This window comes from Umezawaea sp. NPDC059074 (genome assembly GCF_042738955.1).
GTDB lineage: Bacteria > Actinomycetota > Actinomycetes > Mycobacteriales > Pseudonocardiaceae > Umezawaea.
On sequence record NZ_JBHYHC010000079.1, the window covers coordinates 1 to 41,932 of the forward strand.

39 protein-coding genes are annotated in these 41,932 nt (G+C 71.7%); 19 read left to right on the forward strand and 20 right to left on the reverse strand.

The window, feature by feature from the left end:
• Positions 1-309 precede the first annotated feature (309 nt).
• Complete coding sequence (locus ACFWW9_RS29585; protein ID WP_390384645.1) at positions 310-1,266, reverse strand: electron transfer flavoprotein subunit alpha/FixB family protein; 957 nt, start codon at positions 1,264-1,266, stop codon at positions 310-312.
• Between the two features lie 16 nt (positions 1,267-1,282).
• Entirely contained in the window at positions 1,283-2,065 is a 783-nt protein-coding gene (locus ACFWW9_RS29590; RefSeq protein ID WP_390384648.1) for an electron transfer flavoprotein subunit beta/FixA family protein, read from the reverse strand.
• Between the two features lie 275 nt (positions 2,066-2,340).
• On the opposite strand from ACFWW9_RS29590, the gene ACFWW9_RS29595 reads away from it, so the two are divergent.
• Both ACFWW9_RS29595 and ACFWW9_RS29600 read left to right on the forward strand, forming a co-directional pair.
• Positions 2,341-3,183, forward strand: a complete 843-nt coding sequence (locus ACFWW9_RS29595) for a DegV family protein (RefSeq protein ID WP_390384651.1) — start codon at positions 2,341-2,343, stop codon at positions 3,181-3,183.
• Between the two features lie 56 nt (positions 3,184-3,239).
• Positions 3,240-3,383, forward strand: a complete 144-nt coding sequence (locus ACFWW9_RS29600) for a hypothetical protein (RefSeq protein WP_390384653.1) — start codon at positions 3,240-3,242, stop codon at positions 3,381-3,383.
• On the opposite strand, the gene ACFWW9_RS29605 is transcribed toward ACFWW9_RS29600, so the two are convergent.
• Genes ACFWW9_RS29605 through ACFWW9_RS29615 form a run of 3 tightly spaced genes read right to left on the reverse strand, consistent with a single transcriptional unit; the run spans position 3,380 to position 6,051 of the window.
• Complete coding sequence (locus tag ACFWW9_RS29605; protein ID WP_390384655.1) at positions 3,380-4,471, reverse strand: hypothetical protein; 1,092 nt, start codon at positions 4,469-4,471, stop codon at positions 3,380-3,382. The two genes, ACFWW9_RS29600 and ACFWW9_RS29605, sit on opposite strands and share 4 nt — an antisense overlap.
• An 8-nt stretch (positions 4,472-4,479) precedes the next feature.
• Positions 4,480-5,058, reverse strand: coding sequence for a hypothetical protein (locus ACFWW9_RS29610; protein WP_390384658.1), 579 nt, complete (start codon positions 5,056-5,058; stop codon positions 4,480-4,482).
• A gap of 18 nt (positions 5,059-5,076) precedes the next feature.
• Entirely contained in the window at positions 5,077-6,051 is a 975-nt protein-coding gene (locus tag ACFWW9_RS29615) for a hypothetical protein (protein ID WP_390384660.1), read from the reverse strand.
• A 337-nt stretch (positions 6,052-6,388) separates the two neighbouring features.
• On the opposite strand from ACFWW9_RS29615, the gene ACFWW9_RS29620 reads away from it, so the two are divergent.
• Positions 6,389-7,135 (forward strand): class I SAM-dependent methyltransferase, encoded by a 747-nt coding sequence (locus ACFWW9_RS29620; protein ID WP_390384662.1) that lies wholly within the window; start codon positions 6,389-6,391, stop codon positions 7,133-7,135.
• Positions 7,132-8,592 (forward strand): 1,4-alpha-glucan branching protein domain-containing protein, encoded by a 1,461-nt coding sequence (locus ACFWW9_RS29625; RefSeq protein ID WP_390384664.1) that lies wholly within the window; start codon positions 7,132-7,134, stop codon positions 8,590-8,592. Before ACFWW9_RS29620 ends, ACFWW9_RS29625 begins: the two co-directional genes overlap by 4 nt.
• Here ACFWW9_RS29625 and ACFWW9_RS29630 read toward each other — a convergent pair.
• The gene (locus ACFWW9_RS29630) at positions 8,589-8,795 is read right to left on the reverse strand and encodes a hypothetical protein (protein ID WP_390384666.1); all 207 of its coding nucleotides are present in this window, start codon (positions 8,793-8,795) and stop codon (positions 8,589-8,591) included. The genes ACFWW9_RS29625 and ACFWW9_RS29630 overlap by 4 nt on opposite strands.
• Before the next feature lie 39 nt (positions 8,796-8,834).
• On the opposite strand from ACFWW9_RS29630, the gene ACFWW9_RS29635 reads away from it, so the two are divergent.
• Positions 8,835-10,085 (forward strand): glycosyltransferase family 4 protein, encoded by a 1,251-nt coding sequence (locus ACFWW9_RS29635; protein WP_390384668.1) that lies wholly within the window; start codon positions 8,835-8,837, stop codon positions 10,083-10,085.
• Between the two features lie 6 nt (positions 10,086-10,091).
• Here the strand turns inward: ACFWW9_RS29635 and ACFWW9_RS29640 are convergent, their stop codons facing one another.
• Positions 10,092-10,835, reverse strand: a complete 744-nt coding sequence (locus ACFWW9_RS29640) for an acyltransferase (protein WP_390384670.1) — start codon at positions 10,833-10,835, stop codon at positions 10,092-10,094.
• Positions 10,832-11,722: a LysR family transcriptional regulator gene (locus ACFWW9_RS29645; RefSeq protein WP_390384672.1), complete on the reverse strand. Its 891-nt coding sequence runs from the start codon at positions 11,720-11,722 to the stop codon at positions 10,832-10,834. The genes ACFWW9_RS29640 and ACFWW9_RS29645 overlap by 4 nt, the downstream gene beginning before the upstream one ends.
• Positions 11,723-11,797: 75 nt before the next feature.
• On the opposite strand from ACFWW9_RS29645, the gene ACFWW9_RS29650 reads away from it, so the two are divergent.
• The 7 genes from ACFWW9_RS29650 to ACFWW9_RS29680 all read left to right on the forward strand — a co-directional run bounded on the left by ACFWW9_RS29650 (position 11,798) and on the right by ACFWW9_RS29680 (position 20,332).
• The gene (locus ACFWW9_RS29650) at positions 11,798-12,907 is read left to right on the forward strand and encodes a M20/M25/M40 family metallo-hydrolase (RefSeq protein ID WP_390384674.1); all 1,110 of its coding nucleotides are present in this window, start codon (positions 11,798-11,800) and stop codon (positions 12,905-12,907) included.
• Positions 12,904-13,872 carry a pyridoxal-phosphate dependent enzyme gene (locus tag ACFWW9_RS29655; RefSeq protein WP_390384676.1) on the forward strand — a complete coding sequence of 323 codons (969 nt, stop codon included), beginning with the start codon at positions 12,904-12,906 and terminating at the stop codon, positions 13,870-13,872. Before ACFWW9_RS29650 ends, ACFWW9_RS29655 begins: the two co-directional genes overlap by 4 nt.
• A 58-nt stretch (positions 13,873-13,930) precedes the next feature.
• Positions 13,931-17,221, forward strand: coding sequence for a GH92 family glycosyl hydrolase (locus ACFWW9_RS29660; RefSeq protein ID WP_390384678.1), 3,291 nt, complete (start codon positions 13,931-13,933; stop codon positions 17,219-17,221).
• A 102-nt stretch (positions 17,222-17,323) separates the two neighbouring features.
• A complete protein-coding gene (locus ACFWW9_RS29665) occupies positions 17,324-17,950 on the forward strand; it encodes an HAD family hydrolase (RefSeq protein WP_390384680.1) in 627 nt (208 codons plus the stop codon).
• Positions 17,951-17,959: 9 nt separating this feature from the next.
• Positions 17,960-18,883 carry a squalene cyclase gene (locus tag ACFWW9_RS29670; RefSeq protein ID WP_390384682.1) on the forward strand — a complete coding sequence of 308 codons (924 nt, stop codon included), beginning with the start codon at positions 17,960-17,962 and terminating at the stop codon, positions 18,881-18,883.
• 62 nt (positions 18,884-18,945) lie between these two features.
• A complete protein-coding gene (locus ACFWW9_RS29675; protein ID WP_390384685.1) occupies positions 18,946-19,782 on the forward strand; it encodes an alpha/beta fold hydrolase in 837 nt (278 codons plus the stop codon).
• On the forward strand, positions 19,775-20,332 hold the full coding sequence (locus tag ACFWW9_RS29680; protein WP_390384686.1) for a TetR/AcrR family transcriptional regulator: 558 nt from the start codon (positions 19,775-19,777) through the stop codon (positions 20,330-20,332). Before ACFWW9_RS29675 ends, ACFWW9_RS29680 begins: the two co-directional genes overlap by 8 nt.
• On the opposite strand, the gene ACFWW9_RS29685 is transcribed toward ACFWW9_RS29680, so the two are convergent.
• The 5 genes from ACFWW9_RS29685 to ACFWW9_RS29705 are packed head-to-tail and all read right to left on the reverse strand — an operon-like array spanning position 20,329 to position 26,015.
• Positions 20,329-21,303, reverse strand: a complete 975-nt coding sequence (locus ACFWW9_RS29685; protein WP_390384688.1) for an alcohol dehydrogenase catalytic domain-containing protein — start codon at positions 21,301-21,303, stop codon at positions 20,329-20,331. The two genes, ACFWW9_RS29680 and ACFWW9_RS29685, sit on opposite strands and share 4 nt — an antisense overlap.
• Positions 21,279-22,568 carry an aspartate aminotransferase family protein gene (locus tag ACFWW9_RS29690; protein ID WP_390384690.1) on the reverse strand — a complete coding sequence of 430 codons (1,290 nt, stop codon included), beginning with the start codon at positions 22,566-22,568 and terminating at the stop codon, positions 21,279-21,281. Before ACFWW9_RS29690 ends, ACFWW9_RS29685 begins: the two co-directional genes overlap by 25 nt.
• Positions 22,568-23,992 carry a trehalose-6-phosphate synthase gene (locus ACFWW9_RS29695; RefSeq protein ID WP_390384692.1) on the reverse strand — a complete coding sequence of 475 codons (1,425 nt, stop codon included), beginning with the start codon at positions 23,990-23,992 and terminating at the stop codon, positions 22,568-22,570. The genes ACFWW9_RS29690 and ACFWW9_RS29695 overlap by 1 nt, the downstream gene beginning before the upstream one ends.
• A complete protein-coding gene (locus tag ACFWW9_RS29700) occupies positions 23,989-24,882 on the reverse strand; it encodes an SDR family oxidoreductase (protein ID WP_390384694.1) in 894 nt (297 codons plus the stop codon). Before ACFWW9_RS29700 ends, ACFWW9_RS29695 begins: the two co-directional genes overlap by 4 nt.
• Positions 24,879-26,015, reverse strand: a complete 1,137-nt coding sequence (locus tag ACFWW9_RS29705; protein ID WP_390384696.1) for an MFS transporter — start codon at positions 26,013-26,015, stop codon at positions 24,879-24,881. The genes ACFWW9_RS29700 and ACFWW9_RS29705 overlap by 4 nt, the downstream gene beginning before the upstream one ends.
• 157 nt (positions 26,016-26,172) lie before the next feature.
• Between ACFWW9_RS29705 and aroB the strand changes: the two genes are divergently transcribed.
• From aroB to ACFWW9_RS29720, 3 genes are read left to right on the forward strand one after another with little or no spacing between them, the layout of a single operon-like run.
• Positions 26,173-27,321, forward strand: coding sequence for a 3-dehydroquinate synthase (gene aroB / locus ACFWW9_RS29710; RefSeq protein WP_390384698.1), 1,149 nt, complete (start codon positions 26,173-26,175; stop codon positions 27,319-27,321).
• Positions 27,318-29,195, forward strand: coding sequence for a TIM barrel protein (locus ACFWW9_RS29715; RefSeq protein ID WP_390384700.1), 1,878 nt, complete (start codon positions 27,318-27,320; stop codon positions 29,193-29,195). Before aroB ends, ACFWW9_RS29715 begins: the two co-directional genes overlap by 4 nt.
• Positions 29,195-30,268: a sugar phosphate nucleotidyltransferase gene (locus tag ACFWW9_RS29720; RefSeq protein ID WP_390384702.1), complete on the forward strand. Its 1,074-nt coding sequence runs from the start codon at positions 29,195-29,197 to the stop codon at positions 30,266-30,268. The genes ACFWW9_RS29715 and ACFWW9_RS29720 overlap by 1 nt, the downstream gene beginning before the upstream one ends.
• Here the strand turns inward: ACFWW9_RS29720 and ACFWW9_RS29725 are convergent.
• Genes ACFWW9_RS29725 through ACFWW9_RS29745 form a run of 5 tightly spaced genes read right to left on the reverse strand, consistent with a single transcriptional unit; the run spans position 30,265 to position 34,796 of the window.
• Positions 30,265-31,425, reverse strand: a complete 1,161-nt coding sequence (locus tag ACFWW9_RS29725; RefSeq protein WP_390384704.1) for a class I SAM-dependent methyltransferase — start codon at positions 31,423-31,425, stop codon at positions 30,265-30,267. The genes ACFWW9_RS29720 and ACFWW9_RS29725 overlap by 4 nt on opposite strands.
• Positions 31,426-32,334 carry a class I SAM-dependent methyltransferase gene (locus ACFWW9_RS29730; RefSeq protein WP_390384706.1) on the reverse strand — a complete coding sequence of 303 codons (909 nt, stop codon included), beginning with the start codon at positions 32,332-32,334 and terminating at the stop codon, positions 31,426-31,428.
• A 49-nt stretch (positions 32,335-32,383) separates the two neighbouring features.
• The gene (locus ACFWW9_RS29735) at positions 32,384-33,163 is read right to left on the reverse strand and encodes an enoyl-CoA hydratase/isomerase family protein (RefSeq protein WP_390384708.1); all 780 of its coding nucleotides are present in this window, start codon (positions 33,161-33,163) and stop codon (positions 32,384-32,386) included.
• Between the two features lie 58 nt (positions 33,164-33,221).
• Positions 33,222-34,022 (reverse strand): SAM-dependent methyltransferase, encoded by an 801-nt coding sequence (locus ACFWW9_RS29740; RefSeq protein WP_390384710.1) that lies wholly within the window; start codon positions 34,020-34,022, stop codon positions 33,222-33,224.
• A gap of 3 nt (positions 34,023-34,025) precedes the next feature.
• The gene (locus tag ACFWW9_RS29745; protein ID WP_390384725.1) at positions 34,026-34,796 is read right to left on the reverse strand and encodes an ABC transporter ATP-binding protein; all 771 of its coding nucleotides are present in this window, start codon (positions 34,794-34,796) and stop codon (positions 34,026-34,028) included.
• Positions 34,797-35,037: 241 nt separating this feature from the next.
• Here ACFWW9_RS29745 and glgX point away from each other — a divergent pair, with 241 nt between their 5' ends.
• From glgX to ACFWW9_RS29765, 4 genes are all read left to right on the forward strand, one after another.
• On the forward strand, positions 35,038-37,146 hold the full coding sequence (gene glgX, locus ACFWW9_RS29750; protein WP_390384712.1) for a glycogen debranching protein GlgX: 2,109 nt from the start codon (positions 35,038-35,040) through the stop codon (positions 37,144-37,146).
• Positions 37,147-37,709: 563 nt separating this feature from the next.
• On the forward strand, positions 37,710-38,288 hold the full coding sequence (locus ACFWW9_RS29755) for a cysteine dioxygenase (RefSeq protein ID WP_390384714.1): 579 nt from the start codon (positions 37,710-37,712) through the stop codon (positions 38,286-38,288).
• Entirely contained in the window at positions 38,285-38,680 is a 396-nt protein-coding gene (locus ACFWW9_RS29760) for a rhodanese-like domain-containing protein (protein WP_390384716.1), read from the forward strand. The genes ACFWW9_RS29755 and ACFWW9_RS29760 overlap by 4 nt, the downstream gene beginning before the upstream one ends.
• A 39-nt stretch (positions 38,681-38,719) precedes the next feature.
• The gene (locus ACFWW9_RS29765) at positions 38,720-39,802 is read left to right on the forward strand and encodes a hypothetical protein (RefSeq protein ID WP_390384719.1); all 1,083 of its coding nucleotides are present in this window, start codon (positions 38,720-38,722) and stop codon (positions 39,800-39,802) included.
• Between the two features lie 279 nt (positions 39,803-40,081).
• On the opposite strand, the gene ACFWW9_RS29770 is transcribed toward ACFWW9_RS29765, so the two are convergent.
• A complete protein-coding gene (locus ACFWW9_RS29770) occupies positions 40,082-40,429 on the reverse strand; it encodes a hypothetical protein (protein WP_390384721.1) in 348 nt (115 codons plus the stop codon).
• A 562-nt stretch (positions 40,430-40,991) separates the two neighbouring features.
• Positions 40,992-41,615 carry a hypothetical protein gene (locus ACFWW9_RS29775; RefSeq protein ID WP_390384723.1) on the reverse strand — a complete coding sequence of 208 codons (624 nt, stop codon included), beginning with the start codon at positions 41,613-41,615 and terminating at the stop codon, positions 40,992-40,994.
• Between the last annotated feature and the right edge of the window lie 317 nt (positions 41,616-41,932).

Consider the following 41,932-nt stretch of genomic DNA (forward strand, 5'->3'; position numbering starts at 1 on the left):
CGCAAATTATTTCGATGCTTTTCAAAGTTTGTCAAGGCTGGAAAGACGCCTTGACAAACTTTGAAAAGCACGAACTGCGCTTAGGATCGGGGTGGCGGCGGGGGTCTGGGTGTCGTCCAGGTTGCGTGCTCCCGTTTTTGGTACGGGGCCCGTAAGGCAGGGCTGCTTTTTAAAACACCTCTGCCGAGCTTGAGAGTGTCCGCGCTAGCCCAACCCCAGCTACGCCGAATAGTTGCCCCGGCAAAACACTTCCGCCCGGCCCACGGGGGACGTGGGCCGGGCGGGAGTGTGGTGGGAGTGGTTGTGCGTTTAGCCCTTGCGCTTCGAGACTTCCTCGGTCAGTTGGGGGGCGACGTTGAAGAGGTCGCCCACCACGCCGAAGTCCGCGATTTCGAAGATCGGGGCCTCGTTGTCCTTGTTCACCGCGATGATCGTCTTCGACGTCTGCATGCCTGCCCGGTGCTGGATCGCGCCGGAGATGCCCAGGGCGATGTACAGCTGGGGCGACACGGTCTTGCCGGTCTGGCCCACCTGGAACTGGTGGGGGTAGTAGCCGGAGTCGACGGCCGCGCGGGAAGCGCCTACCGCCGCGCCCAGGCTGTCCGCCAGCTTCTCCACCACCTCGAAGCTCTCGGCCGAACCGACACCACGGCCGCCGGAGACGACTACCGAGGCCTCCGTGAGTTCCGGACGGTCGCCGCCGACGATCTGCTCGCGGCCGGTCACCTTCGTGACGGACGTGCTGGACGCCGGGACCTCGACGGTCTCCTCGGCCGCCGCGCCTTCCGCTTCCGACGCTTCCACGCCGCCCGGACGGACCGTGATGACCGGGATGCCGGTGGAGACCTTCGACTTGACCACGAACGCGCCGCCGAAGATCGACTGCGTGCCGGTGCCGTCCTCGTCGATGTCGACGACGTCGACCAGCAGGCCCGAGCCGAGGCGGGCGGCCAGGCGGCCCGCCACTTCCTTGCCCTCGATCGTGGCCGAGACCAGGATCGCGGCCGGGGACGCGGTGCCCGTGATGGTCGCGAGCGCGTCGACCTTCGGGGTGACCAAGTGGTTCACCGCGTCGTCCGACTCCACCGCGTAGACCTTGGCCGCGCCGTAGCGGCCGAGCGACTCGCGGACCTTCGTCGCGGTGCCGGGAGCGGCCACGACGACCGCGGACGGCTCACCGAGGCGGCGGGCGGCGGAGAGCAGCTCGAAGGTGACCTTCTTGACGTCGCCGTCGACGTGGTCGACGAGGACGAGTACCTCAGACATGTGTGATCCCTCGCCTTCAGATGAGCTTCTGGCCGACGAGGAACTCGGCGATCTTCGAGCCGCCGACACCCTCGTCCTCGATGCGCTGGCCCGCGCTGCGCGGGGGCTTCGGGGACGCCTCGATCACGCTGGACCAGGCACCGCCGAGGCCGACCTCGCCCGTGTCGACACCGAGGTCGGCGACGGTCAACGTGGTCACGGGCTTCTTCTTCGCGGCCATGATGCCCTTGAAGGACGGGTACCGCGGCTCGTTGATCTTCTCGGTGACGCTGACGACCGCGGGCAGGGTCGCTTCGAGGTGCGCGACGCCTTCCTCGGTCTCGCGCTCGCCCTTGACGGTCGACCCCTCGACCGTGAGCTTGCGCAGCTGCGTGACCTGCGGCAGACCGAGCAGTTCCGCGAGGATCGCCGGGATGGCGCCCGCGCGGCCGTCGGTGGCCTCGTTGCCCGCGATGACGAGGTCGAAGCCCTCGACGGTGCCGATCGCCTTCGCGAGCACCTTGGCGGTGGCGATGACGTCCGAACCGTGCAGGGCCTCGTCCGAGACGTGCACCGCCTTGTCGGCGCCCATGGAGAGCGCCTTGCGGATGGCGTCGGTGGCGCGGCCGGGACCCATGGCGATGACGGTGACCTCGCCGCCGTGGGCTTCCTTGAGCAGCAGCGCCTCCTCGACCGCACGTTCGTTGATCTCGTCGAGCACGGCGTCCGCGGACTCGCGGTCAAGGGTGTGGTCGGCATCGGTGAGCTTGCGCTCGGACCAGGTGTCAGGCACCTGCTTGACCAGGACGACAATGTTCATAGGTCCTCTTCGACCTCCTGCGGACGGGCGGCGACGTGACGTGGCGACTGCTGGGAGGCGCACAGGTCGCCGGGTTAACGCGACCCTGCCATGTCCTCGCCGCGTTGGCATGGTGGTGTCGACCACCATCATGTTACCCACGAGTAGCCGTGGTGCAAACGAGAGCAAGCACCTGGCAAGCGTGACGGTACTCACGGTGGTGGGAACGCCGATCTAGATCGGTCAAGAGGCAGATGCCGACCACTACTCCATTAGGGAAGCTAGGGTCCGATTACATGTATCGGCGTGTCGCCATAGTCACCGACTCCACCGCGTGCCTCCCACCGGCGTTGACGGCCGAACTCGGCATCACCGTCGCCCAGATCCAGGTGCGGATCGGCGACCAGGTCGACGACGAGTCGAGAATCCCCGTTCCGACCATGGTCAAGGCGATGCGCGGCCCCCTCTCGGTCACCACCGTCCCGCCGGACCCCGGCGCGTTCTACTGGGCGTTCGCCGACGCGGGCGCGGCGGGCGCGGAAGCCGTGGTGTCGATCCACGTGTCGTCGAGGCTGTCCGGCACCGTCGACACCGCGACCAACGCGGCCAAGCAGGTCCGGGTGCCCGTGCACGTCGTGGACACGGGGACGTGCGGGATGAGCCTCGGGTACGCCGTGCTGGCCGCCGCCGAGGCGGCCGCGCGCGGCGGTGACGCCCGGAAGGTCATCGGGGCGGCGCGGCACAGCTTCTCGCGGGGGTCGGAGCTGATCTACGTGGACACCCTGGAGTACCTCAAACGCGGTGGCCGGATCAGCCCGGCGGTGGCGGTGCTCGGCACCGCGCTGTCGATGAAACCCCTGCTGACCATGACGAACGGGCAGATCACGCCGTTGGAGAAGGTGCTGGGCACCGACCGGGCGCTGCGGCGGATCGTGGAGGTCGCGGCGAAGAGGGCGGGCGAGGAACGGGTGGACGTGGCGGTCGAGCACTTCGCCGCCGAGGACCGGGCGCACGACGTCATGCGACGGCTGCGCAAGAAGATCCCCGGCGGGCGGAAGTTCATGGTCACGCAGGTGAGTTCGGCGATCGGGGCGCACGTCGGACCAGGAGCCATCGGGGTGAGCATTTCCCCCGTCTAGGTTTGAGGACCGCTGGCGAAGGGGACATAAAGGGACAAACCCCTTTGGAGGACCCCATGGCCTCGCTGTTCAGCAAGATCGCCGCCTACGTCCGCAGCCCGCAGGGCCGTCGGATGACGGAGCAGGCCAAGCGGATGGCCAAGGACCCGCAGAAGCGGGCCCAGGCCCAGCAGTTGTTGCGCCGCTTCAAGAAGCGCTAGTGGTTCGACCTGCGGCGAGCGGCCTCGAACGTGCGCAGGTAGCGCTGGCGGAACTCGGAGTCGGGCAGTTGGAGCTGCTGTTTCGGGACGACCGTCGTGGGCTCGAGGCTGAACGCCTGCGACGGGAGCACGACGGTCTCGGACTCCACGGCAGGGTCCGCCACAGCACGGTCCGCCACGGCCTCAACGCCTTGGGCGGGCTGGGTTTCCGCGGACTCCGCTTCGACCGACGTCTCCGCGGACGTGACCGGGACGTCCACGACCTCGGGCTCGGAAGGCGGTTCGACCGCGACGGCGGGGTCGACGGGCAGTTCGGCCGCGGGTTCGGGCTCGGGCTCGGCTGAAGCGATCATCTCCGGCTCGGCTTCAGCGATCGGGGCGGCTTCGGCGATCGGGTCGGCCTCGACCACCGGTGCTGCGGGCCCCTGCTCCGGCACGATCGACGCCACGACCGCGAGGTCGACCTCGTAGGACTGGACCTCCGCGACGGCTACGGGTTCCGACTCGGCGTCCACGACCTCCGGAACCTCGACCTCCACCACCTTTTCGGCCTCGGCCACCGGCTCGGCCGCGGCTTCCGCGACCGGTTCGGGGTCGCTCGGCGTCGTGGTCCCGGTGACCAGGCCGGAGCGCGAGACGAACACGGTCTCGGGCTCGGGTTCGGCGGGCTCGTCCTCCTGGTCCGCCAACGGTTCCACGGCCACCAAGACCGGTGGGGCGGCGGGTTCCGGGGCCAGGGTCAGCCACGGGGCGGGCGGGGTTTCGACCATGCCCGTGAACGTGGGGTCCGGTGCCAGTGCCAGTGCGGCTGGCGCGCTGTTCACCAGCACCTCGTCCAGCGCGGCCGGTGCGGGCAGGCCGACGACCGGGTTGCGGTGGATGGGCTTCACGGCGACGTCGTCCGGCGGCCAGTCCAGGACCGGGCGGCTCTCCACCGGGGCGGGCGGTGCGGGTTCGGCGGACTCCGGGACGGTCCGCGCGACCTCCTCCGCGGGGTCCGCGCGGCGCAGCATGATCGCGGTCACCACGCACCCCCCGGCGAACGACAGAGCGCACAGACCGAACACGAACGCGAACGCACCTGCCATGACCGTCCTTAACTCACCTGGACGTCGACGGCCGGGCCGCCGTCGGAGGGCGGTCCCCACACCGGATCGACGATGACCTTGGTCCTGATGGCCTCGACCGGCACTCCGCGGCCGACGAGGAAGTCGCGCACGAGCATCGCCCGCTGCATCGCGAGGACGTCGCAGCGGTGCGACTCGGTCTCGCCGTTCCACGCGTGGGAGACGAGGGTGATGGCGGCGCCACCGGTGCGCCACAACAGATTGCCGACGCCCTGTTGGACGTCGGCTCCGCGCCCGACGAAGTCGGCCGTGCCGGGGGTGAAGGTGATGCCCTTGACCCCGTTCGAGGTGAACAGCGTCGTCACCTTGCCCTGCACCACGTCCGGCGTTGGCGGCGGGGGCGGGAGCAGCGGCGGCGGCAGCGGGACGTCGATCACGACCGGCACCGCGAGCGGCACCTCCACGACCTCCGGTGTCGGCACCGGGGACGAGAACGGCAGCGCCTCCGTCAACTGCTCGCCGTACACGGTGAACGCGAGCGCCGTGATGCCGCCCGGCACCAGCAGGGCTGCCAACGCCAGCGGCAGCCAGCGACGTTTCCTGGTCATGAGCGCACTCCCCCGAACCTAGGCGCGCAACGCGATCGCGCCGTTCTCACTGCTGGACACCTGCTCCGGGATGAGACCCGGCACCCGGTCCGCCGCGGCTTCGAGAGCCGAGCGGGCCGCGGACAACTGGGACGCCACGGTGCGGCGCAGGTCGAGGAGCTGCTCCGAGTGCTGCTGGATCTCCGCGATGCGGCGCTGGGCCTCGCGGCCCGCGACCTTCACGACGAACTCGCTGCGCTCCTTGGCCACGGCCTCCTGCTCGGCGATCTGCCGGTCGGACTCCTCGCGGCGGATGGCCAGGTCGAGGTCGCACTCCTCGCGCTCCTGCTCGCGGCGGCGCTCCGACTCGATCTCCAGCTTGTTGCACTGCTCGGCCGTCTCTTCCAGCAGGATGTCGGCGTCGAGCTGCGCCTGCTCCATCAGCGCCTCGCACGCCGCCGTCACCTGGGCCGTGCGCTGGACGTGGTGCGCTTCCAGCTCGGCGGAGCGGCGTTCCAGCTCGACCTCGCGGTGGTCCAGTTCGGCGGTGCGGCGGGCCGCGACCTCGCGGGCGTCGCGCGCCTGCTCCTCGACCTCCGCGCGCAGCCGGGCGATCTCCCGTTCGGCCTGCTCGCGCAGCTCGGCGACCTCGACCTCGACGTTGCGGCGCAACGACGTGACCTCGCGGTCCGCCCTGATCCGGAGCTCGGCCGACTCGTCCTCGGCCAGCAGCAGCATCCGGTGCAGCCGCTCGGTCGCCCCGGCGGTCGTGGACGGCGACATCTCCAGCCGTTCGACCCTCGACCGCGCCTCTTCCAGGTCCTGTCGGGTCATCTCCAGCAGTTTGCGCAGGTCGGCCGACTGCGCCATGGCTTCGGCGCGATCGAGGCTGGTGTAGCGCAACTGGTCTTCCAGGTTGTCGATGTGCTCGATCACCTGGCGTCGGTGGAACCCCCGGTACACGACGTCGAAACCCGCGTGCAGCGGAACAACTTCCTGCTCTTTTGCACCCATGGCTGACCACTCATCCCGCCTTGTTGAAGATTGGCCGAGAGTACCGAGATGGCCCACTGCCAACCAGCCTGTTCGGGCCGGTCGCGACAGTGCCGAACCGTGCTCACGTACCTGACGAACAGCGTAAACAGTTGCCCGCAAGATCAAAACAGCTTGGCCACGGGTCACCCAATGGTGTCTATTTATTGGGGAACTCCACGCCTGCCATCCCATCATCGGGTCACGAATTACTCGCCCTTCGCACGGAATGCGCCACACAATCGAGTTAATGGCGAATACGGCCGGTCACCGTCGCCCGGTTTGCTACCAGCGAGTAACGAGCCACTACCCTGGCCGGGTGACGCCAGCGCCCCTGCCCCTCACCGGTGAGCGGACCGTGCCCGGTATCGACGTCGAGAACTACTGGTTCAGGAGGCACGAGGCCGCCTACCTCGACCTGCTCCCGCACTGCGCGGACGCGGAGGTGCTGGAGGCGGGGTGCGGCGAGGGCTACGGGGCCGCGCTGATCGCCGAGCGGGCCGCGCGGGTCGTCGCGCTGGACTACGACGCCTTCACCGCCGCGCACGTCGGCAAGGCGTACCCGGAGCTGGGCGTGGTGCGGGGCAACCTGGCGTCGCTGCCGCTGCGCACCGGGAGCGTGGACGTCGTGGCGAACCTCCAGGTCGTCGAGCACCTGTGGAACCAGGAGGAGTTCGTCGCCGAGTGCGTGCGCGTGCTCCGGCCGGGCGGGCGGCTGCTGATGACCACGCCGAACCGGCTGACGTTCTCACCGGGGCTGGACAAGCCGCACAACCCGTTCCACACCAGGGAGTTGGACCCCGCCGAGCTGCACGAGCTGCTGGACGTGCCGGGGCTGGAGGTCGAGTCGTTGACCGGGCTGCGGCACGGGCCGCGGCTGCTCGACCTGGACGCGGCGCTCGGCGGGTCGATCATCGCCGCGCAGGTGGACGTCGTGCTGTCCGGCGGCGAGTGGTCGCCGGAACTGCTGGCGGCCGTCACGTCGGTGCGCGCCGACGACTTCGAGATCACCGCCGCCGACCTGGACACCAGCCTGGACCTGGTGGCCGTGGCGGTCAGGACATGACCGACGAGGGCACGTTCTGCCTCGTGCTGCACAGCCACCTGCCGTGGCTCGCGCACCAGGGCGGGTGGCCGGTCGGCGAGGAGTGGCTCTACCAGGCGTGGGCGCACTCGTACCTGCCCGTGGTCGACCTGCTGGAGCGGTTCGCCGCCGAAGGCCGCCGGGACGTGCTCACCCTCGGCGTCACGCCGGTGCTGGCCGCGCAGCTCGACGACCCGTACAGCCTGCGCGGCGTCCACGACTGGCTCGGCAACTGGCAGTTGCGCGCCCAGTACGCCGGGCGGCGGCTGGCCGACCTCAGCGCGTACGAGCACCGGCGGTCCGCGTGGGCGTTGGAGAAGTTCGAAACCCGGTGGCGACACGGGTTCTCGCCGCTGCTGCGGCCCCTCGTCGACTCCGGCACGGTCGAGCTGCTGGGCGGCCCGGCCACGCACCCGTTCCAACCGCTGCTCGACCCGAGGCTGCGGGCGTTCGCGCTGCGCACCGGGTTGGCGGACACCGCGCTGCGGATCGGCTCGACGCCCGAGGGCATCTGGGCCCCGGAGTGCGGCTACGCGCCGGGCATGGAGGTCGGGTACGCGGAGGCGGGCGTGCGGCGGTTCCTGGTCGACGGGCCGTCGCTGGGCGGCGACACGTCGGCCGCGCGGACCGTCGGCGACTCGGACGTCGTGTGCTTCGGGCGTGACCTGGAGGTGTCGTACCGGGTGTGGTCGCCGCGGGTCGGCTACCCCGGCGACCCCGCGTACCGCGACTTCCACACCTACGACCACCCGACCGGGCTCAAGCCGTCGCGGGTGACCGGGGTGGACGTGGCGCCGGAGGACAAGGAGCCGTACGTGCCCGCGGCGGCCGCGCCCGTGGTCGAGCGGCACGCGGCGGACTTCGTGGACGCGGTCGTGCGGCGGTTGCGGGACTTGAAGGAGCGGCACGGACGGCCGAGCCTCGTCGTGGCCGCGTACGACACCGAGCTGTACGGGCACTGGTGGCACGAGGGCCCGGCGTGGCTGGAGGCGGTGCTGCGGGCGCTGCCGCTCGCGGGCGTGCGGGTCACGACGCTGCGCGGCGCGCTGGAGGCCGGGCACCTCGGCGGACGGGTGGACCTGCCGCCGTCGTCGTGGGGCGCGGGCAAGGACTGGGGCACGTGGGCGGGGCCGCAGGTGTCCGACATCGTGCACGGCAACGCCGAGGTGCAGCGGGAACTGCTGGAGCTGGACTTCGACGGCGCGGTCCGCGACCCGGTGCTGGACCAGGCCGTGCGGGAGGCGCTGCTGGCGCTGTCCAGCGACTGGGCGTTCATGGTCACGAAGGACTCGGCCGCCGACTACGCGCGCTACCGGGCGAAGGTGCACGCGGAGAGGTTCCGCGAACTCGTGTCCCGCCGCGGCGACCCCGGCCGGGCAGCCGAACTGCGCTCGGTGGACGGCCCGTTCGGCCACCTCGACGCGCGAGGGCTGGCCTAGATGGGGCCTTCGAGCCGTTCGGCGACGCCCGCCGAACCGGGGTGGTCGACCCGCGCCTGCGCGACCGGCTCGGCCTTGGTGCGACCGGTCGTGTCGGCGAACCGCTCCAACCCCTGGCGCTTGCGGCGCGCGCGCCGGTCGACCAGCACCCCCACGCCGACGAGCACGACCACGAACACGACCGCGTACACCCAGGTCCCCATGGTTCCGAGGGTACGACGAGCCGGATGCGAGGATGTCCCATGCGCGTGCTGATGTTGTCCTGGGAATACCCGCCGGTCGTCGTGGGCGGGCTCGGCAGGCACGTGCACGCCGTCGCGACGCAGCTCGCCGCGCAGGGGCACGAGGTCGTCGTGCTGTGCAGGCAGCCGTCCGGCAGCGACGCGATCACCCACCCCACGTCGGACGCGGTGTCCGAGGGCGTGCGGCTGATCCGGGTCGGCGAGGACCCCGCGCACCTGGTGTTCGAGCGGGACCTGGTGGCGTGGACGTTGGCCATGGGTCACGCGATGACCCGCGCGGGGCTGGCGCTGCTGCGGTCCTGGAAGCCGGACGTGGTGCACGCGCACGACTGGCTCGTCACGCACCCGGCCGTGGCGCTGGCCGAGGCGTTTTCCGTGCCGTTGGTGGCGACCGTGCACGCCACGGAGGCCGGGCGGCACAGCGGGTGGCTGTCGCAGGTGCTGAACCAGCAGGTGCACTCGGTCGAGTGGTGGCTGGCGAACCGCGCCGACTCGCTGATCACCTGCTCGGCCGCGATGCGGACCGAGGTCGCGCACCTGTTCGAGGTCGAGCCGAGCGGGATCACCGTGCTGCACAACGGGATCGAGCCGCGGCGGTGGAAGGTGCGGCCCGCAGAGGTCGCCGCGGCGCGGGAGAAGTACAGCCCGCACGGGGACCCGCTGCTGCTGTTCTTCGGGCGGCTGGAGTGGGAGAAGGGCGTGCAGGACCTGCTGGCCGCGCTCCCCCGGATCCGGCGGGCCCATCGCGGGACGCGGCTGGTCGTCGCAGGCGAGGGCAGCCACACGGCGTGGTTGGCGGAGCAGGCGCGCAAGCACAAGGTGCGGCGAGCGGTGGATTTCGTTGGCCACCTGTCCGACCGTGAGCTGAGGGCGGTGCTGGCGGCGGCGGACGCGGTGGTGCTGCCGAGCAAGTACGAGCCGTTCGGGATCGTGGCACTGGAGGCCGCCGCCGCGGGGACGCCGCTGGTGGCGTCGACGGCGGGTGGGCTCGGCGAGGTCGTGCGGGACGGGGACACCGGGCTGTCGTTCACGCCGGGCGACGTGGACGGGATCGGGGTGGCGGTGCGGTCGGTGCTGGCCGACCCGGCCGGTGCCGCGCGGCGGGCACGGGCGGCGAAGACGCGGCTGGCGACGGATTTTGATTGGGCGAAGATCGCGGCGGGGACGGTGGAGGTCTACCGGAACGCTTCGGTCAAGACGCCGGTGGTGTTGGGACGCCCGAAGATCGCCACCGGCAACATGTTCGGCTGAGCAAGATCAGGCCTTGCGCGCCTGTTCGAGGGCTTCCTTGGCCTTGCGGGCCATGTCCGCCACGGCCGCGCGTTCCACCGCGCCCGCCTCGTAGTCCTCGCGGCGGTCGCGGACCACTCGGGCCGGGATGCCGACGGCGATCTTGTAGTCGGCCACCTCGCCGCGCACCACGGCGTGGGCTCCTACAACGCAGCCGCGGCCGATCACGCTGCCACGGGTGATGGTCACCTTGGTGCCCAGCCAGGTGTCCGGGCCGATGCGGACCGGGGACTTCACGATGCCCTGGTCCTTGATGGGGACGGTGATGTCGGACGTGACGTGGTCGAAGTCGCAGATGTACACCCAGTCGGCGACCAGGGTGGCCGCGCCGATCTCCACGTCCAGGTAGCAGTTGACCGTGTTGTCCTTGCCGAACACGGCCTTGTCGCCGATGCGCAGCGAGCCCTCGTGGCAGCGGATGGCGTTGCCGTCGCCGATGTGGACCCAGCGGCCGATCTCCAGCCGCCCGTAGCCCGGTCGGCAGTGGATGTCGGTCTTCTTGCCGAGGAACACCATCCCCCGCAGCACGACGTGCGGGTTGGCGATCCGGAACTTGAGGAGCCGCCAGTACCGCACCAGGTACCACGGCGTGTAGGCGCGGTGGCGCAGCATCCAGCGCAACGACGCCATCGTCAGGAACCTGGCCTGCGCCGGGTCGCGCCGGGAGCGGCTCCACTTGGCGGCCACGGGCGAGCCCCACATGCTGGTCACAGCAGAGGACCGTAGTCGATGCGGTCCGCCTCCTCCGCGAGCAGGCGTTCGAGGGTCGTCACGACCTGCGGGGTGTGGCGGGTGTCGAGGCGGGTCGCGTACACGTCACGGGTCAGCGGCGTGCCCGCCAGCGGCCGGGCGACCACGGCCGCCGCCGAGTGGCGCAGGGACAGCCGCGGCAGCAGCGCCACGCACAGCCCGGCCTCGACCAGCCCGATCACGGTGTGGAAGTCGTCGCCCTCGAACCGCAGCCCCGGTCGGACGGCGGCCAGTTCGCGGACCAGGTCGAGCCGGAGGCACGCCTGGGGCGTGGCGACCCACGTGTCGCCCGCCAGGTCGGCGAGGTCGACGACCGGCCGGGACGCGAGCGGGTGCCCGGCGGCCAGCACCGCCACCACGGGCTCGCGCACGACCAACGAGCGGCGCAGGCCCATGGGCAGCGGCACGGGGTCGAGGTCGTAGTCGAACGTCAGCGCCAGGTCCAGCTCGCCGCGGGCCAGCGCCACGTACGCCGCGTCCGTCTCCACCTGCCGCAGCACGATCCGCACGCCGGTCAGCCGGGCCAGCGCGCCGGGCACCAGGTGGGCCGCGGCCGACGCGAACGCGCCCAGCCGGACGTGGCCGGTGCTGCCGTCGCGGACGGCGTCCAGCTCGGCGGCGGCCGTGGCCAGCACCCCGCGCAGGCGGAACTCGGCGTCCAGCAGCACCTGCCCGGCCTGGGTGGGGCGGACCGGGCGGCGTTCCAGCACCCGCAGCCCGACCCGGCGCTCCAGCTCGGCGATCTGCTGGGACACGGCCGGGGAGCTGTAGCCGAGTTCGGCCGCCGCGGCGGCGAACGAGCCGGTGCGCACGACGGCTTCCAGGGTGGCCAGCAGGCGGGGATCCACGGGATAAGCATCGCTTACCGTCCCCGAAGGAACCATTGCTTGTGCTTATCCGGTCCCGCCAACAGGATCGGGGGCATGGAGCGAGACGTGGTGGAGTTGCTGACCAGGCTGGTGGAGATCGACTCGGTGAACCCGTCCCTGGTGCCGGGCGCGGCCGGGGAGACGGCCATCGCCGAGTTCGTCGCCGGGTGGGCGGTGGACAACGGCCTGCGGGTCGAGGTGGTCGAGGAGACGCCGGGGCGGCCGAGCGTGGTCGTGCGGTCGAACCGGACCGGCGACGGCCGCACGCTCCTGCTGTGCGGGCACCTGGACACGGTCGGGCTGAACGGCCCGTTGACCACGCGGATCGACGGCGACCGGCTCTACGCGCGTGGCGCGTACGACATGAAGGCCGGGCTCGCCGCCGCCCTCGTCGCCTGCCGCGAGGCCGACCGCGCGGGCGTCGCCGGGGAGGTCGTGGTGGCGGCGGTGTCGGACGAGGAGCACTCCAGCATCGGCGTCCAGCAGGTGCTCAAGCACCTCACCGCCGACGGCGCGATCGTGTGCGAGCCCACCGAGCTGACCGTGGTGACCGCGCACAAGGGGTTCGTGTGGACGGAGATCCGGGTCGTCGGCAAGGCCGCCCACGGCTCGCGGCCGCACCTGGGCGAGGACGCGATCCTCAAGACCGGCCCCGTCCTGGTGGCGCTGGAGCAGCTCAACGAGAAGCTCCGGGCGCACGAGCACCCGCGGCTCGGACCGGGCACACTGCACGCGTCCCTGATCACCGGCGGCCGCGAGGAGTCCACCGTTCCCGACCTGTGCGTGCTGACGGTCGAGCGCCGCACCCTGCCCGGCGAGACCGTCGCCGACGTGGAGCGCGACGTGGCCGACCTGCTGGCGTCGTGCGCCGTGCGGGCGACCAGCCGGACGACGTTGTCGCGCGAACCGTTCGAGACCGACGACGACCACGAGTTCGTCACAGCGGTCACCGGTGCCGTGGGCGAGTCGCTGGGCAGGCCCGCCGAGCTGGCCGGGGCGTCGTACTGGGCGGACTCGGCTTTCCTGTCGGCGGCGGGCATCCCGACCGTCCTCTTCGGACCGCCCGGCGACGGGGCGCACGCCGAGGTCGAGTGGGTGAGTCTCGAAGGGACGGTCGAGTGCGCACGGGCGCTCGTCGTCGTGGCGAAGGAGTTCTGCCGGTGACGTTCACGCCCAACCCGCACTTCCGGCCCGAGGCCGTGCCGCCGCCCGCCGGGCCGGAGGTCCAGGCGTTCCACCGCGGCCTGCCCGGCTACCGGCCGACGCCGATCCGGACGGTCGACGGCGTGCGGCTCAAGGACGAGTCGGACCGGTTCGGGCTGCCCGCGTTCAAGGTCCTCGGCGCGTCCTGGGCCGTCGAGCGGACGCTGCGCGCGCACCCGGACACCCGCGTGCTCGTCGCGGCCAGCGCGGGCAACCACGGCCGGGCCGTCGCCCGCGTCGCCGCCCAGCGCGGCCTCGGCTGCCGCATCTACCTCCCCGCCGTCACCAGCGCGGCCAGGGCGGACCTGATCGCGGGCGAGGGAGCGGAGGTCGTGCGGGTGGACGGCGACTACAACGCCGCCGTCGCGCTGGCCGAACGGGACGGCGCGGCGCTCGTGGCGGACACGGCGCTGGAACCCGCCGCGGGCCCGCCGGAGTGGGTGATCGACGGCTACTCGACCCTGTTCCGCGAGATCGACGTGCCGGTGGACGTGCTGCTGGTGCCGACCGGTGTCGGGTCGCTGGCCGCCGCGGCGGTCCGCTGGGCCGTCCACGAACGACCGGGCACGGCCGTCGTCGCCGTCGAACCGGCCACGGCCGCGTGCGTGACCGCGTCGCTCGTCGCGGGCCGGATGACCGCCGTGGACACACCGGGGACGACGATGGCCGGGATGGACTGCGCGACCCCGTCCGCGGTGGCGTGGCCGACGCTGCGGCACGGGCTGAGCGGCACGATCACCGTGACGGACGACCAGGCGGCGCGGGCGATGCGCGACCTGGCGGTCGCGGGCCTGACGATCGGCGAGTGCGGGGCGGCGACCCTGGCGGCGTGGCGGGCGGACGGCACGCCGGGTCGTTCGGTGCTCTGCGTAGCGACGGAGGGGGCGTCCGATCCTGACGCCTACGCCCGCGCCTTGTCCGCTTGACGACAAGAATTCCTCACCGTCTGGAGTTGACCGGTGACCGTGGGTATGGTCCGCCTCCATGCAGCGAAGAGGTGTCCTGACCACCGTTTTGGCCGCAGCCGCACTCGTGCTCGGCGTCTGCTCGGCTCCGGCCGCGCTCGGTGAACCCGAGGCTCTGGCCGAAGATCCCGCGTCCCTCGTCAACCCCCTGATCGGCTCGACGAACCTCGGCAACACCTTCCCCGGCGCGGTGGCGCCGCTCGGCATGCTGGCGTGGAGCCCTGAGCTGACCAAGGGCAACGCCACGCGCGCGGCGGCGCCCGGCGGCTACCAGTACGACGTGACCAAGGTCCGCGGGTTCAGCCTGACGCACATGTCGGGCACCGGGTGCGCGGGCGGTTCCGGTGACATCCCCTTCTTCCCGCTCGTCGGCTCGGTGACGACCTCCCCCGCCGCCGACGGCACGGACGCGGTGTACGCCAGCACGTTCAAGCACGAGAACGAGGTCGCGAAGGCGGGCAGCTACTCCGTCGGCCTCGACTCGGGCGCGAAGGCGGAGCTGACCGCGACCCCGCGCACGGGCTCCGGCCGGTTCACCTTCCCGGCGGACAAGCCGGGCACGATGCTGATCCGCACGGCCAACTCCGAGGTCGGCAGCACGGCCTCCGACGTGACCGTCGACCCGGCGACCCGGACCGTCACCGGGTCCGTGACCAGCGGGAACTTCTGCGGCTACATCAACCAGGTCGGTCGCCGCAGCTACTACACGCTGCACTTCGTGGCGGAGTTCGACCAGCCGTTCGCGAACGTCGGAACGTGGCAGGACAACGTTGTCACGCCCGGCGCGACCACCTCGACCGGCGCGACGACCTACGGCACCGCCGGATGGCCGGTGGTGGGCAAGGGATCCGGCGCGTACGTCGGGTTCGACACGGCCAAGTCGCCGGTCACGAACGTCCGCGTCGGCATCTCCTACGTGAGCCTGGCCAACGCCAAGGCGAACCTCAAGGACGAGAACCCGCCGAGGCAGACGTTCGAGAAGACCCGCGACGGCGCGGTCAAGGCGTGGAACAAGCAGCTCAAGCGCGTCCAGGTCGGGGGCGGCACCCCCGAGCAGCGGACGACGTTCTACACCGCGCTCTACCACGCGCTGCTGCACCCGAACGTCGTCAGCGACGTCAACGGCGAGTACTGGGGCATGGACGGCAAGGCGCACCAGAAGTCGAGGAAGCAGAAGGCGCAGTACGGCACCTTCTCCGGCTGGGACGTCTACCGCTCGCAGCTGCAACTGCTGACGCTGCTGGAACCGGACGTCGGCTCGGACGTCGCGCAGTCGCTGCTCAACCAGGCCGACCAGAACGGCGGCGTCTGGGACCGGTGGACGCACAACTCCGGCGGCACGCACGTGATGAACGGCGACCCGGCCGCGCCCGCGCTGGCGGGCATCCACGCCTTCGGCGGCACGGACTTCGACGTGAAGGCGGCGCTGAAGTCGTTGGTGCAGGCGGCGACCGTGCCCACCGAGCAGGACCTCAGCCGGGACGGCTGGGCGGTGATGTCGGTCGGCCAGCGCCCGTCGCTGGACAAGTACCTGGACAAGCACTACATGCCGTCGGTGTCGAACGCCTGGGGCGGCGCGGCCGAGACGCTGGAGATGTCCACCGCCGACTTCGCCCTGTCGGAACTGGCGAAGGACGTGAAGGACCCGGCGACGGCGAAGGTGTTCGCCGAGCGCTCGCAGTGGTGGCAGAACACCTTCGACCCGGTGGCCCACAGCACGGGCGGGTACATCCGCAACCGCAACGCCGACGGCACGTGGGTCCGCGACTTCGCGCCCGGCACGGAGAACGGGTTCGTCGAGGGCACCAGCGCGCAGTACACGTGGATGGTGCCGCACAACGTGGCGGGCCTGATCGAGTCGATGGGCGGCCGCGAGCGGTTCACCAAGCGGCTGGACGACTTCTTCCACCAGGCCGACGGGAGCTGGGCGCTGAGCAACGCGGGCCCGGACAAGGCCGCGCTCGACAACGAGCCGTCGATCAACTCGCCGTGGCTCTACAACTACGCGGGCCAGCCGTACAAGGCGCAGCAGACGATCCGCCAGGTGCTCAACACCATGTGGGGCAACAAGACCGGCGGCATCCCCGGCAACGACGACCTCGGCGCCATGTCGTCGTGGTACGTGTTCGCCGCGATGGGCCTGTACCCGCAGGTGTCCTCGCGCGCCGAACTCGTCGTCGGCAGCCCGCTGTTCCCGAGGATCAAGGTCGACCGGGACGGCGGCGGGGACATCGAGATCACCGCGCCGAAGGCGGCGGCCGACGCGCCGTACGTCCAGGCGCTCAAGGTGAACGGCAAGGCCACGACGAAGACGTGGCTGCCGGAGTCGTTCGTGGCGAAGGGCGGCAAGCTCGACTTCACCCTCGGCACGACCGCGAACACCGCGTGGGGCTCGGCCCCGGCCGACGCGCCGCCGTCGTTCCGCGACGGGGAGCAGCCGATCGTCCACGCGCAGCCGTTCTACCTGACCGTGTCGCCGACCAGCCCGACGCTCGCGCCCGGCGGGTCGATCACGGCCGCCGTGCAGGCGAAGCGGCTCTACGACGGCGACCCCGCCGTGACGTACTCGGTCACCGGGGACAGCGCGCTGGTCTTCACGCCCGCGACCGGCACGGTGCCGATCACCGACGCCGGGGCCCCGTTCACCATCTCCACCGAGGCCGGTGCGCCGCAGGGGTTCTACTCCGCGGCGGTCACCGTGACCGTCGCCGGGGCCGAGCCCGTGGTGCTGCCGCTGACGGTCAAGGTGGCCCCGCCGGGCAGCATGCTGGCGGCGGTGAACAACATCGGCGTCTCCGACGACAAGGGCTCCGAGGAGGCCGACTTCGACGGCGGCGGGTACAGCTACTCCAAGCAGGCGCTGGCCGCGGCCGGGCTCACCCCCGGCGGCACCGGCACCGTGGACGGGCTCTCGTTCACCTGGCCGGACTCGCCGGACGACCGCGCGGACAACGTCATCGCCGCTGGTCAGAGCATCGACGTGACCGGGACGCGGCTGGCGTTCGTCGGGGCCGCGGCGGACGGCGGCCGGACCGCCCCCGCCACGGTGACCTACACCGACGGCACGACCGGCACGGTCGACCTCGGGTTCAGCGACTGGACCCTCGGCGGCGGCGGGCAGAACCCGTCGTACGGGAACGTCGTCGTGGCCAGGACGCCGTACCGCAACCAGATCGGCGGCGGCAACGAGCTGGTGGTGACGAACATCTTCGCCACCAAGACCTTCACCGCGCCCGACGGGAAGGTGCTCAAGAGCGTCAAGCTGCCCACGAACGGCGGCTTGCACGTGTTCGCCATCGCCTCCGCGTAGTCGGGGACCGCTCGTCGGGGCAGGGAAGTCTGCCCCGACGGGCGGTTTGGCGCGGGTAGCGTCGTGGGCAGCCCACCGGTAAACCGAGTGGAGGCCGCCATCGTGTTCAGCGGAGTGCTGTTCGACTTCTCCGGCACCCTGTTCGACGACAAGTCCGTCCTCGACCCCGCCCGCGACCTCGTCGGCGACGCGGTGGTCACGCGGGTCCTCTCCGTCGTGGACTCGCCGGAGGGGATCGCGGCCCGGCGCGGCTGCGACGTGTCGCGGGAGCGGCACCGGGCCGTGTGGACGGCGCTCATCTCGGAGGCGGGCCCGTACAGCTCGGCGGTGGTCGACGCCATCTACGCCGCGCTCACCGACCCGGCCGCGTGGACGCCGTACCCGGACACCGCGCGGGTCGTCACGACCCTGCACGAGCGCGGGCTGCGGGTCGGCGTGGTGAGCAACATCGGCTGGGACATCCGGCCCGCGCTGGCCGACGCGGGCGTGCTGGACGTGCTGGACACCGTGGTGCTGTCGTGCGAGCAGGGCGTGGAGAAACCCGACCCGGCGCTGTTCACGCTGGCGTGCGACAAGCTCGGCCTGGAGCCGTCGTCGGTGCTGTTCGTCGGCGACGACCCGGTCAAGGACGGGGCGGCGGTGAAGGTCGGGATGCCGGTCTACCTGCTGCCGAGCGAGCGGTCCGCGACCCGCGAACGAGGTCTGGCAGCGGTGCTCGACCTGGCCTAGGGTCGCCGGATGGACCTGATCCCGTGGCTCCTCGACTCGGATCCCGCCCTGCGCTGGCAGGTCGAACGCGACCTCGCGGGCGCGCCGCCCGAGGTGTGGGAGGCGACGCGGGCGCGGGTCGCCACCGAGGGGTTCGGCGCGCGGCTCCTCGCGCTCCAGGACCCGGACGGCCAGTGGGCGGGCGGCGCGTTCTTCCCCAAGGGCTACCAGGGCGGCGAGGGCCAGCCGTGGACCGCGACGACGTGGACGCTGAACTCGTTGCGGGAGTGGGGGTTGGACGCCGCCGTGCTGCGCGGCACCGCCGAACTGCTGGCCGAGAACAGCCGGTGGGAGTACGACGACCTGCCGTACTGGGGCGGCGAGGTCGACTGCTGCATCAACTCGTGGACGCTCTCGAACGGCCTGTGGCTGGGCGTCGACATGACCGGGCTCGCCGACTGGTTCGTCGAGCACCGGCTGCCGGACGGCGGGTGGAACTGCGAGTGGGTCGAGGGCTCGAAGCGGTCCTCGATCCACTCGACCCTCAACTCCCTCAAGGGCCTGCTGGACCACGAGGTCGCCACCGGCGGCACGGACGCGACGCGGGAGGCCCGGCGCTCGGGTGAGGAGTACCTGCTCGAACGCGGACTCCTGCGCCGCGTCACGACGGGCGAGCGGATCACCGAGCGGGCGGGGCGGTTCACCTACCCGATGCGCTGGTTCTGCGACGCCCTCAACGCGACGGACCACTTCCGCCGGGCGGACCGGCGCGACGACCGGATGGCCGAGGCGATCGACCTCGTCCGGGCCGCCCGGCAGCCGGACGGCACGTGGCTCCAGACCCCTCGGGACCCCGGTGAGGTGTGGTTCGAGGTCGACGTTCCCCCTGGTGAGCCGTCGAGGTGGTTGACCTTCTTCGGGACTCGCGTCCTGGCGTGGTGGGACGCCGCTTGACACGGTTGGCTAATGGCATTAGCTTTTCGGCTATGAGCATTAGCCGACCGAGGAGCGCGACCATGACGCAGTACCTGGAACTCGACGGCGGACGACTGGCCTACGACGTGATCGGCCAGGGGCCGCTGATCGTGCTGGCCCACGGCATGGGCGACAACCGCGGCGCCTACCGCGACCTGGCCGCGGCGCTGGCCGACGCCGGGTACCGCGTGGCGTCGGTCGACCAGCGCGGCCACGGCGAGTCCAGCGCCGACTGGCCCTCCTACACGCGCACCGACTCGGCAGCCGACCTGCTCGCCGTCGTCCACCACCTGGGCGGACCGGCCGTGCTCGTGGGCCACTCGTTCACCGGCGGCTCCGTCACCATCGCCGCCGCCCAGGAGCCCGAGTCGGTCACCGCGATCGTCGAGATCGGCCCGTTCACCCGCGCGCAGAAGGTCGACTTCGGCGGCCTCTTCACCAACGCCCGCTACCGCAAGGGGATGCTGTTGCTGATGGGCACCGGGATGTTCCGCAGCGTCGGGCTGTGGAAGCGCTACCTCGACCACGCCTACCCCGGCGCGAAGCCCGCGGGCTTCACCGAGCACCTCGCCGCGCTCGACGCCGACCTCCGCAGGCCGGGCCGGATGGCGGTGCTGAGCAAGATGGCGTTGTCCGCCCCCACCGACGCCGACGCCAAGCTCGGCGAGGTCCGCTGCCCCGCGCTGGTCGTCGAGGGCTCGCTGGACCCCGACTGGACCGACGCCCGCGCCGAGGGCGAGGGTGTCGTGGCCGCGATGCCTGAGGGCCTGGGCCGGGTCGAGGTCGTCGAGGGCGCGGGCCACTACGCGCACGCGCAGTTCCCGGACGTCGTGGCCACGGCGGTCCTGACGTTCCTCAAGGAGACCGCCCGTGGCTAGGGCGGCGCTGTCGGCGGACGCCGTGGTCGACGTCGCCCTGCGGCTGGTCGACGAGGAGGGCCCGGCCGCGTTGACGCTGGCGGCGGTGGCCTCCCGCGCGGGCGTGGCCACGCCTTCCCTCTACAAGCACGTCCGCAACCTGGCCGAACTGCGGGCGCTGCTGTCCGCGCGGATCATGGACGAGATGAACGCGCGGCTCAGCGGCGCGGTGATCGGCCGCTCGTCGGACGAGGCGGTCCGCGCGCTCATGCTCACCTGGCGCGACTACGTGCGGGAGCACCCGAACCGCTACGGCGCGCTCGACCAGGCGCCGGACCCGCTGATGGCGCAGGCCGGGGAACGGCTGGTGGGCATCATGCTGGCCGCCCTGCGCGCGTACGGCCTGGAGGACTCCGACGCCATCCACGCCGCCCGCTGCCTGCGCTCGGCCGTGCACGGGTTCTCGATGCTGGAGGTGGCCAACGGCTTCCAGCTGCCGGAGAAGCTGGACGAGTCCTACGACCTGCTGATCCACATGATCGTCGCCGGGCTGCGGACACCGCTCGCCTAGGGCCGCACGAGCACCTTGCCCAGCACGCGGTCCGCGGTGAGCCGGTCGAGTTCCGCGGGCAGGTCCGCCAGCGCCACCTCCCCGGTCACCAACGGCTCCACGACCAGGCCGTTCTCCAGCGCGTGGAGCGCACGGGGGAAGTCGGCCGGGCCGGTGCCGTAGCTGCCGCCGACCGTGACGGGCTTGCCGTGCCAGCCGGCCATCCACGCGGATTCCTTGCGCCGCACGGTGTCGAGGTCGCAGTCGAGGTCGGGCAGCCGGTCACCCGCCTTCGTGCCGCCGTAGAGCATCACGACACCGCCCGGCCGCACCAGGTCGAGCGCGTCGCGGAGCAGGTCGGGGAACACGAAGCTGGTGGCGACCACCACGACGTCCTGGCTGCCGGGCGGCACGGCGCGGCCGACCGCGGCGGGCAGCACCCCCCGGTCCGCCAGGAAGTCCAGCCGGTCGCGGCCCCGGTTGCGCAGCGCCACCTCGGCCCCGCCGAGTTCCGCCAGCCCGGCGATCAGCACCCCGGCCACGCCCGCGCCGAGCACGGTGACCGTGCCGGGCGGCGTGCCGGCGTGCCGCTCGGCCATCGCCACGCAGTGCGCGGCGCACGCGGCGGGCTCGGCGAACACCAGCGTCCGCGCGCTCACCCCGTCCGGGGCCCTCGGCAACGCCCGGACCAGGTCCTCCTCGGTCCCGGACAGCCACAGCTCGCGGGCGAACCCGCTGCCGCGGCGGACCGGCACGTTCGGATCGAGGCAGACGCGCGTGCCCGCGGGCAGCACGCCGTCCTCGACGACGCCGACCAGTTCGTGGCCGAACTGGCTCGGCCCGCCGCGCACGCCGGTGATCTCCTTGAGGTCCGACCGGCACACGCCCATCAGCTCGGTGCGCACCAGCACGCCGGGAGAACCGTTGCGCGACGGCGGTTCGCGGGTCAGCCGGGGACCGCCGGGGGTCAGCGCGACGGTGAGCTGGTCCACACGGTCTCCAGTGCGTCGGTGAAGCGGTCGGCGATCAGGTGGGCGTCGGCGATCGTGAGGATCAACGGCGGGCGCAGCTCGATCACGTTGCCCAGCCCGTGTTCCGAGACGCGGGTGATCACGCCGAGGTCGGCCAGTGCCGTGCTCAACGCGGTCGCGAGCCTCGGCGACTTCGAGCCGTCGGGTTCGGCCAGCTCCACGCCGAGCATCAGCCCGACGCCGCGCACGTCGTCGAGGAAGTCGAAGCGCTCCTTCAACGCCGTGAGGCGGTCGAGGATGACCTGGCCCGTGGCGCGCACGTTGGCCAGGAATTCGGGCTGCTTCACGATGTCCAGGGTCACGACGGCCGCGGCGGCGGACAGGGTGTGGCTGCCGTAGGTGAAGCCGTGCAGGTTGCGCGGCATCCCCACGAGGTCCTCCTCGGTGATGATCGCGGCGAGCGGCAGGCCGCTGCCGGTGAGGCCCTTGGACACGGTGATCATGTTGGGGGCCACGCCGAAGTGGTCGGCGGCGAACAGCGAGCCCGTCCGGCCGAGGCCGGTCTGGTTCTCGTCGAAGATCAGCACGATCTCCCGTTCGACGCAGAACTCCTTGAGCCGCTGGAGGTAGCCGGGCGGCGGGACGACGTTGCCGCCGACGCCGCTGATCGGCTCGATGATCATCGCCGCGACGCTGCCGGTGGACGCGTAGGTGATGAAGTCGTCGATCCGGTCGACGCACAACTTCCCGCAGCTGTCCGGGTCCTGCTTGTAGAAGCACCGGTGGCAGTAGGGGTCGGGCACGTGCAGCGCGCCCGGCATGTGCTGCTGGAACGGGGCCCGGATGCGCGCCGACCCGTTCCACCCGGCGGCGGCGACGGTCTGGCCGACATGCCCGCGAAACGGGACGATCACGTCCCGTCTGCCGGTGTGCCACTGGGCGATCTTGATCGCGCCCTCGTTCGCCGTCGACCCGCCGGAGCTGCGCAGGTTCACCCTGGTCAGGTTCTCCGGCGTCAGCTCGACGAGCTGCCGCATCACCCGGTTCGTCGGGTCGGTCTGGAACGACGAGCTGGCGAACACCAGGTCGTCCACCTGGCCCTTGATCGCCGCGACGACCGCGGGATGGTTGTGGCCCAGCACCAGGTTGAACGTGCCGGACACGCAGTCCAGGTACTCGCGCCCGTCGGAGTCCCACATCCGCACGCCCTCGCCGCGCACCAGCCGCACGTCGCCCAGCTCGTAGTAGGCGTCGTCCTTCGGGTTCACCCCGGTGACCGGGTGCATCAGCGCAGGTCCAGGCTGGCCAACTGGGTGTCGACCCAGCGTTCCAGCGTCCACGGCTCGGCCGCCTCACGGCGTTTGAGCGCCGACGCGGCCCGCTCCTCCGGCGTGGCCAGCAGGGCCGCCGCGATGGCCTCGGCCTGCTCGGACACGTCGAACGGGTTGACCGACCGGCACACCCCGGACAGCACCTCGGCCGCGCCCAGCATCTCGGACATGATCACGTCGGCGTCCCGCCGGTTCACCAGCGGCGCCTCGAAGACGCTGAGGTTCTGGCCGTCCACGGTCGAGTTGAACATCAACAGGTCTGCTCGCTCGAAGCAGCCGAAGCTGTGGTTGACCTCGTTGTCGCAGTGGGTCCGCACGGTGTCCGCGCCCAGCTCGGCGTTGGCGGCCTCCACCTCCGCCTCCACCCGGCGGACGTAGTCGGCGTTCGCCTCGACGTACAACCGGTTGGGGTTCATCCGCACGAGCATCCGGGTGCCTTCGAGCGCCGGGTTCTCCTTGACCGCCTGGACGAACGCCCGCACCGCGCGCCAGCCGTTCTTGATCGGGTCCGTCCGTCCGGAGTGGACGACCAGCCGGTGCTCCCCCGCCCACTCCTCGATGCCCTCGGGCAGCGAGGACTGCCTGCGGTGCAACGTCTCCGGGCTGTACCCGAGCACCTGCGTGCGGACCTGGCACGTCCGGCCGTTCCACGTGACGGTGCTCGCCTCCCGGTCGACCACGGCGTCCGGGAACAGATCCTCCACGCACGCCAGGAAGTTGCGTGACCAGCGGTCGGCGAAGAAGCCGATCACGTCGGAGGCGAGCATGCCCTCGATGATGCCGGTGCGCATCGGCTTCGGCAGGATGCGCCAGTAGTCCGCCGACGGCCACGGGATGTGCACGAAGTGCAGGATCGGCGCGTCCGGCCGCTGCGCGCGGATCCGGGCGGGCACGCACACGAGCTGGTAGTCGTGCACCAGGTAGACCGGGTCGGCCACGTCCGCGGAGCGGGTCAGCAGCTCGCGGGCGTAGTCCCCGGTGAACTCGTCGAACGCCTCCCAGGCCTTGCGGGTCTCCTCGCCGAAGGTCGGGGTCGTCCACTTGTCCCAGCCGTAGTTGTTGCCCGCCCACAGCAGCTCGGCGGTCAGGAAGTCCTGCACCACGCGGAAGGTGTCCCGGTCGTGCCGCAACGGGTGCACGGTGATCTCGCGGCCGGACGGGAGTTCGGTGACGATGCCGTCCGGGTTCTGCTCGGAGGCGAGGTGGTCGTCGTCGGTGTCGGCGCTGACGATCCACGACACGTCCAGGTAGCCCGCCTGCTCGGCGACGACGTTGCCGGTGCCGCCGGGGGCCAGCCACGCCTTGAGCAGTCCGGTCTCGGGGTCGGGCGCGTAGGTCACGACGGCCCGTTTGCTGGCCAGGAACAGGTGCTTGCTCATCGGTCCTCCACTACGTCGATCCGGGACAGAGCGAGCGCTCCGGCGTCCACCCCGAGGGGTGGGAGAGCGGCCAGCTCGGGAAAGTCGTGTGCTCGGGTGCTGTGCAGGCAGGCGTTGACGGGGCGGCTGGCGTAGTGCCCCTCCGCACGGGGTTGGGAACGCACCAGCGCGGGGTCTGCGCCGATCGCCGAGGCGATCCGCCGGGCCCACGCGTACCGGGTCAACCGCTCCGGCCCGCCCAGGTGCAGCAGTCCGGTGCGCTCGGCGAGCAGCAGCGCGACGGTCCACGCGGCCACGTCGTCGACCAGCACCGGCGAGTTCCAGTGGTCGTCGGGCACGTCCACGCCGCCGCCGTCGCGCAGCGACCGGACGCAGGTGGTGAAGAAGTTCGGCCGGATGCCGTCGGGTTCCCAGCCGTAAACCAGGCTCACCCGCAGCGCCAGCGCGGACCCCGTGTCGAGCAGGGTCTTCTCGGCCGCCAGCTTCGCCCGCCCGTAAGCGTTTGCGGGCGAGACCAGGTCGGTCTCCGCGCTGCTGGGGCGGGTGCCGTCGAACACGTTGTCGGTGGAGATCAGCAGGACCGGGCGGCCGTCGGCCGCGGCCGCGAGGTTCGCCGCTCCCCCGGCGTGGGCGGCCTCGGTCTCGGCCGGGTGCTCCTCGCACCAGGTGATGTCCGACGGGCCGTGCACGACGACCAGCGCGTCGGTGTCCCGCACGACCTCGCGGCAGGCAGCGGGATCGCGCACGTCCAGTTCCCGCCACGGCAGGTCGCGCCCGGAGGCGGTGTCGGGCGCGTGCCGCGACGCCACCACCGGCTCCACGTCGAGCGCCCGCAGCCGGGCCCCGATCGCCGCGCCGAGGAAACCGCTGCCGACGACCAGCGCCCTCATCCGGCGACCCCTTCGCGCTCCGGGACGCGCAGCAGCGCGGTCGCCACGGCGACCAGCACGCCACCCGCGGCCACCACGGCGAACGCCGTGGTCAGGCCCCAGCTCGCGGCCAGCAGGCCGACCAGCGGGGGGCTGCCGAGGAAGCCGAGGTAGGAGATCGTGGTGACGGTCGTGATCGCGGCGGGCCTGCGCTCGTCGTCGGTGGAACTGCCCGCCATGCCCAGCAGGGTCGGCACGGCGGGAGCGAGGCCGACGCCCGCGAGCGCGAACCCGATCAGCGCCACCACGGCGGGCAGCCCCGCCGGTTCGGTGATCACCGCCAGCACCAGGCCGACCGCGCCCAGGACGCTGCCGAACACCACCACCGTCAGGCCGGAGAACCGCTCCCCCTGCCACTGGACGAGCATCCTGCCGCCCGCCAGGCCGATCATGTACGCGGCGGGCGCGGCGCTGCCGAGCAACGGCCCGGCACCAAGGTCCTGCTCCAGGTGGATCGCGCCCCACTGCTCGACGGCGTTCTCCATGAAGAGCACCACCGCGGCGATCAGCCCGAACGTGATCAGCAGCGGCGTCATCGAGCGGCCGCGGGTCGCCGGGTCCGAAGTGGACAGTGAACGCCACTTCGCCCGGTCGATCGACAGGAACGCGCTCACCAGCACGAGTGCCGCGATGACCAGCAGCACCTCGCGCGAGGAGGCCCCCAGCTGGCGGGCGAGGCCGACCGAGGGCGCGGCGACGACCATCGCCAGCGGGGTGGCGGCGTGGACCTTGTTGAACAGCCTGACACCGTCGCGCGCCTCGTGCGCGGCGGTGGTCGCGTTCAGCGCGACCTCGATGGCCCCGGAGGTCGCGCCAATCAAGACGAGGGACGCCGCGAACGTCACCGGCGAGTGCGTCCACCCCGGCAGCGCACAGGCCACGGCGAAGGCCAAAAGTACTAGCGGGAGTGCCCTTTCGCGCAATCGAGACACGAGTTTTCCGGTGATCACCATGGCCGGGAGGGCCCCGAAGGGGATGCCGAACAGCGCGAGGCCGAACTCCGAATCGGTGGCGCCGATCTGGTCCTTGACCTCGGGCAGGAGCCCGGCCCATCCACCCCAGAACAGTCCCCAGCTGGTGGCGGCGAAGATCAAACCCCTGGCGTTGGGACGGGTTGGCGGCGCACTGGCCAAAACTGCCTCCGCTCACTGATTGAGTTACGTTGAGTTCAGTGATTGTGAACCCAACGTAACTCCGACACGGACAAGCTGCCAACCGGCGCCTTATCGGGTGACCCCCGAGAGGAGACAGATGGACAGTCCCGAGTACTTGGTGACAGACCGAATCCCGTTGCCCGACGGGCCTTCCGTGGTGCACGTCGACGTGGTCCGCGAGGACTCGTACCGGATCGACGTGGTGCGCGAGGTCGACGCGGCGATAGCCGTGCTGCTGGCCGAACTGGACGGCCGAAGAGCCGTCATCATCACCGACCACGTCGTGGCCGAACTGCACTCCGGGCCGATCGCGGCCGCGCTGGCCGAGCGGGGCCAACTGCTGGGCACGACCAGCGTGCCCAGCGGCGAGAAGAGCAAGACCGCCACCACGGCGTTCGAGCTGGTGGACTGGCTGGCGCAGATCGGCTTCGCCCGGCGCGACGTCGTGATCGCCCTGGGCGGCGGCGTCATCGCCGACACCGTCGGCTGGGTGGCAAGCGCTTACATGCGCGGGGTGCCCTACGTGAACATGCCGACCACGCTGCTGGCCCAGGTCGACGCGGGCATCGGCGGCAAGGTCGCGGTCGACCACAGCGAGGCGAAGAACCTGGTCGGCGCGTTCTACCAGCCGCGCGCGGTGATCTCCTGCCTCGCGTACCTGGAGACGCTGGACCGCAGGCAGGCCAGGGCCGGGCTCGCCGAGGTGGTGAAGAAGGCCGTGATCGCCTCGCCCGCGCTGTTCGACCACATCGAGCGGAACGTGGACGACCTGGTCGAGTGCCGCTCGCCCGCCGTGGACGTGCTGGTGCACGCGGCCAGCGCGATCAAGACCGAGCTGGTCGGCCGGGACCCGTACGAGGTGGACCTGCGGCGACCGCTGAACTTCGGCCACACCGTCGGCCACGCCGTGGAGACCGTGACGGACTACGGCCCGGTGCTGCACGGCGAGGCGGTCGCGTTCGGCATGGCGGTCGCGATCGACGTGGCCCGCTCGCGCGGGGTCGTGGACCCGGCGACGGCCGACCGGGTGATCGCGCTGATCAGAAGACTGGGGCTGCCGGTGTCGCTGGCCGACCTCGGCGTCGAGGTCGACGTCGAGGACGTGGTCGGCGCGCTGGACAAGATCCGCCAGATCCGCGACGGCAGCCTGCGGTTCGTGCTGCCGGTCGAGCTGGGCACGACCGCGATCGTGGAGGACGTCACCTCCGCCGAGGTGCGGGAGGCCCTGACGAGGGAGCGGCTGTGAGTCCTGTGTGGACGATCGACGCCGGTGGGACCGGGACCGCGGTGACCGGTCCCGGCGGCCGACGCCGGTACGGGTCGGTCAACCCGGCGTCCGGACCCGACGCCGACACCGTGCTGCGGACCGCCTTCGCCGACCTGGCCACCTCGTTGGGCGGCCGGGTCGGACGGGGCTGGATCGCCACGGCCACGATCGACCCCCGCGATCCGGGGACCGAGCTGGAACGCCTGCGCCGGACCGCCGAACGGACGGGCCTGCGCGGGCGGCTCGTCGTCTCCAACGACGCCCTGCCGTGGCTGGTGGCCCCGCCGCTGGCGGGCAGGGGCGTCGCGGTGGTGTGCGGCACCGGCTCGGGTTTCCTGGCCGGTGACGGCCGGTCCGCCCCGGTGCGGGTCGGGAGCTGCGAGTACCTCGGCAGCGACGAGGGCAGCGCGTACGACCTCGGCCTGTCCGGGCTGCGCGCCGCCGTGCGCGCCCTGGACGGCCGGGGGCCGGACACCGTGCTGGCCAAGCACTTCAGCGTGACGACCGCGCGGGACCTCGCGCGGTTGGCGTACCCCAAGGCGGCCGTCGCCGCGCTCGCGCCGATCGTGTGCCGGGCCTGGCTGGACGACGACCCCGTCGCCACGCACCTGGTCGAGGCCGCCGTCGCCGAACTCGGCCTCGGCGTCCGGGCCGCCGCGGCGGCGGCCGGGCTCGAGGGCGAGTGGACCGTGGCGGCGGGCGGCGGGGTGTTCCTCGGCTGCCCGGAGTTCCTGGAGGCGTTCCGGACCGAGGTGCTCGGCGAGGTCGTCGTCATCACCGACCCCAACGCCACCATCGAGGCCGCGCTGGCCGAAGGCGTGCCGGACTGGGCGCTGGACGACTGCGCGTGGACGGTGACGCTCGCCGACCCACCCCGTCCCGCGCCGCGACCGGCCACGGCCACCGGGCCGATCGCGCTCGGGCTGTGCCTGGCCGCGTGGGGCGGTGACGGGCTCCCGGCGGCGTTGGACGCGGCCCGCGACCTCGGCGTGGACGCCGTCGACCTGCCCACCGACACGACGACCGGCCTGGTCGACGCGGACCGCTGGGCGGCCGACGCCGACTACCGGTCCGACCTGCGAAGCACCCTGTCCGACCTGGCCGTGACGTGCGTCAGCAACAGCCGCGACACCCAACTGCTGCTGGGGCCGCACGGCCCGCACACCGACCCGGTGCTCGCCGGGACGGCCGACGAGAAGCGGGCGCACGCGCTGCGGCACGCGGAGCACACGATCCGGATCGCCGCCGACCTCGGCGCGACCCAGGCGCGGTTGATGTTCGGCGTCCCGGACCTGTCGCGCTGGCTCTCCTGGTGGCACAGCGACGTCTCCTGGTCCGACAACGTCGACGCCTGGCTCGACGCCGCCGCGCCGGTGCTGAAGCTGGCCGCCGAGCACGGCGTGCACCTGCTCGTCGAACCGCACCCCAAGCAGGTCGCCTACGACCCGGACAGCACCCGGCGGCTGCTGGACGCGGCGGACGTGCGGCTGTGCCTGGACGTCGCGAACCTCGCGGCCGTCGGGTACGACCCGGTGTCGGTAGCCCGCGGGTGGGGTACCCGGCTCGGGGCCGCGCACGCGAAGGACCTCCAGCGCTGGACCGGGACCGACCAGCCGCCCGGCGCGGGCTGGTCCCGCTACGGGCCGGGACCGGCGATCCGGTTCCGGGCACTGGGGTCCGGCGACCTGCCGTGGCCCGGCGTGGTGGCCGCGCTGCTCGACGAGGGCTTCCGCGGCGTCCTCTACGTCGAGCACGAGGACGCGCTGCTGCCGAGGGAGCAGAGCGCGGCGAACTCGGTGCGGCTGCTGCGCTCGCTGCTCCCGGACCGCGAACCGCAGGGGAGGACGTGGTGATGCACGACGTCAGGGCGGCACTGCTGGCCGGTGGGCTCGGCGAGCGGATGGGCACGCTCACCGCCCGCACGTGCAAACCCCTCGTCCCCTACGCGGCGTCGTGCAGGCTGGTCGACTTCAGCGTCGACAACGCCCTGCGCTCCGGCATCCCCGAGCTGGTGCTGATGTCGCTGCACCGCGAACGCGACCTCATCGACCACCTGCTGCGCAGCTGGGACCACACCGCGCTGAAAGTCCACTTCGGACCGCACGACGACCTCGTGCGCGACCCGTCGTTCACCGGCCCGCTGCCGGAACGCGCGCCGGAGCTGGGCACGGCCGACGCGCTGATCGCCAACGCCGAGTACCTGTTCGCGCCGGGCGCGCGGGACGTGCTGGTGCAGCACGCGGACCACGTCTACACCTACGACTACGGGCCGATGCTGGCCGCGCACCGCGAGAGCGGCGCGGACGTGACGATCGGCGTGCAGGCCATCGAACGCCGGTACGTGAAGCTGTTCGGCATGGTCGAGGTGAACGACGACCTGACCGTGCGGCGGCTGGTGGAGAAACCGCCGGACCCGACGTCGGACCTGATCTTCACGGCGTTCTGCCTGTTCCGCATCGACACCCTGGTGAAGGTGCTGGCCGAGCTGACCGCGCTGGGCGAGGACGGCTGGCAGCACGACATCAGCCGCGACGTCCTGCCCGCGATGATCGCCACCGGCCGCAAGGTGCTCGCCCACCCGATCACCGGGTACTGGGCGGACATCGGCACGGTCGAGCGCTACCACTCCGGCCAGCTCGGGCTGATCGGCCACCCCGAAGCCCTGACGGCCCCGTTGACGCTCGGCGGCCCGACCCCGCGAACCGTGGCGGACAACCTCGTGGCAGGACCGTTCCCGGCGGGCGCGAACATCCGGGGCAGCGTGCTGTTCCCCGGTGCGGACGTCCAGGCGGGCGCGATCGTGCACCGATCCGTCCTGCTGCCCGGCGCGGTCGTGGGGCCGGGCGTCGAGGCCGTGGACACCGTCGTCGGGGCGGGCGAACACCTGACCACGTCCCGGTGCGGGATCGCGGACCTCGAACCCTAGGTGCGCTCGGCGTGGCAGAGGATCGCGACGGGGCCGCTGCCGATCCGGGTGAGCACGACGGTCGCCTCGGCCGACCCGGCGAGCTTCAGCCTGCGCCGCAAGGTGTTCGGGTCGACGTCCAGGCCGCGGACGAGGATCTCCAACCGCCCCACGTCGTGCTTGCGCAGCACCGTGCGCAACGACTTCTCCGTGTAGTGCCCGTGCTCGACCACGCGGAACGCCCGCACGCCCGGTGGCGGCTCGTCGCCGGTCAGGTAGGCGATCCGCTCGTCGAGCTGACCGAGCCCGTGGCGGGCCGCGTAGTGCCGGACCAGCCCGGCCCGCACGACCGCGCCGTCCGGGTCGACGATCCACTTCCCCGGCGGCAGCACCGGGCAGTCGTCCGGCTCGGCGTCGGTGATCGTCCACGCCGGACTCCCCTGCCGCAGCACGGTCGCCCGCCGCGCCACGCCCGGCGTCGCCAGCCCGCGCGTCCACAGGCACGCCTCGCGCACGCCGCCGTCCAACGACACCAGCTCGACCTCGTCCGCCCACGGCGCGACGGCGAAGTCGATGCCCGGCGCGCACTTCACCGCGAGGTCCACGCCCGCGTAGGTGTCGGCGAGCTCGTCCAGCGGGGGCAGGAAGTCCGAGGGCTTCCACGTCCGCCGCCCGGCCGAGTCCCGCCGCGCCGGGTCCGCGGTGACCGCGGTCGCCCGTGACACGCGGGTCAGCGCGTCCGCCCGCAGCAGCGGCTGGTCCGGCCCGCAGTTGTGCCGCGCCATGGCCAGCCGCACCGGGTCCAGGTCCGACCCGACGCTCCGGTCGGCCACCCGCGCCAGCTCCACCAGGTCCGCGCCGACCGAGCACGTCACGTCGTGCACCACGCGCCCGGCGAACCGCGCCGCGCGGTGCCGTCCGACCGGGGACGCCGTCGCCTGCTGCAAGGCGTCGTCGGTGAACAGCCAGTCACTCGACCCGTCCACTTTGGACACCGCTTTTCGGCGCAGCAGCACGGTTTCCAGCACGGCGGCGAACCGGTCACCGGCGATCCGCCGGGCGGCGGCCACGTCGGCCAGCCGGTCGGTCAGCGGCAGCTCCGCCACCGCGGCCAACGCGGCGCACCCGGCGTCGGAACGCAGGTACGCCACGTCGGCGGGCGAGAACCCGTAGCCCACCTAGAGGGGCTTGCGACCGGTGACGGACACGTTGTAGAACACCTCGCGCGGCAGCACCTTCGCGAGCACGTTCTCGTCCAGCCACGACAGCCGCTGCCAGCCGCGGTAGGCGAACATCGCCCACCCGAAGCCGAGCTTGCCCTTCGGCACGGCGGCCTCGAACGTGCGGACCGGCCAGCCGAACAGCGCGGCCGACAGCTCCTCCGTCACGGCCTTGACCTCACGGGCGCCCGCCGCGCGAGCCGTGCGCTCCAGGTCGGCCGGGTCGAACGTGTGCAGGTCCACCACGGCTTCCAGGGCGGCCGCGCGGGAGGACTCGTCCAGCTCCTCCTGCGGACGCCGCCACTCGCTGAGCACGGGCGCCTTCGTGACGTTCGTCGTCAGCCACCAGGTGAGCTGGCCGAGCTTGCGCGCGTAGAAGTTGCCGATGTTCGTCGGGTCGCCCGCGAACACGAACCGCCCGCCGGGCTTGAGGACCCGCTGGACCTCCCGCATCGCCGCCTCGACGTCCGGGATGTGGTGCAGCACGGCGTGCCCGACGACGAGGTCGAACGTGTTGTCGTCGTACGGGATCCGCTCGGCGTCGGCCACCCGGCCGTCGACCGGCAGGCCGAGGTTCTCGGCGTTGCGCAGCGCGACCTCGACCATGCCGGGCGACAGGTCCGTCACCGAGCCCTTCTTGATGACCCCGCCCTGCATGAGGTTCAGCAGGAAGAAGCCGGTGCCGCAGCCCAGTTCCAGCGCGTGCTCGTACGGGCCGACGCCGCCGGACACCGCGCGGAAGCGGTCCGTGGCGTAGGTGATGCAGCGCTCGTCGTAGGAGATGGACCACTTCTCGTCGTACGTGCCGGCTTCCCAGTCGTGGTAGAGCACGTTGGCGAGCTTGGGGTCCTTCCACGCCGCCTCCATCTGCTCGACGGTGGCGTGGGGCTGGGGTGCCGGATTTGGGGAAACAGGGTCACTTGCCACTGAAGTTGGCCTTTCCGGGACCGTTCTCGATGAACGACTGCATGCCGACCGCGCGGTCCTCGGTGGCGAACAGCGCGGCGAACAGGTGGCTCTCCAGCTTCAGGCCGCTGGTGAGGTCGGTCTCCAGGCCGCCGTCGACGGCGGCCTTCGCGGCGGCGTAGGCGAGCACCGGGCCGTTGACGAACTGGCCCGCCCACCGCTGGGCGGCCGAGTACACGTCGTCGGGGGCCACGACCTCGTCCACCATGCCGAGCGCGAGCGCCTCCTGCGCCGTGACGAACCGGCCGGTGTAGATCAGGTCCTTCGCCTTCGACGGCCCGATCAGCCGCGCGAGGCGCTGCGTGCCGCCACCGCCGGGGATGATGCCGAGCAGGATCTCCGGCTGGCCGAGCTTCGCGTTGTCGCCCGCGATCCGCCGGTCGCAGCCCAGCGCGACCTCGAACCCGCCGCCCAGCGCGTAGCCGGTGATGGCCGCGACGGTCGGCTTCGGGATGTCCGCGACCGAGCCCAGCGCCGAGGACAGCGACCACGCGCGGGCGGTGATCTCCGCGTGCGTCATCTTCGCGAACTCCTTGACGTCCGCGCCCGCGGCGAACACCTTCTCGCCGCCGTAGACGATCACGGAGTAGACGTCCGAGCGCTCGGTCGCCTCCCGCGACGCCGCCTGGATCTCGTCCTGGACCTGCTTGTTCAAGGCGTTCATCGGTGGCCTGGCCAACCGGATCGTGCCGATACCGCCGTCGACTTCCAGCGTGACGAACTCAGCCACAGGCCCTCCTCGACCAGGTCTTCAGCACACTGCCGGACAGCAGGTTACCGCCCGGTAGTCAGCGGCTCGACTTGACTCCGAGCCCGCCGTTCACGGGCACGTCCTCGGAGCCCTCGCGGTCCGGCCGCCAGTTCGGCACCCGCGTGACACCCGGTTCGAGCAGCTCGAACCCCTCGAAGAACCCGGTCAACCGCTCCAGGTCGCGCGCCACGGGGACCATGTGCCCCTGCGAGAACACGTCGATCGCCTCGTCGACGCCCTCGGCCGTCGTGTCGCCCGCCGGGTGGCTCAGCCCGAGCATGCTGCCGACCGGCAGCGCGTCCCGGTACGTCGCGAGCGCGCCCTCCGGGTCCCGCTCGTCCGGCACGAAGTGCAGCGCCAGCATCCCCAGCACGGCGATCGGCTCGTCGAAGTCCAGCAGACCGCGGACGGCGGGGTGCTCCAGCACGGCCTCCGCGTTCATCAGGTCCTCGTTGATCAGCGCGGTGCCCGGCGTGTCCGAGAGGATCAGCTGCCCGTGCGCGTGCACCACCGGGTCCACGTCCACGTACGCGACCGCGCAGCGCGGGTCGATGGCCTGGGCGACCTCGTGGACGTTGCCGAGACCGGGGATGCCCGACCCGAGGTCCAGGAACTGCCGGACGCCCGCGTGGACGCACACCCGCACCACCCGGTGCAGGAACGCGCGGTTCGACAGCGCCACCTGCCGCAACACCGGCATGGCCGCCACGGCCTGCCGGGCCAGTTCGCGGTCCACGGCGAAGTTGTGCGCGCCGCCGAGCAGGTAGTCGTAGACCCGCGCGTCGTTCGGCTTGGTCAGGTCGACGATCGGCGGCAAGCGCACCTCGCGGTCGACCACCGGTCACACCGCCTTGCGGCGCGCGAAGTACCGGTCGCCCGCCCGCTGGAGCTCCAACGGCTGCCCGAACGTCGCCGAGAGGTTCTCCTCCGTCAGCACGTCGTCCAGCAGCCCCTGCGCCACGACCCCGCCCTCGCGCAGCAGCAGCACGTGGGTGAAGCCCGGCGGGATCTCCTCGACGTGGTGCGTCACGAGCACCATCGCCGGGGCGTCCGGGTCCATCGCCAGCTCCGACAGCCGGGCCACCAGGTCCTCCCGACCACCGAGGTCGAGACCGGCCGCGGGCTCGTCGAGCAGCAGCATCTCCGGGTCGGTCATCAACGCCCTGGCGATCAGCGTCCTCTTCCGCTCGCCCTCGGACAACGTGCCGTAGGTGCGCTCGGACAGGTGCTCGATGCCGAGCGTGCCCAGCAGCTCCTTGGCGCGGGTCGTGTCCGTGACGTCGTACTCCTCGCGCCACCGGCCGATCACCGCGTAGCCCGCGCTGACCACCACGTCGACGACCTTCTCGTCCGCGGGCACCCGCCCGTTGAGCGCCGCCGAGCACAGCCCGATCCGCGGTTTCAGCTCGCGCACGTCGGTCTTGCCGATCCGCTCGCCCAACAGGTGCAGCTTGCCCTTTGTCGGGTGCAGCTCCGCGCTGGCCAGGCGCAACAGGGTCGTCTTGCCCGCGCCGTTCGGCCCGAGCACCACCCAGCGCTCGTCCAGTTCGACGCTCCAGTCGACGTCGCCCACCAGCGTGGTCTTGCCCCGCCGCACGGCGACCCCGGCCATGTGGACGACCAGATCGGTCACGTCGACATCCGAACTCTGCACAGTGCCCTGCCTCGCCCCGTGGTCGGTCACCCGGCCATTGTTTCCGACCGCCCCTCGACACCGGTGCGGCGGGGGTGCCTGGACAACCGGTGGAGCCGGGGGGCCGCCGGTTACGCGACATGGATGAACTCGGTGGACCGGGCCTGGAGTCGTGCTCGCTCGCGCGCCGATTGTCGGTCCGGCCTGTCAGGATCTAGGCATGGCAGCCGACTCCCCCGTGCTCGCAGGCCGACCGTTCCCCCTGGGCGCCCACCCGGAAGCCGGGGGCGTGCGCTTCGCCGTGTCCGCACCCTCAGCCGACGCGGTGGAGGTGTGCCTGATCAGCGACGACGGCACCGAGAACCGGATCGAGCTGACCGAGCGCACGTTCGGCGTGTGGCACGGCCTCGTGGCGGGCGTCACCCCCGGCCAGCGCTACGGCTACCGCGTCCACGGCCCGTACGACCCGTCCCGCGGCCTGCGCGGCAACCCCGCCAAGCTGCTGCTCGACCCGTACGCGAAGCGGATCTCCGGCACCGTGACCGACCTCCAGGCGGCCCTCGGCTACGTGGACGACCCGATGACGGGCCCGCCGTCGGTGGTCGACTCGCTGGGCCACGTCCCGCTGGCGGTCGTCACCTCGCCCGGCGGCCCGGACACCGGCACCAAGCCCGAGGTGCCGTTCGAGGAGGCGGTGATCTACGAGCTGCACGTCCGCGGCTTCACCCGCCAGCACCCGGACGTGCCGGAGCACCTCCGCGGCACCTACCTCGGCCTGGCCCACCCCGCCGTCGTCGAGCACCTGGTCCGACTCGGCGTGACGACCGTCGAGCTCCTGCCCGTCCACGCCTTCATCGACGAGCCCGCGCTGGTCCGCGAGGGCAGGCACAACTACTGGGGCTACTCGCCGCTCGGCTACTTCGCCCCGCACCCCGCGTACGCGAGCGAGCCGGGCCGCGAGGTCGAGGAGTTCCGCACGATGGTCGCCGCCCTGCACGCGGCGGGCCTCGAGGTCCTCATCGACGTCGTGTTCAACCACACCTGCGAGGGCGGCCCGGACGGCCCGACGCTGTCGTTCCGCGGCTTCGACGCCCCCGGCTACTACCTGCACGTGGCGGGCGGCGGCACCCTCGACATCACCGGCTGCGGCAACACCCTGGAGGCGGCGTCGCCCCAGGTCGTGCGCCTGGTCACCGACTCGCTCCGCTACTGGGCGACCGAACTGGGCGTCGACGGCTTCCGGTTCGACCTGGCCAGCACCATGGGCAGGCCGGGCGGCGGCTACTTCGACCGCAACTCGGCCCTCCTGACGGCCATCACCACCGATCCGATCCTGTCCCGCTGCAAGCTCATCGCGGAGCCCTGGGACGCGACCGGCGACGGCTACCGGGTGGGCGACTTCGGCGTCCAGTGGGCCGAGTGGAACGGGCGCTACCGCGACACCGTCCGCGACTTCTGGCGCAACGCCATCGGCGTCCGCGACCTGGCCTACCGCCTCTCCGGCTCCTCGGACCTGTACGCCGACGACCTGCGCCGCCCGTGGCAGTCGATCAACTTCGTCACGGCCCACGACGGCTTCACCCTCCGCGACCTCGTCTCGTACAACAACAAGCACAACGAGGCGAACGGCGAGGACAACCGCGACGGCACCAACGACAACCGCTCGTGGAACTGCGGCGTGGAGGGCGAGACGGACGCCCCCGGCATCGTCTCGCTGAGGGCGAGGCAGGCCAGGAACCTCTTCGCCACGCTGCTGCTGTCCACCGGCACCCCGATGCTCGTGGCGGGCGACGAGCTCTGGCGCACCCAGGGCGGCAACAACAACGCGTACTGCATCGACAACGAGACGTCGTGGGTCGACTGGAAGCTCGACGACAACGCCACCTCAATGCTCGCGTTCGCCCGAAGGGTCATCACCCTCCGCGCGGGCAGCCCGGCACTGCGGCAACCGGAGTTCTTCGAAGGCCGCACCACCGCCTCCGGCGAACCCGACCTGGTCTGGCTCAGGCCGGACGGCGAGGAAATGGCCGAAACGGACTGGTTCGACGAGGGCAGGCGCACCCTCGGAATGTGGATCGACGGCTCCAACAGCCTCTCCCGCTCACGGGAAGGCGAACTGGTCTCCGACGACTCCTGGCTCCTCCTGCTCCACGCGGGAGCGGACTCGATCGACATCACCCTCCCCCCGGCCGAATACGGAGCCCACTTCGAACCCATGCTGGACACCACCACCGCGGACGGCTCCCCCGCCACCCCTGGCCTGCTGGAACCGGGTTCCCGAATCACCGTCAACGGCCACTCGCTACTGCTACTCCGAGCACCGAACTAAAAAACAATTTATTAAAAGCCAAAAATAAAACCAACCACAACCGCAGGAACCAACGGGCCTGGTGACTGCCTGGCCGAACGCGCCATGCCGCGTAGCGGCCGATTTTACTTGGGGTTTTTGGCGCTAAAATTAGTCGGGCTGCAAGTTTTCCACCTGCCGTTTTGGCCCGACTAGCGCCAAAAAGAGGGGCCCCAAGTCAAATCGGCCACCCCCGGACCCGCTTCGGAGCCACCGCCAGGACACACACCCGCTTCAGCGCCACCGACAGGAAACACAGACCCACCTCAGCACTTCCGGCAGCAACCCCGCACCGACTGGCCCGAGACACCCGATACCTCGGCCACAGAGCCATTACCACCCCCTGGGACGTTCGAGCCACACCCCATTTCCCCGTGACAACATCACTTCCGTGGCCCCTTCCCTCCTGACTTGGTGCGACCGGACGATCGACCTCCTCCTGGTGGCGTCGTGCGGCTGTAGCGGGACGCGACGCGGGCCCTGCTAGCTCCGTGTCGCGTCTCTGACAGCTACCCGCTCACATCCAGTAGCCCTCAGGAGCGACCGTGACCGCCACCTTCACCCATGCCGACCTGCACCCGTCCCTCGACGTCCCCCTCCTCCGCGACGTCATCCACCCGGAGCGCGAGCTCTGGACCCCGCGTGAACTCCGCGACCTGACGAGTTTCGTGACCAGCGAGCTGACGACCCCGCTGCTGGAGATCCTCGACTTCGACCCCGACCAGCGCTGGTGGGCGCGTCTCGGCCTCACCGAGGGCGTCGAGCTGTGGCTGCTCTCCTGGCTGCCCGGCCAGCACACCGAGCCCCACGACCACGGCGGCGCGTCCGGGTCGTTCGCCGTCCTCACCGGCGAGCTGCACGAGAACTACCGCTACCCCGCCGGCCCGATCCGCCAGGCCCGCCGCTCGGTCGGCGCGTCGATCGGGTTCGGGTCCGGCCGCGCGCACGAGGTGCGCAACACCGGCACGGCCGGCGCGGCCAGCGTGCACGCGTACTCGCCGCCGCTGATCCCCACGCGGGAGTACGCGAGCCTCGCCGACATCCCGTCCGTCATCCCACCCCTGCCCCCGCTGCGCCTCCCGTTGGAGCGCCTGCGGGAGCTGGCCGACCTGGAGGGCCCGTGAGCGGCATCGACGACTTCTTGGCCGAGGCGCGCGCCGAGCTGAAGCGGGTGACCCCGCAGGAGTTGAACGACCTCCGCGGCGGCGACACCCTGATCATCGACACGCGTCCGCTGCACAACCGCGTGGCGGAGGGCGAGATCCCGGACTCGATCCCGGTGGAGCGGATCGTCCTCGAGTGGCGGCTGGACCCGGCGGGCGACCACCGCCTGCCGGGGTTCACGGCCGACACCACCGTCGTCGTGCTGTGCAACGAGGGCTACTCGTCCAGCCTCGCCGCCAGGGACCTGCGCCGCGTCGGCCTGCCGAAGGCCACCGACCTGATCGGCGGCTTCCGCGGGTGGGTCGAGGCGGGTTTGCCGATTCGGGAGGGTGGCACGCAGGCGGTCACGTAACGTCCCGGACCTGTGAAGCCGTTCAGGTCGGGACCGCTGGTGACCGTCGTGGTGATCGCGGTCGTGCTCGCCACGGGCCACGGCGTCACCGGGCTGCTGGGCGCGCTGGGCGGCCTGCTGCTGGAACTCGTGTCGTTCCAGGTCGGCATCCTCCTGGGCGTCCTGCTCTGGGGTCTCCGGGTCCGCTACGTGGTCTTCGGCGCGGGCCGTGAACTGCGCGCGTGGTCGACGCCCCGACTGCGGATCTCGCTGCGCTCGCTGCCGGTCGTGGTCCGCGTCGGGGCGCGCGCGACGCGCACCCCCGCCCGCCGCAGGCTGTGGGCCACCGGCGTCACGTCGGCACTGACCGCGGCGGGCTTCGCCGCGTTCGCCTGGTTCCAGCTCCCGTTCGGCCTCGCCGTCGGGGCCACCGCCTGCCTGGCCCACGAGCTGTGGCCGCGCCGGAGCGCGGCGACCACGTCACCGGGCTGGTTCGTCTTCGCGCTCCCCCGGCTGTCGGGTCGGCCCGCCGCGGAGATGGAGGCCACCCCGCTGGTGAACGTCGTCCTGGACGCCGTGCGCACGGGTGACCTCGCCGCCGCGGACACCGCGCTCGCCGCGGCCGAGGCGGCCCACCCGTCGCTGCTGATGACCAGTTCGGCCCGGATCGCCGTGCTCACCGCCACCGCCCGGTACGTGGAGGCGCTCCAGGTCGTCAGCGGGCAGATGGGCCGCGAGGACCTGGAGAACCGGGACCGGGCGTTCCTGATGGCCACCATGGCGGGCGTGACGGCGTCGGCGGCCGAGGCCGGACAGCTGCCCGCCGAGGTGGCGGTCGGCGCGGCCACGCGCGCCCTCGACGGGGCGATCGGGCTCGGCCTGCCCCGGCTCCGCCTGGCCGGGACCGAGGCTCAGCTGGCCCTCGTGCGCGGCGACGCGGCGGAAGCCGTGCGCCTGGGCCGCGAGAGCGCGGACCGGGCCGAGGACGCCCTGTCGCGAGCGGACTCCCTGGCGACCGTGGCCAGGGGCCTGATGGCGGGCGGTGACAACGCCGGAGCCCGGACCGCGCTGGCCGAGGCCACCGAACTGGCCGCCTGGCTGCCGCGGGTGTCGGGCACCGCCGCCCGCTTGAACATTTCCTGAAAAGCCCTTTTCACCATCCGGTCGATTTCCCGGACGGCCCTCGACTTCGCCCGACCCCTGTCTCCGGCCACCCGCGCCCAGCCGGCCGACAACACCCCCGCTCGACGTCGAGTCGAGTCGACGAACACCCACCGCGCGAACGGAGGTCCCGACCGGCGCGCCCACGCCCGTCGACCCGCCTCCGCTCCCGGCGCCACCCGCCCACGCCCGGCGGGCACCGCCCCGGCGGAACCGGCCCGAGGGCCGGAAGCGGACGCTCCCGGCCCCCCGACCACCGGATCAGCCGACGAGACCGTGCCAGGGCCACGCGGGGTCGTTGTTGCCGTTGCCGCCCGCGTTGCCCGCGCCGAGGTTGTTGCCCGCGCCGCCGTTGCTGTTCCCGTTGCCGCCGTTGTTGTTGTTCCCCACGTTGTTCCCGTTGCCGCCGTTGTTGCCGGAGCCGGAGATATTTCCGTCGCCGTCCGTCCTCGGGTTGTTCGACAGCGCGTTCACCGTCACCGGGCCGACCAACGAGGTGTCCAGCACGTCGCGCTTGGCCGCTGTGTCACCGGTGTCGGCGAAAGCGGGCGAGCCCATGAGGCAGAGTCCTGCGACGGCCCCGGCGACGATGATGGATTTCTTGATCATGGAAACTGTTCTCCTCGTCACTGCGAAAGAATTCCTCAACGACTCCTCGGAGGGGATCTCGAGCATTTCTCGATCCCTTTCCGCTAAGCCACTCGGACAACCCCGAGATTACCGATGAGCCGCCCCTGGGGAGAATGTGTCGCACAATCGAGCGGTGACGAATCCGAGTGGTGGCGACACCAAAGCGTGGACACGAATGGGCAGCCGCCGGTATTCGCAGTTCACGGCGGTGCCGTCGCAGGCGATTCGCTCCCTTTCCGCAAAAAAGCGGAGAGAATGGTCCACTGCGGAGAGTGACCCCAACGGCCCCTCCGAGCACGGATGCCGCAGCGCGCTCGTACACCTGAGTGGAAGTCGCGTCCACGCGTGACGGGTGGCTACCGACGAGCGGCTCGCGGCCGGGCGCTTGAGGGGGACGACACACCGGACAGGCCTAGTTCACCGCTTGTGCTGACCGAGGCGCCACGACCGTGGTCGCGCAGAGTGACCGACCGAGGCCCGGAAACGACGGAAGTGGCGCCCACCGCGATGGTGGACGCCACTTCCGCCTTCCCCCTGGGAACTAGGCGGCGGCGGGCAACCCCGGCAGGCCGGGCGCGGGGAGACCGGGCGCGGGCAGGCTGGGCGCGGGCAGACCCGGCGCGGGCAGGCTCGGCAGCGACGGCACGGTCGGCAGGCCACCGGGAGGCGCCGGGAGACCGCAGGCCGACAGCGTGTCCGTCACGGCCTTGAGCAGGCCGGTGACCTCGGTGAGCAGCTTGGTGGCGTCGGGGACGCCCGCACCGGGCACGACCTTGCTCAGGATGCCGAAGACGATGCTGAACAGGTTCATGGCCGCGGACAGGCACTGCTCCGGCCCCTGGAACCCGGTGGGCGCGCCGGGGACGGCGACCGGCGCCGCCGGGACGCTGACCGGCGGCGTCGGCAGGCACTTGGAGCTCTGCATCTGAGTGAGGACCCCGAGGACGTCGCCGAGCGGTGTGGCGACCTTGCTCGGATCCGGCGGGACCGCTGTCAGCGGCGCGACGACCTTCTTGACGGTGTCCCCCAGCTTCGTGACGTGGTCGAGGCAGGCCGCGGGCGGGTCGACCTGGGCCTGCGCGCGACTCGGGGTCGCGGCGGCGGGGATGACGGTCGCGGCGAACAACACGGCGAGCAACGGGACGACGGTAACAATTTTCTTCACGTTTGCCTGCTCCCTCTAGCGCTTATTCCCAGCTGGCTGAATTCCCAGCGATATCCGTCGGGAACGGATATCGGACAATTCCACAGGGGGAGCTTAAGCTCGCCGATCGGCCGCTACCAGCGCAAAGGCCGATTCCACCCAATAGGAAAGGAGTCATGCCAAAGAGTTAAGATCACCGAAGAGGCATCAGGCGTGACCTGGATCACAGCGCGTTACCGGGCCGAATTCGAAGTAAACACATCGGGGCATCCAGTCGCCGTGCGTGACGGAGGACGGCCACTCCCGGAGAACGCCACGGGGTGCCCGGCCGCGGCCGG

Bases quoted from the DNA above. Each gene is read 5' to 3' on its own strand.
- ACFWW9_RS29625 (WP_390384664.1), top strand. From the start codon at position 7,132: ATGACCGACGAGGGCACGTTCTGCCTCGTGCTGCACAGCCACCTGCCG.
- ACFWW9_RS29690 (WP_390384690.1), bottom strand. From the start codon at position 22,568: ATGCACCCGGTCACCGGGGTGAACCCGAAGGACGACGCCTACTACGAG.
- ACFWW9_RS29730 (WP_390384706.1), bottom strand. From the start codon at position 32,334: ATGGAGGCGGCGTGGAAGGACCCCAAGCTCGCCAACGTGCTCTACCAC.
- ACFWW9_RS29720 (WP_390384702.1), top strand. From the start codon at position 29,195: ATGCACGACGTCAGGGCGGCACTGCTGGCCGGTGGGCTCGGCGAGCGG.
- ACFWW9_RS29635 (WP_390384668.1), top strand. From the start codon at position 8,835: ATGCGCGTGCTGATGTTGTCCTGGGAATACCCGCCGGTCGTCGTGGGC.
- ACFWW9_RS29695 (WP_390384692.1), bottom strand. From the start codon at position 23,992: ATGAGCAAGCACCTGTTCCTGGCCAGCAAACGGGCCGTCGTGACCTAC.
- ACFWW9_RS29650 (WP_390384674.1), top strand. From the start codon at position 11,798: ATGGAGCGAGACGTGGTGGAGTTGCTGACCAGGCTGGTGGAGATCGAC.
- ACFWW9_RS29630 (WP_390384666.1), bottom strand. From the start codon at position 8,795: ATGGGGACCTGGGTGTACGCGGTCGTGTTCGTGGTCGTGCTCGTCGGC.
- ACFWW9_RS29605 (WP_390384655.1), bottom strand. From the start codon at position 4,471: ATGGCAGGTGCGTTCGCGTTCGTGTTCGGTCTGTGCGCTCTGTCGTTC.
- ACFWW9_RS29700 (WP_390384694.1), bottom strand. From the start codon at position 24,882: ATGAGGGCGCTGGTCGTCGGCAGCGGTTTCCTCGGCGCGGCGATCGGG.
- ACFWW9_RS29600 (WP_390384653.1), top strand. From the start codon at position 3,240: ATGGCCTCGCTGTTCAGCAAGATCGCCGCCTACGTCCGCAGCCCGCAG.
- ACFWW9_RS29610 (WP_390384658.1), bottom strand. From the start codon at position 5,058: ATGACCAGGAAACGTCGCTGGCTGCCGCTGGCGTTGGCAGCCCTGCTG.
- aroB (WP_390384698.1), top strand. From the start codon at position 26,173: ATGGACAGTCCCGAGTACTTGGTGACAGACCGAATCCCGTTGCCCGAC.
- ACFWW9_RS29590 (WP_390384648.1), bottom strand. From the start codon at position 2,065: ATGAACATTGTCGTCCTGGTCAAGCAGGTGCCTGACACCTGGTCCGAG.
- ACFWW9_RS29615 (WP_390384660.1), bottom strand. From the start codon at position 6,051: ATGGGTGCAAAAGAGCAGGAAGTTGTTCCGCTGCACGCGGGTTTCGAC.
- glgX (WP_390384712.1), top strand. From the start codon at position 35,038: ATGGCAGCCGACTCCCCCGTGCTCGCAGGCCGACCGTTCCCCCTGGGC.
- ACFWW9_RS29675 (WP_390384685.1), top strand. From the start codon at position 18,946: ATGACGCAGTACCTGGAACTCGACGGCGGACGACTGGCCTACGACGTG.
- ACFWW9_RS29585 (WP_390384645.1), bottom strand. From the start codon at position 1,266: ATGTCTGAGGTACTCGTCCTCGTCGACCACGTCGACGGCGACGTCAAG.
- ACFWW9_RS29745 (WP_390384725.1), bottom strand. From the start codon at position 34,796: ATGGCCGGGGTCGCCGTGCGGCGGGGCAAGACCACGCTGGTGGGCGAC.
- ACFWW9_RS29660 (WP_390384678.1), top strand. From the start codon at position 13,931: ATGCAGCGAAGAGGTGTCCTGACCACCGTTTTGGCCGCAGCCGCACTC.
- ACFWW9_RS29770 (WP_390384721.1), bottom strand. From the start codon at position 40,429: ATGATCAAGAAATCCATCATCGTCGCCGGGGCCGTCGCAGGACTCTGC.
- ACFWW9_RS29670 (WP_390384682.1), top strand. From the start codon at position 17,960: ATGGACCTGATCCCGTGGCTCCTCGACTCGGATCCCGCCCTGCGCTGG.
- ACFWW9_RS29595 (WP_390384651.1), top strand. From the start codon at position 2,341: ATGTATCGGCGTGTCGCCATAGTCACCGACTCCACCGCGTGCCTCCCA.